Below are 57,671 nucleotides of genomic sequence, written 5' to 3' on the forward strand. Positions count from 1 at the left end.
TGTCCGAAGACACCGACATCGCGGGCATGCATGTCCTCGACGTGCACGGACGCGACGCCGCGCACTATCCGCTCGGCCTGGTCGTCCACCAGGACGCCCGAGTGCACCTGACCTTCAAATACCTGCCGGAACTGTTCACACAACACCAGATCGACGCCATCGCCGACCGAATGCTGCGAGTGCTCGGCACCATCGCCGAACACATCGACCTCCCGCTGACCCAGCTGCCGCTGCTATCGCCGGTCGAACGAGCCGCGCTGGTACCCGTTCGCGGCCGGCCCGGCGCGGTGATGTCGGTATTGCCGCAGGTGTTGACGGCCGCAATGACGCCGGACACGGAAGCGGTGGTCTGCGACGGCGTAAGACTGTCCTACCGCGAACTCGATGAGACCTCGAATCGGTGGGCGCGGGTACTGATCGAGACAGGAATAGGGCCGGAATCGTTGGTAGCCATAGCGTTACCGCGCTCCATCGACGCCGTGATCGCCGTCTGGGCAGTCGCCAAATCCGGTGGCGCGTTCGTCCAGATCGACCCCACCCATCCCCGGGATCGGATCGCCAGCATGCTCACCGATTCCGGTGCCGCCGTTGGGCTGACACTCGGCATTCACCGAGACCAGCTGCCGGACACCACCGGATGGCTCGCCCTCGACGACCCTTCCTTCGCCGCGAAGACAGCGTCGGCGTCTCCCGCCGCGATCACCGACCACGACCGCACGACCACGCTACGGCCACACCACCCGGCCTACCTGATGTACACCTCGGGCTCCACCGGGATTCCCAAAGGTGTCGTGGTCACCCACAGCGGGATAGCGGACCTTGCCGCCGAAACACGGGAACGGTTCGGCCTCACCCCGGCCGCACGAGTGCTGGGCGCCGCTGCACTGACCTTCGACGTCTCGGTCCTCGAATTGCTCAGCGCCGCAGCCGCAGGCGCCACACTGGTCCTCGCACCCGCAGCGGTAGTCGCGGGCACCGAACTGGCCGAGGTGATCGAAGCCGGAAACGTCACCCATGCCGCCTTCACCCCGACAGTGCTCGCATCGCTGCCCCCCAATGAACTCGACACCCTCGGCACCCTGATGGTCGGCGGCGAGATATGCCCACCGGACCTGGCAGAACAGTGGATACCGGGCCGGACGGTGATCAGCTCCTACGGGGCTACCGAATCCACCGTCATGAGCTGCGCCGGCGCACCATGGACCACCAACGGTCCGATAACAATCGGCGGCCCGACCCGCGGATTCACCGCCGTCGTACTCGACCGCAGACTACGCCCCGTCCCACCCGGAGTAGTCGGCGAACTGTACGTGTCCGGACCGGGCCTCGCCCGCGGCTACCACAAGCAATTCGCAACCACAGCATCCCGATTCGTCCCCGACCCCTATGGGCCGCCCGGGACACGGATGTACCGCACCGGCGACCTGGTCACCTGGACCGCCGACCGAACGCTGCAATACCAGGGCCGCAGCGACCTCCAACTCAAGATCCACGGCCACCGCATCGAACGCGGCGACATCGAAGCCGCGCTACGCAGCCACCCCGACATCACCCACGCCGCCGTCACGATCCACAACCAACCCAACGGCACCGACCAACTCACCGGCTACGTCGTACCCACCCCGGACACCGCACCGGACACCCTCGCACTGACCACCTACCTCGCGACCCGGCTACCCACCCACATGATCCCGACCACGATCCTCACCCTCGACCGGATCCCCCTCACCTCCACCGGCAAACTCGACTACAAAGCCCTGCCCGCACCCGACCGGCGACACTCCCGATTCCGGCCGCCGTCCACCCCGCTCGAGGCCACGGTCTGCGACGCCTTCACCCGGACTCTCGACATCGAACCAGTCGGCGTCGACGATGGCTTCTTCGCCCTCGGCGGCAACTCGCTGGCCGCCACCCAACTGGTGGCGCGGCTGGAGGAATCGACCGGTGCCACGGTGCCGATTCAGTGGGTATTCACCGACCCGACACCGCAATTGCTGGCCCGCCGCGTCGACACCCGCCTGCGCGGCCTCGACGAACAGGATCCCCGCGACGCACTGTCGGTCCTGCTCCCGCTGCGTGCCGCCGGCGCCGACCCACCACTGTTCTGCGTCCACCCGGCCATCGGATTGGCCTGGGGTTTCAGCGGACTCGTGCAACACCTCGACCCCGACCGTCCCGTCCAAGGACTGCAATCCCCGACGCTGACCGACCCCACCGCGCGGTTCGATACGCTGGACCAACTCGCCGCCCGCTACGTACGGGAGATCCGGTCCGTCCAGCCGCACGGCCCTTACCACTTGCTCGGCTACTCGCTCGGCGGCACCATCGCCCACGCGATCGCCGTCCAGCTCCGCCGCGACGGTGACCATGTCGCGACCCTGGCCATGATGGACACCCGAGTCGTCACCGACCGCAGCGTCAGCACTCCCACACCCACCACCGTGGACTTGCTGACCGAGTTCGGCGGCCTCGCTGCTTCCGAGCTCCCCGCCGACCTCACCTTCGAGGTCGCGGCCGAGTTGCTGCACCGGCAGGGCGGCCTCTTCACCGCCCTGACCCCCGAGCATCTCGTGACCTTGCACCGCGACTACACCCGGCTCGTCGACCTCACCCGGAACCACCGGCCGGCATCCTTCGACGGTGACCTGATCTACTTCAGCTCCATCGCGGACCACAGAGACGACGGCCCCCCTCCGGCTCTCGCATGGAACAACCACATCACCGGCCGTATCACCGAACACCGCATTCCGGCCCGGCACGAACGGATGACCGACCCGGACGCACTCCGCGCAATCGGACTCGTCCTCACCGAGCACTTCCGGTCCACCGATACCCCCACGCCGCAGGCCCTCGCCCCGGCGAGGACAAGCCGATCGTGGTCCGGACACGCTCCGCGGCGGACCGCCCATTCCGACGCTCCCGCCGATCACCGGACAGGCGACTGACCGGAGTCCATGCAAATCCATTGCCCTCGATCTGCGCAGCCGCCTCGCCGAGCCGATAGCCGTCGAGTTGCTTGACCCCCGATCGCTTTCCGGTTGTGATAGCCGGGTGGCACAGCGATGGTGGCAGGAGTTGCCCCCGGCGGCGGGCGCGTTCGTGATGGCCACCGGCATCGTGTCGGTCGGGCTGCATCTCACCGGATTCGCAGTGCTGTCGTGGATCTGGCTGGTCCTCGCGGCCGCGGTGTGGGTGCTGCTCGCGATCGACTTCGTCACCCGCTTCGTGCGCGACCGGCCCCGCTGGACCTCCGAGGCCGACACACCGCGTCGCGCAAAACATCCTCCGCGTGACCACACTGATCGTGTTGGGGCTCAACCTGTTCGGTTATGCGGTGCTGCTCCTGGCCGAGGCCGTCCGGCCGCGGCCGCGTTACGACATCCGGCGCTGGGCCACCGTCTTCCCACTCGGTATGACCGCGGTCGCCGCGTTCTCCACCGGCGTCGCGATCGACGTGGCGGGTCTGCGGCTGCTCGGCAGGCTGCTGCTGGTGGTCGCGGTCGGCGCCTGGCCGCTCACCTCGGTCGCATTGCTCACCGACCGAACCACTTTCGCGCGGAACCGCGCGCTGAGCGGTATCCGCGCGTCGAGCGCTCCGTGCCGCTGCGCGGGCGCGCGGCCGCCGGGCGGTAGCGTCGGCGACATGAGCAGCCTGGAGGTGGCCATCGTCGGATACGGCCTGGCGGGCGCGGTGTTCCACGCGCCGCTGATTGCCGCGGAACCGCGAATGCGGGTGGCGGCGGTGGTCACCGGGTCGGCGGAGCGTGCCGAGCAGGCCCGCCGCGCGCACGACGGGGTGCGGGTGTTCCCGGACGCCGACGCGCTGTTCGCCGACCTCCGCGGCATCGGCCTCGTGGTCGTGGCAACGCCCAATCGAACCCACGCGCCGCTGGCGGCGCGGGCGTTGGCCGCCGGGATTCCGACGGTGGTGGACAAGCCGTTCGCGGTCACCGTCGCCGAGGCCGAGGAGCTGGTGGCGCGGGCCGAGCGGGCGGGCGTCGTGCTGTCGGTCTTCCAGAACCGGCGCTGGGACGGCGATTTCCGGACGATCCGCGCACTGGTCGAGGACGGCAGGCTCGGCGCGGTGCGGCGCTTCGAGTCCCGGTTCGAGCGGTGGCGTCCGGTGTCCAAGGGCGGATGGCGGGAGGTCGGCAGCGTCGCCGAGGGCGCCGGACTGCTCTTCGATCTCGGCAGCCACCTGGTGGATCAGGCGCTCACCCTGTTCGGTCCGGCTCGTTCGGTGTACGGCGAGCTGGACCGCCGCCGCCCCGGCGTCCAGACCGACGACGACGTCTTCCTCGCGCTGACCCACGCGAGCGGTGTCCGCTCGCACTTGTGGATGAGCGCGGTGACGCCCCAGCTCGGCCCGCGCTTCCGTGTGCTCGGCGCGGATGCCGGTTACGTCGGCTACGGCCTCGACCCGCAGGAAGAGGCGCTCCGTGCGGGCCGTGACCCGCGTGCGGACGAGTGGGGTGCTGTCGAATCCGAACGCTGGGGACTGCTCGGCGCCGAACCGGACCTGTCGCCGTATCCGACGCTGGCGGGCGACTATCCCGCCTTCTACGCCGAGATGGCCGCCACGATCCTCGACGGCGGACCCGTGCCGGTGGATCCACGCGACGCCGTCGCGGCGCTGCGGGTGCTCGAGGCCGCGCGGCGCTCGTCCGCCTCCGGGACGCCCGTACCACTCACCTGACCGGACGCCCGCGGGGATTCGCCCCCGGTGCGATTCCCGCGCGCGACCGATAGGGTGCGGCGGTGAACACCGCCGAACTGGTCGACCGCGGCGCCTCCATCGCGGATCGGCTCACCACCACGCAGACCCCACCGCCCTGGCAGCTGGTCGTCGTCACCGGGGTGGCGGCACTGGTGCTGATCGGCTACAGCCCGCTGTGGCGCATCACCCGCAATGTCGTCACCATCGCGCACGAGGGCGGCCACGCGTTCACCGCGCTGCTCACCGGTCGCAGGCTCAACAGCATCACGCTGCATTCGGACACCTCGGGGCTGACCGTCTCCAGCGGAAAACCCTACGGACCAGGCATGATTTTCACCGCCATGGCGGGCTACCCCGCGCCGCCGCTGCTCGGCCTGGGCTTCGCGGCCCTGCTCGGCGCCGACCGCATCACGCTGATGCTCTGGACGTCCATCGCGCTGCTCGCCGCCGTGCTGATCAAGGTCCGCAACATCTACGGCCTGTGCACGGTGTTCGCGCTAGGCGCCACGGTGTTCGCGGTGTCCTGGTTCGGAACGGACACGGCGCAGGCCGCTTTCGCCTACCTCGCCGCGTGGTTCCTGCTGCTGGCCGGGCTGCGCCCCGTCATCGAGATGCAACGCGGGCGGGTGCACCGCTGGCGCCAGCCCGGCAATGTCGACTCCGACGCCGATCAACTGGCTCGCCTGACCCACATACCCGCGCTGCTGTGGGTCCTCTTCTTCGGGGCGATCGCGCTGGCCGCGCTGCTGGTGGGCGGCGGACTGATGCTGTCGGATGCGACGGGGATCTGTCTGCCGGTGGTCTCCGGCGAATGCCCGCAATCCATCTCGTAGCAGATTGCCTGCGGCGCTACGACAGACGGAGGCGATTCGATCTTCTTCGTCCTGACCAGGGGGGAAGGCTGCCGGTCGTCATGGCTGCCGGTTCCGGCGATCGGCGATGCGTATGAGGGCCCCTCGAGTTTCGGGTAGCGCACTACCCTAGGCGCACCACCCGCGCCGGTCGACCATGGTGTGACCTTCCAAATCAGCTCCGACACCAGGTGGTGGCAACCATGCTCTTCTACAACAACTCGAGCCGGAAGGCCGCGTCAGGCGAGCTCGATGGCAACGGAAACTTCGTCAACCTCGCCGACATGTCCGGATTCAGCGACTGGACCCACATCGTGTCCGTGGATGGACGGTTGTTCTTCTACAACCGTCCGAGCCGGACGGCGGCCTCGGGCGTACTCGATGGCAACGGAAACTTCGTCAACCTCGCCGACATGTCCGGATTCAGCGACTGGACCCACGTCGTGCCCGTGGATGGACGGCTGTTCTTCTACAACCGCGCGAGCCGGACGGCCGCCTCGGGCCAACTGAACGGCAACGGAAAATTCGTCAACCTCGCCGACATGTCCGGATTCGGCGACTGGACCCACATCGTCGGGTGAACACTGCGCGCACTCCCGTCACTGCTGCCGGATAGCCGCCCGCGTGGGCCTTCCGGGCTCAGGAGGGGCGGGCGCTGTTCAGGACCGCGATCGTCTCGCGGACCAGGTCCGCGGGCGCACGGGTGGCGTCGACGGCGATGCCGCGTTCGTCGGCCGCGAGCGGTTCCAGAGTTGCGAGCTGGGAGTCGAGCAGGCTCGCGGGCATGAAATGTTCGCGGCGCGTGGACATCCGGCTGGCCAGCTCTTCGCGGGAGGCCGTCAGGTGCAGGAACAGCACATCGGGCGCGGCCGCCCGCAGCCGATCCCGATAGTCGCGCTTCAGTGCCGAACAGCTGACAACGCCGCCCCCGACCGCCCGTTCGGCCAGCCAGGCGGCGATGCTGTCCAGCCACGGGACGCGGTCGGCATCGGTGAGCGGTTCACCCGCTCGCATCTTGGCCACGTTGGCCCGCGGGTGGAAGTCGTCGCCCTCGGCGAACGGGACGCCCAAGGCGTGCGCGAGCCTGCCGCCGATGGTCGACTTGCCCGCCCCGGAGACGCCCATGACGACGACGCGCGGAACGGGGGCTGCGGTCACGGGGTCCTCCTCGAAGACGGGCGTGCGCCGATGTGATCGCAGCCGACCCTAGTGGCATCGGCCACTCCCCGGGGCGCACGGCGCGAATCACCGAGATCCCTCGGGCACGATGGACTTCATGAAACTGCGTATCTTCACCGAGCCGCAGCAAGGCGCGGACTACGACACCCTGCTGACCATGGCGAAAGCGGCCGAGGACTTGGAGTTCGACGCGTTCTTCCGCTCCGACCACTACCTCGCCATGGGCGGCTCCGACGGTCTGCCCGGACCCACCGACGCCTGGATCACCCTCGCCGGTCTGGCCAGGGAGACCCGCCGGATCCGGCTGGGCACGCTGGTCACCGCCGCGACGTTCCGGCTGCCCGGCCCGCTCGCGATTCAAGTCGCGCAGGTCGATCGAATGTCGGGCGGCCGCGTCGAGTTCGGCCTTGGCACCGGCTGGTTCGCCGAAGAGCACGCCGCGTACGGCATCCCGTTCCCTTCGGACAAGTTCGCGCGCTTCGAGGAACAGCTCGCGATCGTCACCGGGCTGTGGGCGACCAAGCCCGGCGACACCTTCAGCTTCGACGGCAAGCACTATCGGCTGACCGACTCCCCCGCGCTGCCCAAGCCGGTGCAGGACCCGGTGCCGGTGCTGATCGGCGGCCACGGAGCCACCCGCACACCGCGGCTGGCCGCGCAGTACGCGAACGAGTTCAACATGCCCTTCGCCTCGCTGGAGGACAGCGCCCGCCAGTTCGAGCGGGTCCGCGCCGCGGCCGAGTCGTACGGGCGCCGCGCCGACGATCTGGTGTACTCCAACGCCCTGGTCGCCTGCGTCGGCAGCAACGACGCCGAGGTCGCCCGTCGCGCCGCCGCCATCGGCCGTGAGGTCGACGAGCTGAAGACCAACGGTCTCGCAGGCACGCCGGACGAGGTGGCCGACAAGATCGGCCGCTACGCCGAGATCGGCGCGGGCCGCATCTACCTGCAGATCCTGGACCTCGACGACCTCGCACACCTGGAACTCATCGCGGACAAGGTCAAGTCTCAGCTCTGACACCGCGCGGCGCGGCTGCCCCTCGAACCGGGGTCGTCGCGCCGCTCGGTGTGACCGGGTCCGGGTCGGTAGCCTTTCGATGTTCGATCATTCGAAGGGAACCGACTGCGCGATGCAACCGCTCGGCACGAACGATCCGCGACGGATCGGCGACTACCGGCTTCTCGGCGTCCTCGGGGCAGGCGGAATGGGGCGGGTCTATCTCGGGCGCAACGCGGGCGGTCGCACCGTCGCGGTGAAGGTGATCCGCCCGGATCTGGTGGGCGGCGACGAATTCCGAACCAGGTTCCGGCGCGAGGTGGTGGCGGCGCGGCGGGTCGGCGGGCGCTTCACCGCCCCGGTGCTCGACGCCGACGTGGACGCCGATCCGCCCTGGCTGGCGACCGGTTATGTGGCGGGGTTCGCGCTGTCGGAGGCGGTGGAGCGGTTCGGCACCTTCGCGGAGCCCACGCTTCTGGTGCTGGCCCGAGGCTTGGCCGAGGCGCTGGTCGCGGTGCACGAGGCCGGGGTGGTGCACCGCGATCTCAAACCGTCCAACGTGCTGCTCGCCGTGGACGGACCCAAGGTGATCGATTTCGGCATCGCGCGCGCCGTCGAGGACACCGCGCTGACCACCACCGGAAAGGTCATCGGCTCACCGGGTTTCATGTGTCCGGAGCAGGTGACCGGCGGGACGGTCGGTCCGGCGAGCGATGTGTTCGCCCTCGGCGGCGTGCTGGCCTTCGCGGCCGCGGGACACGGCCCGTTCGGGGTCGGCGAGACGATGCACATGCTGTGGCGCATCGTGTACGAGGACCCGCGCCTGGACGCCGTGCCGGATCGGCTGCGGCCCCTCGTCGCGTCCTGCCTCGCCAAGGATCCCGCCGCCCGGCCGACGCCGCGCGGGCTGCTCGACGACCTGGCCGCGCTCGGGGTGCCCGAGCGCGCGGGGTGGCTGCCGCCGCCGGTGCTGGAGGAGGTGAGCATGCGCGCGGTGCGGTTGCTCGACCTGGATTCCGGGCCGGTGGACCTACCGGCCGACCTGAGTGGATCTCCCGGCCCGGCCGCGCCTGCGCACAGTGGGCCGGATCTCGGTCGGCCGACGAACGCCGGTGCGACCCCGCCGCAGGATCGGACCGGCCAGCGGAGCGAGCCGTGGGCCGCGTATCCGCCTGCGCAGCACGGACCGGCCTCTCGTATCGACGTCGATGCGACGAGTTCGCCTCGCCAGCAGTCGGTTCCGCCCACAGGAGCCGATGCGGCCGCGTCCGCGCAGTGGCGGCACACGGAAACACCTGCGAGCCGATCACGCTGGCCGCAGAGTGCGGGTAGCGACGCCGCGCCGCGACCCCATCCGGCGGCGCCCGCGACTCCCCCGCAGTGGCAGCTCGGGGCATCGTCCCCGAGCCGAACACCATGGCAGCAAGCGGAATCGGGGCCGAACACGCAGTGGCGGCCCGAGCGGCAAGGGCCTGCCGAAGCGCGGAATGCCGCCCCGGAAGCCCAGTATGCGGGCACAACCACCGCGCGGGGTCTTCGCCGCGGACCGCTGCTGGCTGGACTGCTGATCGCCTGCGTGGTGGTCGCGATCGGCGCGTTCGTCATCGGCACCCAGCTGCGCGGGTCCGGCGGCGATACCGGGGGAAGCGCGGCCTCCGCGTCGGCCGCTCCGGTCACCGGCGCTCCCGGTACCGACACGGGCACGGCCGTGACGAGGGTGCCGAAGGCTTTCGTCGGCACTTGGCGCGGCACCGCCGCGGACGGCCTGGTCACCTTCGACATCGAATTGACCGTCAAGGACGGCGAAGTCGGCCAAGAGGTGGCCACCTCGGCCAACACCGGCAAGCTGTCCCAGCAGCGCTGCGCGCGGATCGAACGGCTCACCGCCGCCACCGAGAACCAGCTCACCTTCGTCGCCCGGCTCAGCGCCGACAGCCCCACCGACTGCACCGACGGGGGCGCCACCTCGACGGTGCGGCTGCAACCGGACGGGTCGCTGTCCTACAGCACGCCGGGCGTCTTCGGCGGCACCATCGCGGGCACGCTGCGCCGCGGCTGACGCCGATACCGGCCGCGGCGGGTCGAGTCGGTTAGGCTTGGCCCGCGCGCCGACACGCCTCCCGATCCCAACGTACCGCAGCGATTACCCACGGGCACGCGATCTTTCGACGAGTACCCACGGGGCACGCGCCCCGAGCCGCCTCGAGACAATCCCTCTTCCAGACAACCCCTCTTCGAGACAACCCCTCTTCGAGACAACGGAGCACCGATGAATTCGGCAGGCACGCGTGTCCCGCACCTGAACAGTCCCGCGCACGTCGCACGAGTTCTGGCGATCACCTTCGCGCTGCTCGTCGTGCTGGCGGGCGTGAGCGCACCGCCCACACGCGCCGCCGACCTCGACACCGCCTGCGGCACACCGCTGTCCGCCGCCGAGGTGGACACCATCGTCGAACTCTCCGACACGACCACGCTGACCGGCACCGCCATGCAACGGCTCGAACAGGGCGTCGCCAACCACCGCCGGATCGTCGAGATCCTCGCCGAGCACCGAGACCGGCGCGGCGTATTCGCGATCGGACTCGACGCCATCGAACAGGCGGCGGTGATGCCGCTCCAGCGCAGCGAGGCCGTCTTCGACGACCCGGACTGGTCACACCGGATCAGCCTCGACCTGCTGTCCCGCTTCCTGCGCAACCTGCACGCCGAATTCACCGGCGGCGCAACCGAACCCCACTGGGCGCACTACTTCACCCTGACGAAACAGTGCCTGCTGTCCCCCGCCCGGGTGGCGATGGCGGGCTACAACGCACACCTCACCATCGATCTCTCGCTCTCGGTGGCGGCGCTGCGCGGCACCCCCGCGAACGGACCCGACTACTTCAGGATCGTCGACGCCATCGCCATCGAGGGCTTTCGCATCGTCGACGTCACCGAGGCGGTCTACGGCGGTGACCTCGGCCCGCTCTGGCGCTTCTATTTCGTCGGCGAGGGCCTCGACGCCGTGCTCGGCGCGGGCGTCGCGACCGGTCCCCTGCTCCGTCTGGCCGACGCGGGCGCCAACGTCGTGATCTTCGGCAACGGCCTCGCCCTTCAGGATCCCGCGCTGGCCCCGGCCGTCCGCGCCGAAATGGACCTCCTCTGGCGCAGCGCCGACGCCGCCTTCGAAGTCCTCGCCGCGCTCGGCGGCCTGTGACTACTCGGGGTTTCTCCCCGTCCTGGCACAGGGCATGATCGAGAAGAGTGGGTTCCGGTACGGCGGGATCCGGGCTCGGGGTGCACGCTCACGAGCGGGCGCGGGCTCGGTTCGGTCGTCGAACTCGAGGACCGCGCCGGTCGAATGAACAGGGAGCGCAATCATGGGATCTGTGCGAGTGAAGGGTAGGGCAACGGCCTGTGCCGCCTTGCTCGCTCTCGCCATGGTCGCCGCCTGCGGCGCGGAGCGCACCGAGACCGAGGAGACGACGGCGCCGGTCGTGACGAGCACCGTCGCGAGCAGTCCGTCGGGCATGCCCGACCTCGCGGCGCCCGAGGAAGTGGCGCAGGGGATCGATGTGCCGTGGGGTCTGGCGTTCCTGCCCGAGGGCACGGCGCTGGTCGCCGAGCGCGACACCGGGAAGATCCTGCGCGTGGCGCCCGGACGGCCGCCGGAAGCGGTGTACGACGTACCCGGGGTCGTCGCAGGCGGCGAGGGCGGCCTGCTCGGTCTCGCGGTGCCGCCCGGGTACGCCGAAAACGGCTACGTGTACGCCTATTTCACCGCGAGTACGGACAACCGGATCGTTCGGTTCCGGCTCGACGGACCGCCGGAGGTCGTCTTCGAGGGAATCGCCAAGGCGGGCAACCACAATGGCGGACGGATCGCGTTCGGGCCCGACGGCATGCTCTACGTCGGCACCGGCGATGCGGCACGCAGCGCTTTGTCCCAGGATCCGGCCTCGCCCAACGGCAAGATCTTGCGTCTGACACCGGACGGCAGGCCCGCGCCGGGCAATCCGACTCCGGACTCGCCGGTCTACAGCCTGGGCCACCGGAACGTGCAGGGTCTCGCGTGGGATCAGGCGGGACAGTTGTTCGCCGCCGAGTTCGGTCAGAATCGCCTCGACGAGATCAATCTCGTGGAACCGAACCGCAACTACGGCTGGCCCGCCGTGGAAGGCGGTGGCGGCGCGGGCCGCGGTTACGTGGATCCCGTCGTCACCTGGACCACGGCCGAGGCGTCGCCATCGGGCATCGCCATCGCGGGCGACACCCTCTACGTCGCGGCGCTGCGCGGTGAAAGGCTGTGGACCGTGCCGCTGATGAACGGTTCTGCGGGTACGCCGCGAGCGATGTTCGAGGAGCGCTACGGCCGCCTGCGCACCGTGGAAGTGGCGCCGGACGGAGCGCTGTGGGTCACCACCTCGAACACCGACGGCCGCGGCGACGTACGCCAAGGCGACGATCGCATCCTCCGGTTCCCCGCGCGCTGACGCCCGACGATCAGCCGTTGTCCCGCAACGGAATCGGCAGTCCCTCCGCCTCCGCGACAGACCTGGCCGGCTCGTATCCGGCGTCCACGTGCCGCAGCACGCCCATCGCCGGATCGTTGGTGAGCACGCGTTCGAGCTTCTGCCCGGCCAGCTCGGTGCCGTCGGCCACGCACACCTGCCCGGCGTGTATCGACCGCCCGATGCCGACGCCGCCGCCGTGGTGGATGGACACCCAGCTCGCCCCGGACGCGGTGTTCACCAGGGCGTTCAGCAGCGGCCAGTCCGCGATGGCGTCGGAACCGTCTGCCATCGCCTCGGTTTCGCGGTAGGGCGAGGCGACGCTGCCGGAATCGAGGTGGTCGCGGCCGATCACGACGGGCGCACGCAGCTCGCCGCTCGCGACCATCTCGTTGAACCGCAACCCGGCCAGGTGCCGCTCGCCGTAGCCGAGCCAGCAGATCCGCGCAGGCAGCCCTTGGAATGCCACGCGCTGCCCGGCCAGAGCGATCCACCGGCGCAGGGATTCGTTGTACGGGAACAGGTCCAGGATGGCGCGATCGGTCGCGGCGATATCGGCGGGATCTCCCGACAGCGCCGCCCAGCGGAACGGTCCCTTGCCCGCGCAGAACAGCGGCCGGATGTAGGCGGGCACGAAACCCGGATAGTCGAAGGCCCTGTCGCATCCGCCGAGGCGGGCCTCACCGCGCAGCGAGTTGCCGTAATCGAAGACTTCCGCGCCGCGGTCGAGGAAGCGCAGCATGCCGTCGACGTGTTCGGCCATGGATTCCCTGGCGCGCTCGGTGAATTCGTCGGGTTTGCGTGCCGCGTAGTCGGACCAGTCGGCCAGATCGACACCGCGAGGCAGGTAGGACAGCGGATCGTGCGCCGAGGTCTGGTCGGTGACGATGTCGGCGGGCAGGTCCGCCGCGGCCAGTCGCGGCAGCAGCTCCGCCGCGTTGCCGATCAGGCCGACCGACAACGCCTTTCGCTCGGCACACGCCGCGGTGACCCGGCGAATCGCGTCGTCGACGTCGTCGGCGATCTCGTCCAGGTAGCCGTCGTGCAGCCGCCGCCGCGCCCGCGCGGGATCGCATTCGACGATCAGCGCCGCGCCGCCGTTCATGGTCACCGCCAGCGGTTGCGCACCGCCCATCCCGCCGAGGCCGGCGCTGAGCGTCAGCGTGCCCGCGAGGGTGCCGCCGAATCGCTTGTCCGCGATGGCGGCGAAGGTCTCGTAGGTGCCCTGCAAGATGCCCTGGGTGCCGATGTAGATCCAGGAGCCCGCGGTCATCTGCCCGTACATGGTGAGCCCGAGCGCCTCCAGCCTGCGGAACTCCGGCCAGGTCGCCCAGTCCCCCACCAGGTTCGAGTTCGCGATCAGCACCCGCGGCGCCCACTCGTGCGTCCGCAGCACACCGACCGGTTTTCCGGATTGCACGAGCAGCGTCTCGTCCGCCGCGAGCGTGGTCAGCGTGCGGCTGATCGCGTCGAAACTGGCCCAATCCCTGGCCGCCTTGCCGGTGCCGCCGTAGACCACCAGGTCGTGCGGGCGTTCGGCGACCTCGGGGTCGAGATTGTTGTGCAGCATGCGCAGCGCGGCCTCGGTCTGCCAGGTGCGGGCCGTCAGTCGGGTGCCGCGCGCCGCCCGCACGGTCGGATGCTCTGTGGTCATGGCTGCCTCCGTTCGCCGGGTGCCGAGTCCGCGGCCAGGTGAGGTTCGACCGCGTGGAGCAACGCGCCGTCGCGGATCAGGTCCGCGGCGGCGGCGATCTCGGGAGCCAGGTGCCGATCCGGGCCCGGCCCCTCGACCCTGGTGCGCAACAGCGCGACCGCGGCGGCGGTGGCGGGCGCCGGTCGCAGCGGGGCGCGCAGTTCGAGCGCGCGGGCGGCGGTGAGGTACTCCACCGCGAGCACGGTGGTGAGCCCGTCCACCGCGGTGCGGAGTTTCCGTGCGGCCGACCAGCCCATGGACACGTGGTCCTCCTGCATGGCGCTGCTCGGAATGGAATCCACCGAGGCGGGGACCGCGATCCGCTTCAGTTCGCCGACCAGGGCGGCCTGGGTGTACTGGGCGATCATGTGCCCGGAATCGACGCCGGGATCCGCGGCCAGGAACGGCGGAAGTCCGTGCGAGCGAGCGACATCCAGCATGCGGTCGGTGCGGCGTTCGGCCATGCTCGCGGCATCGGCGACCGGGATGGCCAGGAAGTCGAGCACGTAGGCCAGGGGCGCGCCGTGGAAGTTGCCGTTGGATTCCAGGCGTCCGTCGCCCAGTACCACCGGATTGTCGATGGCGGCGGCCAACTCTCGATCGGCCACCGTCTCCGCGTGGGCGACGGTGTCGCGGGCCGCGCCGTGCACCTGTGGCGCGCACCGCAGCGAATAGGCGTCCTGCACCCGATGACAATCCCGATGGCTGGCCACGATCTGGGAACCGGTCAGCGCGGCCCGCATCCGCGCCGCCGCCAGCGCCTGGCCCGGGTGGGGCCGCAGGGCTTGCAGATCGGCGGCGAAGACGCGATCGGTGCCGAGCAGCGCTTCGACGCTCATGGCGGCAGTCACGTCGGCGACATCGAGCAGCCGGTGCAGGTCGGCGAGCGCGAGCACCAGCATGCCCAGCATGCCGTCGGTGCCGTTGGTGAGGGCGAGCCCCTCCTTCTCCGCCAGCACGACCGGAGTGATTCCGCTGGCGCGCAGGGCTTCTGCCGCTTCGGTCGCCCGTCCCTCGGCATCGGTCACGGTGCCTTCGCCCATGAGCGCGAGCCCGACCGCGGCCAGCGGCGCGAGGTCGCCGGAGCAGCCGAGCGAGCCGAACTCGGGCACCTCGGGGGTGATGCCCGCGTTGAGCATGGCGGCCAGCGCGTGCGCGGTCACCGGCTGGGCTCCGGTATATCCCGAGGCGAGGGTGCGCAGCCGCAGGACCATTTGCGCGCGCACCACCTCCCGCTCGACGGCGGGGCCCGCGCCCGCGGCATGGGAGCGGATCAATGACCGTTGCAGCGCGGCACGGCGCTGCGGCGGAATGGGTCGGATCGCCAGCGCACCGAATCCGGTGGAGACGCCGTAGGTCGGCGTCGGCGCCTCGGCCAAGGCGTCGACGTGCCCGCGGGCGGCGATCAGCCGCTGCTCGGCGGCGGCGCTCAACCGAACCTGAACACCGTCGCGCGCGACAGCGACGACCTGTGCCCTGGTCAGCGGCCCATCGATGATCACGGCCGACTGCGACGCGATATCCGGCATGGTTCCATTCTGCGCCGAGCACGGCCACGGACCCGGCATCGCCGCGTTCGAACCGGTATCCGCCGCGGCCGGCCCCGCGAGGACCTATATTGAGGGTCCGAAGCAGCGACGACATACCCGGGGGATCTCGATGCGCGAACAGATCGAATTCCGTCTCGTCGAAGACGGCGACGACCCGGAACTGCTCAGCAACGACAGCAGCCTGCTGCTCGCCGAACTACACGAACTCGGCCTCGAGGATCTCGATCGCCCGGTGATCGGCACCGCCCCGGCGGGCACGCGCGCGGGCGACGTGACGACCGTCGCCTCCATCGTGGCCATCGTGTCCTCGCCCGCCGTGTTGCAGATGGCCACCGAGGTCGCCAAGAGCTGGCTGGTGCGCCGCCAACGCGGCTCGATCCGCATCAGGCTCGGCGAGGACGAACTCGAAATCAGCAGCGTCGCAAAGGATGAGGAACGCGCGCTCGTCGAGCGGTTCCTCGCCGGGCGGCGAGCGGACGGCGATGGTCAACCGTAGTCTGATCATCGCCAACCAGCACTACGACGATCCGGCCTATCCCGAACTGCCCGGGGCCGCGCGCGACGCGGCGGAACTCCAAGCGGTCCTCTCCGACCCGGATATCGCCGGATTCGACGTGCAGGTGTTGCGCGACGGGACGGCCGCGCAGTGCCGGAAGGCGATCGAGACCTTCTTCCGGAGTGCGAGTGGCGACGACCTTCTGCTGCTGCACATCTCGTGCCACGGCCAGAAGGACCTGCACAATCGCCTCTATCTGGTCGGCACCGATACCGAGAAAGCCTATGTCGCCTCGACGGGCATCGACTCGACCTTCATCAGCGACCAGATCGAGGGCAGCCGCTCCAGCAAGACCGTCCTGATGCTCGACTGTTGCTACAGCGGCGCGTTCTCCCGCGGCTTGCGCACCCGGTCGGCCGCCGAGTCGGTCGACGTGCGCGAGCCGTTCTCCGGCCGCGGCCGCGTGGTCATCACCGCGTCGACCGCGCTGCAGTTCAGCCACGAGTCCCAGGCGACGAGCCGCGCCACGGCGGAACCCTCGGTGTTCACCAGCGCGGTTGTGCACGGATTGCGTTCCGGCGCCGCCGATCTCGACGGCGACGGCTGGATCAGCATCGACGACCTGTACGGCTACGTGCACGAGACCGTGCGCCGTCGCGCACCGAACCAGACTCCGACGCGCAGCGTCGCGAGCGTTCAGGGCGCGCTGTATCTCGCCCGCAATGTCGCCGCCCGGCCGCAGCACGTGCCGGGCGACATTCGGGACGCGCTGCGCAGCAAGCTGCCGTGGCAGCGGATAGGCGCGCTGCACGAGCTGGAGAACCTGCTCGGCAGCTGGCGGCCCGAGGTTCGAGACGCCGCGCGAGCGGATTTGACCGCGCTGGTGGCGGATCCTGATCCGGCGGTGGCGAAACTCGCCCAGCAGCTGTGGTTTTCGCGCGGACTCGGGGAATTGCCCGTCGGCGACGAGCGCGGGGTGTCGCGGCTGCCGGGCGCTGATCGTCCGCGGACCAGGCACGCGGTGGGCATCGACTTCGGCACGACCAACTCCGCCATCGCGGTGTTCACCGACGACGACGTCCGGGTCGTGCTCAGCGCGATCGGTGACCGGACGATGCCGAGCGTGGCCGCCGTGACCGAGAACGGAAACTGGGTCGTCGGGGAAGAAGCACGGCGGCGGGCGACGATCAATCCGGCGAGCACGTTCTCCCGGGTCAAACTGGCGCTCGGCACCGAGAAGCGCTTTCGCGCGTTCGGCCGCACCTACACCCCCGTCGGCGTCGCGGCGACGATACTGGCCGAATTACGTTCGGCCGCAGAAAGATTTCTCGGAGCCATGGTGCGGGACGTGGTGATCACGATCCCGGCGCATTTCGATCTGATCCAACGGGAGGCCACCGTCGAGGCCGCCGCCCTCGCCGGACTGAACGTGTTGCGTCTACTGAACGAACCGACCGCGGCGGCACTGGCCTACGGCGCGAATACGGAAACCGACCAAACGATCATGGTGTTCGACCTGGGCGGGGGGACGCTGGATGTTTCCGTCCTCGAGATCGGCGACGGCGTGGTCGAGGTACTCGCCACCGGCGGCGACAACCGGCTCGGCGGCGTGGACTGGGACGATCGGCTCCTCGAACATGCCGCCGGACGTTTTCGCAGGCAACACGGCATCGACCTGTCGACGGACCAGAGGGCGACGGCGCGGCTCCGCGAAGCGGCCGAGCGCGCCAAGATCGAGCTGTCCTCCCGGATCTCCACGGAGATCGTGCTTCCCACGATCTGCGTCGGCCCGGACGGACCGCTGGACCTGGAACTGCCCATCACCAGGGCGGAATTCGAAGAGCTGACGCGGGACCTGATCGACCGGTGCAGGACGCTGATCCAGCGCGCGGTAACCGAGGCGTACCTCACGACAGCCCAGCTGCAACAGATCGCGCTCGTCGGCGGCGCCACCCGGATGCCTGCGATCGTCGACCTGGTCAAGGACATCACCGGTCGGCAGCCGCGCAGAGAGGTGATTCCCGACGGTGTCGTGCTGGGCGCGACGCTCCAAGCGGGCGTGATACTCGGACACTTCAAGGACACGCTGTTGCTCGACGTCAGCGCGGCAACTGTCGGCGTCGCGGATGTCAACGGGCGCATCGTGCCGATCATCGAGCGCAACACCACGGCGCCCACCAAGAGATCTCTGAACTTCACGACCGTCGCCGACGACCAACGGCACGTCCAGGTGCAGCTGTTCGAAGGGGAGAGCAGGCTCGCGTCACGGAATCGGAAGATCGGGGTGCTGGAGCTGGGGGGGTTGGCGCCCCAGCCGCGTGGCGCCGCCGATATCGAGGTGACCGTCGATATCGACTCGAACAGGCTCGTGCACATGCAAGTAACGGATCTCGAGTCGGGACGGTCCGTACAAATGAGTGTCACCCTGAAGTCGGCCCGCGCCCACGAAGCGACCCGAGTGAATCCCGCGCACGCGATCGTCGAGAAGCCCACGAACGGATCCGAGAGCCAGTGATCACCGCCGACCGTGGATCGCGGTCGGCGCGATCGTCGCGAAGAGGCCCAACGATGCGCGGACGAATTCCTTTCGGGAGCAGCCGAGTTGGCGCAGCGCGCGGCCGTGGTCGTGCGCGACGACGAGGGTGGCGCCGGTGAGCAGGATCCACCAGAAGGCGCGGGCGGCGAGGCGGGCAGGCAGTCGAACGCCCGCGAAGGCCGCGTGGAGTCGCTGGGTGTGGAAGGGGACGTGCCTGCGTTCGTCGTCGAGGATGAGGGCGGCGACGCTGGTGGTGAGCGGGTCGCTCGTACCGTCGCGCAGCGCCCGGTAGTACTGGAGGGCAACGATTTCGGCGACCATCAGCACCATCAGTTCCAGGCGCAACCCCAGCGCTCGGCGCAATCGGATGAAGACGGCGTCGGTCCAGTGGTTCGCGATGGTCGGCTGCCCTGCCGCGTGCAGCAGCCGCTCGAGCAGGCGGGCGTGATTGCGTTCCTCGTCGACGAACAATCGGACCGCCGCCGTGTACACGGGGTCCCCCGCGCGTTCGGCTTTGGCGATGAGGTCGGCGCCGTCGCCGCTCTCGCCGACCTGGAACCGCTGCACGCTGCGCGTGATGGCCGGATGCAGCCGGGCGCCGCGACTCCAATCCGGATCGCCCGCCGCCGCCCTCGCGCGCGCCTTCGCCTCGAATTCCCGTGTCCAGCGAAGGAATTCGTTCGACTCGAGCTGCTCGATCACCATGCGAGCCACCCTAGGAGCATGCTGCGCCCATACCGGGGTGACTCGGTGGAGATTTCGTGAAGATGCCCACGGTCAGGGTTTCCGGCCGACGCCGCCCCACGCCGAGACGTCGCGCACGCCTCCGGCGGCCTCGTCGGTACGCCAATGGTTGATCGGCACCACACCGGGCTCGACCAGCTCCAGTCCCTCGAAGAGGCCGGTGATCTCGGCGGAGCTGCGCGGGTTGTACGGATCCCCACCGGTTTTGGCGTAGTTCTCGCACATCCGCACGTACGCCCTGTCGTCGGTGGCGCCGTCGTTGAGGACGAGGTAGCTGCCCGAGGGCACACCGTCCATCATGGCGCTCACCACGCGCCGCACCTCGTCGTAGCTGCGCGCGTGCCCCAGCACGCCGATGAACATGATCGCGATCGGCTTGCTGAAGTTCAGCACGTTGCGCGCGTCGGCGAGAATCACCTCGGGCCGATGGAAATCCGCCTCCAGATAGGTGGTCACACCCTCGTCGGTGGTGTTGACCAGCAGCGCTCTGGCATGGGCGAGGACGAGCGGATCGTTGTCCACGTAGACGATCCTGGAGTCGGGCGCGGCCGACTGCGCCACCTCGTGGGTGTTCTGCATGGTGGGCAGTCCGGTGCCGATGTCGAGGAACTGGCGAATTCCCGCTTCGGCGGCCAGATATCGCACCGCCCTGATCAGAAACTGCCGCGACTGGACCGCCATCGTCTTGATCTCGGGATACACCGCCACACCGGCTTCGCCCGCCATCCGATCGGCCTCGTAGTAGTCGCGGCCACCCAGCCAGTAGTTCCAGACTCGCGCCGAATGCGGGATGTCGGTACGGACGGAGCGCTTGTCTGCCATGGTGGCTCCTGGACGAAATTCGAGCGAGGTCGCGGTGACTGTACAGCCGATCGCGTTGCGGTATCCGAAAGTTCGCTGATGTCGTCCACCGGGTGGGCATGGCGGACAGATCGGTGCGGATCGCTGAATGATGTCCGGCGGGCGGGTTCACGATTCGAGCACGGCCCGCGCGGCATTGTGGCCGGGGATGCCGCTCACGCCGCCGCCGCGCACCGCGCCCGAACCGCAGAGGAAGACATTGCGCACTTCGGTGGCGACGCCCCAGCGCACGGCGGGATCGGTCGCGCTGCCGTCCTCGCGGTAGGGAAAAGCGAGATCGCGGTGGAAGATATGGCCTCCGGGCAGCCCGACCTCGCGCTCCAGATCGAGCGGAGACTTCACCTCCAGGCAGGGCGCGCCGTCGGCATCCTCGGCGAGGCATTCGGCGATGGGCTCGGCCAGCACCCGATCCAGTTGCGCGAGCACGCCTTTCACCGCAGCCGTCCGGGACGCGTCGGGGTTGTCACGGAAAAGTCTTGCGGGAGTGTGCAAACCGAAGAGCGTGAGGGTGTGCATGCCGCGAGCCGCGGCGTCGTCGGACAGGATCGAGGGATCGGTCAGGGTGTGGCAGTAGATCTCGGACGGGGGCGCCGCGGGAATCCGTCCCGCCTCCGCTTCCCGATAGGACCGCTCCAGCTCGGCATACGATTCGGCGATGTGGAAGGTTCCGGCGAACGCCTCGGCGGGATCCGTCGCGGTGTCGAGCAGGCGCGGCAGGCGCCGCAGCACCATATTCACTTTCAGTTGGGAGCCTTCGGGTTTCGGCTCTTCCGGCCCGCCCAGCAGTCGCGTCAGCTCGTGCGGCGCGGCGTTCACCAGGACGTGCCGCGCGCCGACGGCGCCGCCCTCGTAGCGCACCTGCGCCGCGACGCCGTCGCTGTCGACACCGGTCACCGCGCATCCGGTGATCAGTTCCGCCCCCGCCGCGCGGGCCGCGTCCGCCAGCGCGTCGGTCAGCGCGCCCATGCCGCCCACCGGCACGTCCCAGTCGCCCGTGCCGCCGCCGATCACGTGGTAGAGGAAGCAGCGGTTCTGCCGCAGCGTGGGATCGTGCGCGTGGGTGAAGGTGCCGATCAGCGCGTCGGTGAACACCACACCGCGAACGGTGTCGTCGGCGAAGGTCTGCTCGATCGTCTCCCCCAGCGGCCGCTCGAACACCGCGTCCCACAGCTCGTCGTCCGCGACGGTCCGGCGCAATTCCGTCCGCGTCGGCAGTGGTTCGGTCAGGGTGGGGAATACACGCCGCGCCATCGCGCCGGTGCGCGCGTAGAACCGCTGCCACGCCTCGAAGTCCCGCTCCGAACCGGTCAGCCGTTGGAAGCTCGCCCTGGTGCGCGCCTCGGATCCGGTGTCGACGAGCAGCCCGGCGTCGCCGACCGGGGTATAGGAGGAGATCCGCCTGCGGCGGGTCAGGAACCGCAGACCCAGATCACGCACGATGCTCGCAGGCAACAGGCTCACCAGGTACGAATACCGGGACACTCGCGCGTCGACACCGGGGAACGGGCGTTCCGACACGGCCGCGCCGCCCGTGTGCGACTGCCGTTCGAGCAGCAGCACCGACCGACCGGCCCGCGTCAGGTACGCGGCGGCGACCAAGCCGTTGTGGCCGCCGCCGACCACAACGACGTCATAGGAGGAGCGCGTCGGCGTCATCCGTCCTCGATACCACGGCCGCGCCCCGACCCGGCGCGCCGACGCGCCGCCGGGCTGCTCGAGACCGGCTGGGAGGAGTGGCCGAAGGCCGGTTCCACGGCCGGGCACAGCGTCGCCCAGCGCGAGGTTAGCAGCCGGTACCGACAACATCGTCTCTGTCGAAAAGTACTGCGCGACAGTCGTTGTCGGTATTCACAAGATCAACAACAGGACGGCGAACTTGTCGGTGGGCTCGCGTAGGTTTTCGGTCATGAAGAGAAACGGGAGGGAACGCGATGGACTCGGGTGACCGCGAGTGGGAGCGGGCGGCGGTGGTGCAGACGCTGCCCGTCGTGGCGCCGCGCAAGCTGGCCAAGGTGCCCTTCGTCGAAATGGCGGACGGGCGGTTGCAGGGCGTCGTGTCGAGCGGATCGGACATCGCGCGGGTGTACGTCTCGTCGGTGGCGGCGAAGACGCACGGACTCAGCTGCAGCACCAACAACAATCGGCCGTGCGGCGGCCTGCGCGGCGCCTATCCGTGCAAGCACATCGACGCGCTGCTCGACGAGGCGGTCGTGCAGTACGGCGTCGAACGGGTGGCCCGCTACCTGGGAGTCGAGATCGCGGAGGGCGCGAGCCTGTACCACGCGCTGAACTGCTCGCACGAGCCCGCGCCCGCGGCGGTCGTGTTCAGCCGCTTCCTGCGCCATCTGGCGTACCTGGAGCTGCCGGGCGGCACCGCGCCGATCCCCGAGTTGCAGTGGTTCCCCTCGACGGGGGTGAGCCGCTGATGCTCGGCGTACAGATGGCCGAACTGCTCGAGCCGCTGCCGGGGGTGGCGGAGGCGCTCGATGTGGTGACCGGATTCGACACCGCGCTGACTCACGGATTCGCGCGGCTCACCGACGAACACACGGCCGCGCTGGCGAACCTCGCCGCCGCGACCGGCGGATCCCCGCTCGGGCCCGCGATCGCCGAGGCGGTCGCGAAATTGAGCGCGGGTTCGATCGGCCCTGAGGAGCTCTCGGCGCTGGCCGGCGGGCGGGCCGCGCTGCTCGGCGCCGTGCACGACGCGCTGCTCGACCGTGTGGACACGGCCATGGGTCGCGAGCGCGCCGCCTGGGAACAGCCCGAGCCCGCGCACACACCGCACAACCTGGCGGTGGGCAGCCGCTCCTGGTTGCAGGAGGTGGCCATCACCGGATGGCGCGGCGTCGACCACGACCTGGTCTCCGCCGCCGACAAGACCGTCGAGGCGCTGCTGGCCGAACCCGCCCTGCGCAGGCTCGCCGTGCTGCTCGACGGCCTGACGGCCGAGCTGCGCGCCAGCTGTCCGGTCGCGACGCTGGATCGGCTGCCGCAGCGCCGCTGGGCGGACCTGTGGGCGCGAGCGCTCCTGTTGTCCTGGCGCACCGGCGGATTCGCGGAGACGACGGCGGTGTCCGGGCGGCTGCTGCCGCTGGGCGTCGACGTGCACGAGCACGGCACCGCGGTGCAGGTTCAGCTGTACGCGCTGCTGGAGACGGCGGCGGGAGCGACGCGCCGGGTGCGGGTCAGCGTCGCCGCGGCCAAGGTCGACACGATCGTCGGCCCCGCGATCTGGCAGCTGTTCACCGACCATCCGCAGCTGATGAAGGCGATCGCCGAACGGCTGAGCCTCGATATCGACGGCATGCCGATGACCGCGGGCGGCGACCTGATCTGGCACGACGAGTCGGCTCGTCTGGGCGCGAGCGCCGATCCGTTCGCCACGGCGCGTGTGGGGCTCGCGGGCGCGCTCGCGCCCGCCGTTCCCCCGCTCGATCGCGATCCGGTGCACCTGTGCGAACCGGTCCTGCTGGAGGGCTACAAGGTCGAGGACGGCGCCATCGAGCTGGACGGGCACCGGCTCGCCCTCGAACTGGATCGGCTGCCCACCTGCGGTCCGCTCACACCCGCCGCGGTGAACAGCTCCTCGACCTGCCTCGGCATGCTGCGCTGGGATGCCGGGCGGTGGTCGCTGCGACCGCTCGCGGTGCGCAAGAAGACCAAGGGCGTCGAGGTCGACGTGCACGGCGGCGACTGGGCCTGCGGCCCGACCGACCCGAAAGTGGTCAAGGCGCAAGCGAAGTCGGGCGATGCGGTGGCGGTGCTGAGGGAACGAGCGGGACGGCTGCTGAGAAAATGACCGACAGCAACGAGACTCGACGGCAGATCCTCTATTGGCGGCTGCTGGCGGGCATTTTCGACAGCGAAGCCCAGCCCGCGCTGGAGACGTCGAGCGTCGCGATCGTCGACGACCTCGGCCTGCCCGCGGCACTGCTCGACCCCGGCGTCTCGATCGACAATGTCGTGCAACGCTTCCCGGATCTGGGGTCCGAATTCGACGGCCTCGGCGTGCACGTGCGTGCCGCGGAATCGATGACCGGCGTCGTAGGAGCGGACGAGCCGGATCGGGACGCAACCGAAGCCGGAGACCAGCGGGATCCCGTCGATACGGAGGCCGACGCGGTCATCGGCGCGGGCGAGGTGCGTTCGGCCGCCTTGGTGTCCAAGCTGTTGCTGAACGTCTTCGCGACGGGCGGCGGCACGGTCAGCGCGACCCAGCTCGCGGGCTGGCAGCGCGACGCGGGCTGGTTGCGGCGCATGCTCGGCGCAGAGGGCGGCGGCGAGGTGCGCGGCGTGCTGGCCGATCTCGAGGCCGACCTGGTCTCGCGGATGCGGCTGCGCGAAGTGCTCGCCGATCCCGCGCTGGCGTCCCAGCTGACACCGAGCATGTCGCTGCTCGAACAGCTGTTGCGCGACAAGGCGAATCTGTCCGGCGTCGCGCTGGCCAACGCCAAATCGCTCATCCGGCGCTACGTCGAACAGGTCGCCGAGGTGCTGCGCACCCAGGTGCAGCAGACCACCGCGGGCACCGTCGACCGCTCGGTGCCGCCGAAGCGCATCCTGCGCAATCTGGATGTGGACCGCACGATCTGGAAGAACCTCACCAACTGGAATCCGGACGACGAGCGGCTCTATGTGGACCGCCTGTTCTATCGGCAGACCGCCAAGCGCACCGTGCCCGCCCGGATGATCGTGGTGGTCGACCAGTCCGGTTCGATGGTGGACTCGATGGTGAACTGCACCATCCTCGCCTCGATCTTCGCCGGACTGCCCAAGGTCGACGTGCACCTGATCGCCTACGACACCCGCGCCATCGACCTGACGCCGTGGGTGCACGACCCGTTCGAGGTGCTGCTGCGCACCAACCTCGGCGGCGGCAACGACGGCCCCGTCGCCATGGCGATGGCCCAGCCGAAGATCGTCGACCCGACCAACACCGTGCTGGTGTGGATCTCGGACTTCTACGAGTTCGACCGCTCCCAGCCGCTGTACGAGAGCATGCAGGCCGTGCATCGCAATGGCGTGAAGCTCATCCCGGTCGGCTCGGTCAACAGCTCCGGGCACCAGAGCGTGAATCCCTGGTTCCGGGAACGCTTCAAGGCCATGGGCACGCCGGTGATCTCGGGCCGCATCCAGAAACTCGTGTTCGAACTCAAGAACTTTCTCGACTAGGAGACCTCAGACCATGACCGATACCACGCTGCGCGCCCCCGCCGAACTGAAGTACGCCGAGGAGCTGGACTGGCTGGAGTCGATCGACGACGGCCCCAAGCCCTTCGCCTGGCGGCTGAGCCCGAAGATGGTGCGGCTGTTCATCCTCGGTTCCGAGCGCTCCGACGGCCTGGACCGGCAGATCGACCAGAAGTGGTTCGGCGACCGCAGTTTCGTCGAGCGCAGCATCGTCACGCTGGCCTCCGACCGCGGGCTGCTGCTGATCGGCGATCCCGGCACCGGCAAGAGCTGGCTCGCCGAACTGCTCTCCGCGGCCATCAGCCGGAACTCCACGCTCGTGGTCCAGGGCACCGCGGGCACCACCGAGGATCACATCAAGTACTCCTGGAACATCTCCATGGTGATCGCCAAGGGGCAGTCCAGGGAATCGATGATCCCGTCGCCGATCATGACCGCGATGGAGCAGGGCGTGATCGGCCGCTTCGAGGAGCTGACCCGCTCCACCAGCGATGTGCAGGACGCGCTCATCTCGATCCTGTCCGAGAAGTACGTCTCCATCCCCGAACTCGACGACGACAACGTCGTGTTCGCCAAGCCGGGCTTCTCCATCATCGCCACCGCCAACAGCCGCGACCGCGGCGTGAACGACCTCTCCTCGGCGCTCAAGCGGCGCTTCAACTTCGTGCGCATCCCGGTGGTGACCAACAAGCGCAGCGAGGCCGAGATCGTGCGCTTCCGCACCGCGGAACTGTTGCGCAGGCACCAGATCGAGCTGGAGCTGCCGCCCACGCTGCTCGACATCCTGCTCGACAGCTTCGCCGATCTCCGCTCCGCGGCCGCCGCCGCGACCAGCGACGACGAGAAGCTGGAGTCCGCGCTGTCGACCGCCGAGCAGATCGGCGTGCTGGAGGACGCGATTCTGCACAGCCAGTTCTTCGGCGACCGCACGTTGCGGGCGGAGACGCTCGCGGGTTCGCTGGTCGGCTCGCTCGCCCGGCGGGCGCCGGAGGATCTGGCCATCCTCAACAAGTTCTGGCACGGCGTGGTCGAACCGCGCAGCAAGGACGCCGGCGGGGACTGGTCGGAGTTCCTGGAGGGCGGCCGGGCGGCGATCGCGAGGCTCTCGTGACCGGTCCGTTCGGCGCGCTGCGCGAGCAATTGGCCGAGGCCGCGACCCGATTCGCGGCCCAGCCCGGCGCGGTCGCGGAGATCTTGGCCGGCATCGTCGACGACGTCGACCGGGCGCTGGCGGTCGAGCTCGAGATCTTCCCGGTCTGCCATCATTCGCCCGCCTCGGGGCTGGCGATGGTGCGGCGACTGCACGAGAAGCGACCCAAGGTCGTCTATCTGGAACTCTGCGAGGACCTGCGGCCGATCCTGGACGAGCTGCGCAACTGCAAGCTGCCGGTGGCGGTGCAGGCGTGGGCCGGTGAACTCGACGGCTTCCCTACCACCTGGGCGCCGCTGTCGGTGGTCGCGCCGATCACCGAGGCGTGGGCGGAATACCAGGCGATCTCCTACGCGCTCGACACTCCCGGCGTCGAACTCGTGCTCGTCGATCGCTCCACCGACCACGTCTTCCAGTGGGCGCCGAACGGCGGCACGCCGGACGGTGACACACCCGCCGACAAAACGCCGGAGCCCACCGAGGACGGCGCGCTGCACGGCGACGCCGTCGGCATCGACATCGGTGATCTGCGACCGCATTTCGCCGAGCTGGAGGAGCACCTGCTGCACCACGGCAAGGTGCGGCACTGGTCGGAGTGGTGGGACCAGTACGTCGAACAACCGCTGGCGGGAGCCGATTACGACACCTACCGCCAGGTCATGGTGCTGATCGGCAGCCTGTTCCGCCGGCTGCGCCGCACCGGCGTCGAGGAGGACGAGAACCGCGAGCGCTACATGTGGACGCGGATGCGCGAACATCTCGAGGCGACCGGCGCCGACCCGGCCGACTGCCTCTACGTGTGCGGGGCGTTCCACGCGGCCAGCAGGGTCGAGCAGTTCGGCCTCCCCGCCGACGCCGCGCCCTACGAGATCACGCCGCGGTCGAAGACCACTTGGCAGTACGGGCTCATCCCGTCCAGCCACTCGGCCATCGAGGAGCAGTTCGGGCTCGCCTCGGGGTCGGTGTCGATCGCCGCGGCGACCTGGTCGAAGGGATTGCGGCGGGGCGGTGTGAAGCCGTTCCAGCTCGCGGGCCAGAAATCCGCGAGCAAGAAGACGAGCAAGCGCACGCCGCCCGTCGTGACCACCGCCGCGGTGGCCGACCAGCTGACGGGGTTCCTGTCCACGCCGCCGCGGTTGGACTCGCTCGACGAGGCCGAGCTGCTCGACTGGTCGGTGGACATCGTCAGGCTGGCCCGGCGCAACGGCTACCTGGCGAGCACCGCCGATGCGATCGCGGTGTTCGAGACCTCGATCCTGTTGGCGGGCATCCGCAATCGCGCCCGCCCGACGCCGTACGACTTCCAAGACGCGGCGATCACGTGCATCGAGAAGGACCACGTCCCGGGTCGCCGCGACGTGCGCAAGCTGTGCGAGATCCTGCTCGGCGGTGATCGCATCGGCCAGGTGGGCTACGCGGCCCTGCCGCCGCTCGCGCGCGACGTGCTCGATCGGCTGGCGCCGCTCGGCATCGACACCGGCAAGCGCACCGTGCAGCGGTCGCTGCTGGACCTGCGGGCCGACCCGCACCTGCGGCCGTGTTCGGATCTGCTGTGGATCCTGCGCAGGCTGCTGCCGTCGGACGCGGTGCGGCCGATCATGGGGTCGCGCACGCTCGGTGAGAGCTCCATCCAGGAAAGCTGGGATCTGGCGCTCGGCAAACACCAGCGGGCCCTGGTCGAGCTCGGCTACGAAGGCGTGACCATCGAGCAGGTGCTCGAGCAACGGCTGCGCATGGCGGTGTCCGCGGCCGACGCGACGGCCGCGGTAGCGCTGGCGACGGTGGAAGACGCGCTGCTGTACCTGAAGTCGCCGCGGCTGGCCGACGAACTCGGCCACCGCGCCGTCGAACTGCTCGCCGCCGAGCGATCGGTGGACGACGCACCCGAGGTGCTGCGCCGAATCCGGCTGCTGCTCAACTATTTCCGATCGACCGAGGACGGTCTCCCCGACTGGTGCGGCCGGTTCGTCACCGCGGGCTACGCCCACTACTGCACGCTGCTGCCGACCGCCTTCACCGACGAGAACACCGGCGTGCGACCGGTCGCCGCCATGCTGGGCTTCCTGTTCGGCATGGAGAACCTGGCCCTGTCGCTCGGCTGCGACCACACCCAGCTCGAGCTGGCGGTGTTGCAGTCGCATCCGGAGGCACCGGCGAAGGTGGCGCTGCTGTGGGCGACACGCCTGCAACTCGGTCTGCTCACGCTGCCGGAACTGCGCACCCGCTGCGACGACATGCTGGCCAACCCGCTCGTGGTCCCGGCATTCCCGCAGTATCTGAGCGGTTTCGTGCAGGCCATGGATCCGGTGCCGTCCTTGAAACCCTTTGTGGTGGAGCTGTTGTCGAAGGCGTTCGGCCGCCTGCCGGACAGCGTGCTGCTGCCCTGGCTGCCGAAGCTGATCACCACCCTGCGCGGCCAGGCCGGTGAACTGATTCCGGCGCTCACCAGGGAGGCGGGTCGCACCTTCCCGTCCGGTCTTGCGGCCGTGGACAGCTGGAGTCCGCCGTGGACGGGCACGCCGCAACCCGCGGCCGCGCCCGCTCTCGCGGCGGCGGGCGGACCGGTCACGGATCTGCTGTTCGCCCACCCTGCGGCCTGCGACGCGCTCGGCGCGCTGCTCGGCCACAGCGGCGAATGGCAGCGCCCGGCCGCGACCCCGCACACCGAGGTCGCGGCGCTCGTCACCCGGCATCCCGAAACAGCGGCGGCCCTGGCCACACTCGTCCCCACCGCGAGGCGCTGAGCCGCCCACGCCGCCGCGGACACCCGCTCTCCCGCCACGCCGGAGCCATCGGCGCGCGGGAGAGCGGGTGTCCGCAGACCCGAACCCGCCGAAAGATTCTCCACGGCGTCTTCCGGACCAAGAGCGACTCTGCGATCACGAGAGCGCGATGTCCGGTTTCTATGCTGTCAGGCATGTCGACAGATCTGGCGTTCCTCTGCTCTCACTGCGGTCAGGAACACGATGGCCTGCCATTCACCTATGGCACGGTCGCGCCCGCGTACTGGAACGAGGGCATGGAAGGCGGTTCGGGCAATGTCCTCGGCGACGACCAGTGCGTGATCGCCGACGAGCACTTCTTCCTCCGTGCCCGCCTGATCCTGCCGGTCCTGGACTCGGAGAAGGACTTCGAATGGGGCGTGTGGATTTCGCTGAGCAAGGCGAACTTCGCACGTGCGACGGAGTTGTGGACCAGTCCGGAGCGGGTACAGGAGCCACCGTATTTCGGCTGGCTCTCAACCGAGCTGTCCACATACGAACCGACGACCCTGAACTTGAAGACGAAGGTGCACAGCCAGCCCGTCGGTGTCCGCCCGACGGTCGAACTGGAACCCACCGACCACCCACTGGCCGTGGAACAGCGAACCGGCATCACCCTCGCCCGCGTACAAGCCATCGCCGAACTACTGCTGCACCCTCAGCAGTGACAACCGTCGTAGCCCCGACCAACTACACCACTTCGGCAAACACGCCGAAAACGAGCTGACCGATGACAACGAGTCGTCGGCGGCTTCCCCCAGCAACCAGACCTCGGCATGTGACACGACGCCGTCGGTGTACCTTCTGTAGCCATGTCAAAAGCCCTGTGCACCGGGTCTTTCGACCCGGTGACCAATGGCCATATCAACGTGTTCGAGCGGGCAGCAGCCCAGTTCGACGAGCTCGTGGTCACGGTCATGGTCAACACGAACAAGAAGACGATGTTCACCATCGACGAGCGCATCGAGATGCTGCGCGAGGTCACCGCCTCCATCGGCAACGTGCGGGTGGCGTCCTGGCAGGGGCTGCTGGTGGACTTCGCGCGCGAGCAGGGAATCACCGCGATTGTGAAGGGGCTGCGCTGCGGCGACTTCGACTACGAGCTGCCCATGGCACAGATGCACCGCACGCTCACCGGCGTGGACACGTTCTTCATTGCCAGCGACCCGACCTACGGGTTCCTGTCCAGCTCGTTGGCCAAGGAGGTCGCCGCGTCAGGTGGCGACCTGATCGACCTGCTGCCGGTGGCTGTGCACAGCCGGCTGCTGAAGCGACTGGCGGAAAAGTAGGTCTTGATCCTCTCTCGCACGGCCGATCTCGAGATGATCGCGGTTATCACCCACCAGCGCGCATAGTCTCCTCGACAGTGCAGGTGCGCCCGCTCTTCGGCATGAGACTGCGCTCGGTCGTGTGCACACACTTGTCGCCGATCTGCTGTACAGACCGCAGAGTGATCTGCCCGCCGCCGTGCAGGCAATTCTGCCCGACCTCCGATCAGATCTCGAACGGGTCCGACTGACTCTGCTCGCATTTCGCACCGGGCAGGCGCACGATACCCTTCGCAAGGTCCACTCCCGGCGGATCACCGGCGCTATCGAGCTGTTCACCACGCAACTGACGGCTTCGAATCTCCTGCTGCGTGTGCTGGCTCGACGGGGCAAACAATGCCTGTAACTCCCCGAAAAGGCCTGCGGCACCGCCGGTGCCGAACTTGCCTCGAGGGGCAACCCAGCCACGAACCTCAGCCAACACAAACAGTCGGTCAAGGGCCACAGCAAACACGACAATGCCAACGACCATCCACACCAACGGCATATCCACCCCTTACGTCCGTCGCCTCGACGGTACCCCTCGAGTGTCTAGGCCGGCTGGTCTAGCCGCTGTGCCATCTACGTTTCGGTCAGTGCGGCGCAGGCGGAGTCATACGACGGCAATCGCACGCTCATCGGAGGAAGCGGACGTTCGTGACCGCGCGATAGGCGGCATACGACGTGTTGTCGAGTACGGCCGGTTCGATCATAGGGCGGCCCTCCACAAGCGGCAGCAGGCACAGACGCTTCGGCGTGGTGGAATGTGCTGCACCGAAACGTATTTCGTTCACCGGTCGCAGTGGGCGACCGCGTTCGAACGTAAGGTGGGCGGGTGGACGGTACTGCATCGCTGGTCACCCAGTGGGAGTCGCGTTTCGACCTGTCATGGGACTCCTTCTGGGAGAGCCTGAGCGCGCCGTGGCAGCGGGCTGTGGCGGGCACCGCGTCAGAAGCCGCACCTGACGCCGCATCGATACTCGGTCGGCGACGGCTCACGACCGACCTCGAATGGGTCGGATATTTTCAGCCGATGACTTGTCTGCCGGCGGTGCGCGAGGCCCTGCTGTGGGATGAAAACGGCATGGATCTGGGACCGCTGACACGAACTGACGAGGGCGACGTTCGGTCGTGGGATCGACTCCTTCTGGGTGGGCCTGCGCGCGTAGATCTCGGGCAACTCAGTGGAGTTCCGGTGCGCCATCTGGTCCTGTCCGTGGTCGATGTCGAGACGTTCGATGCCCTCGGTGACGTGACGGGACTGAAGTCGCTGATTCTCGACCTGTACGGCGAATCTGTTTCGCTGCCACCGCTTCCTAACTTGACCGACCTGACGCTCTACTCGGATACGCATGTGGATCGCGACAGTATCCGGGTGAACCCGGGCTTGCGGATCCGCTCGAGCGATGAGCTGTTCTGTCCGCCGTTCGGGCCCGGCGATGTTGCTTGATGAGCGATCGAGCCCTGCTGCCGAGGCAGGATTTCCTTCCACCATTGATATTCGAACGCAAAGTCTCACCGTCGCTCAGCTGAGGCGTGATTCCGAGACAGGCGCCGAGTAAGGTTGGGCCCGGTCCGAAGGTTCACTGGCGGGTACCAAACCCCGCGCCACACCGGGACCCCGAGAGCCAGAGGGTTCACCGGTAGTTCCTCGGCCAGGGAGACGTCCACCGTGATGCTGCGCACCGGGGGTAACTCGGCGTCATCGGTGAGCAGATCCGCCACCATCGCCAAGCAGTCCCGCTCATCGAAGCCGGTCACACCAGCGTACGGACTGGTCCACCAGAGAGCTGATCCGCGCTCTCGATCGAATTCGATCCAAAACCGCCGCACCATGGGCATACGCGCCCTCCTCCATGGACACATACCGGCGAACGCTCGCACGATACCAATGTCCGTTCAGCGCTCACCACTCGATAATCGGCTACTTGCCGAGCGTTCTCTCAGTCCGATCTCGGGCTTCACCGTCGGTGACAAATAGGTTGGTCGGTCACAGCCGTCACGGCATCGGCTACGAGGCGTCACCCGAATATCAGTGGCCGACCTGTGGATTCGTAACGCTCCTACGGGTCGCCGGCCTTTTCCGATGCGCTTGCGTGGTCCGCGTTGAGAGCAGTCAGGGCTGCGTTGCCGCCTTCGGCTTCGAGCCGACGGAGTTCGTTGTGGCGCCGCACGCGCGTGCTGGTGAACTGGGGCGCTGCGGGAGCATCCTCGCCGCGGTTCTCCGGCCTCAGCACGATCTTCGACAGCCAGTACCGGTACTGCCAGGCACCACCGACAAGACCGGTGTCGGCGATCTTGTTCAGGTCGGCGTAGGTGAATTTCTTCTCTCCGGACAGGTATTCGTCGACGAGGGCGAGGTACATGTCGGTTCCGCTCTGGTGACTCAGCCACAGCCAGCGGGCGAGCAGGGGATCATTGTTCGTCGCCACGAGGTCATCGAGGATCTCGTGCTCCATTTTCGCGTGGTTGGCTCGGTCGATCGCCCACTGAAGCAGATCCTGGCGGCGCCGCCGCGCGCGTGCCGTACGCCGCGATGCGATGATCGCGAAGAGGATCCCGGCGATACCGACGGCGGTTCCGGCCATACCGGACACGGCAAGAAAGTCGTCCATACAGGCCCCTTCGAGAACTGTGCCGAGAGCGCCAGGCGATCGGCCATAGCGCTGTACCGCAACAGTACTGGGACCGCCCAGGCCGGTGCCGATCTCGCACCATGCCCACACCACGACTCCTTCCACCGGGGCCGCGACGATGTGGCAGCCGGACCCTCGTTGGTCCCGTCGACGATCAGGTCGCGGATGAACTCGGCGAGGGCGGCGAACACATGAAGACGAGGCGGCCGCCTGGTGTAGTGGTGTCGAGGGCTTCGCGCACCACCTCCGACGATCGGATCGAGGGTGTCGCCGTCGAGCACGACCGCATCAGGTCGGTCGGTCGTCGCGATCATAGCCGTGGCTGTCCGAGAAAGGTCTGACAGAATTTGTTGAACACCAACTGTTTTCGACGCATTTGTTGAACACCATGCTGGCGCGGTTCGTACAGTGCGGCCAAAGGGTATTTGGATCGGCCTCACAAACATGGTCCCGGATGCCGTCCGCCCGTCCCAGGGGGCGCGCCGCCGGGCTATCCCTCGTGTGTGCGCGCCCTTTGGACGGACTCGAGTATCGCAGAGAGGTCGGTGCCCTGGTGGAGGTAGCCGTCGAGAAGCTCGACGCATCGCGTGGTGCGCGTTTGGCTGCCTACAGTGCCGTCTCCACATCATTGGCGCTGTGCAGTGATCGCGAACTGCGCGACCTAGTGGATACGGCTGCGCCGATGGGTTCTGGCATCGGCGGGATTTCGGCGTTGCTGGAGGTCGACGGGACCCCGGTCTTCGTCAAGCGGCTGCCGCTGACCGATCTGGAAAGGCAGCCGGAGCACGTCCGGTCCACGGCGAACCTCTTCGGGCTACCTGTCTTCTGCCATCCCGGCCTCGGGGTCCCCGGAAGCCCGGGATGGGGGGCCTGGCGGGAGTTGGCCGTGCACACCATGACGACGAACTGGGTGCTCGCACAGGACCATGAGGGCTTTCCCTTGATGTACCACTGGCGGGTGCTGCCGCACACCGGGCAGGCGCTGCCCGAGGAACTGGCCGATGTGGAGAAAGTTGTCGCCTACTGGGGAGGCGGACCACAGGTGCGCCACCGGATCGAGGCGCTGCGGGACTCCTCGGCGAGCGTCGCACTGTTCCTGGAGTATATTCCGCAGAACCTGCACGACTGGCTGGACGTTCAGGTCAAAGCCGACGATGAGACCGCCGAGCAGGCATGCACCATGGTCACGAAGGAACTCGAAGCCGGAATCTCCTTCATGAACGCCCGCGGGCTCCTGCACTTCGATGGCCACTTCCAGAACATCCTCACCGACGGCAAGCGGCTGTTCTTCACCGACTACGGCCTCGCGATCTCCTCCCGGTTCGACCTGTCCAAGGAAGAGGTCGACTTCTTCGCCGACCACCAGACCTATGACCGCTGCTACACCCTCACCCACCTGGTGCAGTGGCTCGTCGTCGCCCTGTACGGGTACGAGCGGGACGAGTGCATCGCGTTCGTGCACGCCTGCGCACGAGGGGAACCTCCAACGGGAATTCCGCCGCAGATCGCGGCGATCCTCACCCGCCACGCACCGGTCGCCGCAGCAATGACGGACTACTACCGCGAGTTCCGTTTCGAGAGCAGACAGACCCCGTATCCCCTGGAGGCGATCCGCCGGATCGGCGGGCCGGACAGCTCGCTCACCATCTGATGGCCCCCGGGCGGCCGACAACAGGGCTGGATGCGGCAGGCCCTGGGTACTTTGATCCGCTTCTGCTGAACGGCCTGCCTACGGCCGAACGTACCGCGATGTCGATTCCCTCTGCCGAGGCAGTAGTGCTCGACGGAGCCGGACATATGACACACATCGACGCGCGCGAACAGTGGCGGTCGACCGTCGAACGCTTCCTGCACGAGGCGGACTCAGTCACTCCCCCGTCTGTGACTGAACGCTGACATCGAGGTGGGAACTCGCACCCAGCGGCGATCTAGACGCTCGCGAACACGCGAAACGTCAGACAAAAGGACAGTCTTTCAACGAACAGGGCAGTGCACAGTTCAGTGCCTGTCAGCTTCAGTGCAGTGCGCAGGTCAAGGTCGTTGTGCATCGGCTGAAGCCCAGTGGCGACGGCGTTTACTGAACGCTTCGGTGACAGATTCGCGCGCCGCGGCCCGCCGCGCGAATAGTTCAGTGCCCAGCTCACGGCGTCGGCGCACTGTCCTGTTCGACGCGATCGCATTGGTAGCGCAGGTATTCGGCGTAGGACAGCACCGTTCGGTAGTCGGCCGGGCGCAGGTCGACACCGAGCAGCGTGCTGGTCTGCACAGGGAGGTCGAGAATCTCGTCGGCCGAGATGTCGGAGAAGCGGGCCAAGCGGGCGAGTTCGCCGCTGTGTAGCTTGCGGTTTCCGCGTTCGAGTTCGGATACCGCGCCGCGTGGGATCGAGAGGGCCGCCGCGATGTCGTCCTGGGTCTTGCGTGCTTCGCGGCGCAGCGCCCGCAGGCGCGCACCGAATCTCTGCCATGCGGCGGCGTCAGCGCCGTGGCGTAATACAGCTGGTGAGTTGGTCATCGGTGCCCGCCTTGTCCCAGATCGGCAATCGGTCGGGTGTGCTGGTCGTGGTCGCGCAGCAGTCGCATCACGGTGGCCGGTGAGGGGTGCCGCGAGCCTGCCTTGTCCGATCGGCTGGCACGACGGATACACCCTCGGCATCGAGCAGATCCGCGCACACCCCGACTACCGCGGTGCCACGATCGTCCAGTTGGCCGAAGCCATCACCGAGACCGAGACGCTCACCCCACGCCTAACCGCCGCGCGCATTGTGGCGGTGGTGTGAGTGTTTGCGTGGTGGGGTGGCCTGGTCTCGCGGATCCGGTTCGTGGTCATCGGGGTGGTGGCCGCGGGCATGCTCGGTTTGGCCGGTTACGGGGCCGGGCTCGCGGATCATCTGAGTTCGGGCGGGATGTTCGACCCGACCTCGGAGTCCTCGGAAGCCGCGCGGCTGGCTGATACGGCGTTCGGGCGCAACCACGACGGTGATGTGCTCGTCCTCTACACCGCGCCCGAGGGGAAGACCGTCGACGATCCCGAGTTCTCGGCCAAGGTCGTCGAAAGCCTCAACGATCTGCCACGACGATACCCGGAGCAGATCTCAGGGATCATCGCCGCCTACTGGCGCACCGAAACCGGAAAAATCAGTGGCCCCCGGATCGCGACCGACGATCGCAGACACGCCTTCGCGGCCATCGCCCTGCACGGCGACGACGACACGTCGATGATCCGCAACTACCGGGCTGTCAAGGGCGCCTTCGACATCGCTGGCGTCGATGTGCAGGTGGGCGGGTTGCAGCCGGTTGCCGGCGCACTCAACGACACCATTGCCGAAGATATCCACCGGATGGAGCTGCTGGCCTTCCCCGTCGTCGGGCTGCTGTTGTTCTTCATCTTCGGCGGTCTCGTCGCCGCGTCGCTGCCGTTGGTCGTGGGCGGGCTGACGGTCTTCGGCGCCTTCGGCATCGTCAAGTTCCTCACCGAGTTCACCGAGGTCAACTCGTTTGTCTCCGCCGTTGTTTCGATGATCGGGTTCGGCCTTGCCATCGACTACGGACTGTTCATCGTCAGCCGGTTCCGCGAAGAACTCGCCGAAGGCTATGACACTCCTGCCGCCGTGCGGCGCACCGTGATGACCGCGGGCCGCACCGTTGTCTTCTCCGCGACGAAGATCGTCGCCAGCGTCGGCGGAATGCTGCTGTTCCCGCAAGGATTCCTGAAATCCTTCGCCTATGGCGCGATCGCGACGGTATCGATGGCGGCGCTGACCGCCATCACGATCCTGCCCGCGATGCTGGCGGTCCTCGGACCGCGGGTGGACATGCTGGGTATCAAGCGATTCCGCAAAACGAGGTCGGCTGAAGAGGTCGAGAACGGGTTCTGGGGACGCAGCACCCGCTGGGTCATGCGCCATCCGATCAAGGTCTTGGTCCCGCTCGTGCTCGGGCTCGTCTTGCTGATCCTGCCCATCGGCAACCTGGCATTCGGCGGACTCAGCGAGAAATACCTGCCACCGGACAATCCGACCCGTCTGGCCCAACAGGAATTCGACCAGCTCTTCCCGCTTCGCAAATCCGACCCGATCGAACTGATTTTCGTCTCCGAGGACACCAACGCCATTGGCGCGCTGTGGAAACAAGCAAACGCCGCACCCGGCCTGGCCGAAGCGTTCGGTGTGCCGGCCCGCTCGACCACACAGCCCGAGGTCTTCCGCACCACCGCCGTGCTCACCGACTCGAGCAACGCCGGGCCCGCCATCGATTACCTGCGTGACCTCCCCCAGCCCGAGTCCGTGCGCATGCTCGTCGGTGGTATGCCCGCCCTGCAGAAGGACAGTGTCGATACCCTGCTATCCCGGATACCGTGGATGGTCACCCTGGTCGTGCTTATCACGACGGTGCTGATGTTTCTGACTTTCGGATCACTGGTGCTGCCGATCAAGGCCGCACTGATGAGCGCGCTCGGCCTCGGTTCCACCCTCGGAATCCTGACTTGGATCTTCATCGACGGCCACGGCGCGACGCTGCTGAACTTCACCCCGCAACCGATCACTTCGCCGGTGCTGGTGGTCATCGTGGCCATCATCTACGGCCTGTCCACCGACTACGAGGTCTTCCTGCTCTCACGCATGGTCGAAGCCCGCGCGCAGGGGGCATCGACCACCGAGGCGGTGCGCATCGGCACCGCGCACACCGGGCGCATCATCACCGCCGCCGCGTTGATCCTGCTCGTGGTTGTCGGCGCATTCGCGTTCTCGGATCTGGTGATGATGCAGTACATCGCCGTCGGCATGATCGCGGCCCTGATTATCGATGCCACGGTCCTGCGCATGCTGCTGGTCCCAGCGACCATGAAACTGCTCGGCGACGACTGCTGGTGGGCGCCAGAATGGATGAAACGCATTCAACAGAAAGCCGGGCTCGGCGAACCTGTCCTCGACGACGCGCACCCTCGTAACGCCAACCCGGTGGATCTGATCCGCACGACACCGGTCACCGATCCGGTCACCACACAGCTGCCCGCGGTGTTCGGTCCCGACCCCGCGCCGTCGCAACGGCGGGTGTCACGACTGCGGCGACCACGCCCGCCCCGAGCCATCTCAACCGACACTGAACCGCCCACCACGCCGATCCATCGATAAATGCCATACGCACGCCCATACCGCTGGGCGCGCTATGGGCGGATCGGTCAGCGCGGTACTGCGGTGGTGAGTTGTGGGCCGTAACCGTTGATTACCAAGCAGGTGGCCGTGCCCTTGCGGGTCCAGCGGGTCTGGTCCGGGTAAGGACGAGGTTGCGAAGCTGATCGAGCATGGTGCTGTTGGTCAGGATCGCTATCGTGGCGTCCATACAGAGGCGTTCGGACTGTTGAAAGGCCTGTGCGGTGCCGGGCCATGGTCCGGACAGGCGTACCTCGGTGATCACCTCCGCATAGTGCGGTTCGTTGCAGGGGACCAGGGTTACGTGGGTGACCCTGGCATCGGCGGGGGTGTTCGTGAGGCAGTCGTCGGTCACCCACTCGAAACCTGCGGGATCGACTTCTTCGCCTGCCAGGAACAACGGCCGGACCGTAAACCCCTGCCGCTAGCCGAAATTGGTGCGGAACCACCCCAACAGATCCGCTTCCGACTTCACGCCCTCGTCCGGATCGTCCTTGGCCAGGGCGCACACATCGACCATGAGCCGGAATTCGTCGTGCACCGCCAGCAGGCAGGGGCGCGCGCCGAACGTGGCGTTCTCGTCGGTGTAGCAGAAGAAGCGGCCGACGGGGCCGGATGCCTTGCGCCACACGTCGTCCGCGCCGGAGCCACCGCACGCGCGTCCCGACACCTGCCCCAGCCCGGCTTGATATCCGAAGGTCATCGTCCGGTGGTCAGGGAAACCGAAGAACGTGGGAGCGGGGTCGCCGCGGTGGGTGGCGCAGTGGATCGCCGCTTCCGCCGTGCTACCCGCGGGCAAGTCCATGTGCTTGCAGGTCGAGGGTCCGAAATCGCCGGTCAGGTGATCGAGGACGCGCCGATCGGCGGCGGTGAAGAAGTCCGGGTCGACCGTCTTCTCCTGCGGCAGGAAATGGTAGAGATGGTGCGACGCAACGTAATCGCGCGTCGGCTGGTCACTCGGGTCCGCCCAGATGTAGATACCCAGCGAGAGCTGGTCCTCGTCGGCCACGGCGAGCACCGGTTTGGGCGTCGCCGGGTCGTCGACGCGGCTGGTCAGGCATGCGTCCCGCCCCGCGGGCTTGCCGTCCACCACGAGGGGGCCGTCGTCGCCCGGCGGATCGTTCGGACAGTTCGTGGCGTCGTATGCCTCGACGACGAAATGCCGGTAGTAGTCCCGCAGGCCGTCGAGGGTTCGGAATCGGAAGAGGCGGGCGGCGGGGGCGTCCGTCCGGTCGTTGGCGTCGCAGGACACGATCGCCGTGGTGTCGGCGGCAGGCTCGCGGTGCACGCAGTTGGTGCGCTTGTAGCCGATCAGGCCCGCGCTGGCCACCAGCTCCACATCCGCCGGGTTCAAGGCGGCGCGGTCGGGAACCGCGGTGCCGTCGGCGGGCCTGCCCGAGGCCATCCAGGCGACGAGAACCGTTGCCGCCGCGAGTATCACGGCGGCGATCAGCGCCGGGACGGCCAACCGGCGCGCCGTCCGCCGCAAGTTCCGCTTCGGCGGCCCGAGCGACCGCGCACCGCCGTCTTCGGCGAGCGGCCGGATTCGCGGCCCGTCTCCGGCTGTAGCGCCCTGCGGCACAACGGCTTCCGCGCTCGTGACGGTGTCATCGCCGATGGCCGCTTCCTGAGTCGGGAGCACCGGCAGTGCCGCCTCCGCCTCGCCCCGCAGCGCCTCCTGCGCGGCGGCCGCGAACTCCCCCGCGCTGGCATACCGTGCGTCGGGGTCCTTCGCCAGCGCCCTGGCGATCACGGTGTCCATGGCCGACGGGATCTCCGGACGGAGCGTGCTCGGCCGCGGCGGCGGCTCGTTCATGTGCGCCCGCATGATCTCGCCGTCGGTCTCGGCCGGGAAGGGTCTGGCGCCGGTGAGGCATTCGTAGAGCACGCAGCCGAGGGCGTAGATGTCGGCGGACTGGGTCACCACGCGCGAGGTGAACCGCTCCGGCGACATGTAATGGAACGAACCGATCGCCGAACCGTCGGCGGTCAGGCCCTCGGCGGTGCTGGAGTGCGCGATGCCGAAGTCGACGAGATAGGCGAAGCCGTCGGGCGTGGTCAGGATGTTGTCGGGCTTGATGTCACGGTGCACCAGCTCGTCACCGTGCGCGGCGTCGAGAGCGGCGGCCACCTGCTTGATCAGTTCGACCGCGACGGCCGGTTCCAGCGGCGCGTGTTGCCGCAGTACCGCGCGCAGGTTCTCGCCTTCGACAAGGCGCATGTCGATGAAGAGGTGCCCGTCGATCTCGCCGTAGTCGTGGATCGGGATGACGTGCGGTTCCTTGAGCCGGGCCGCGGCGTGCGATTCGCGCCGGAACCGTTCGCGGTAGACGGGGTCTTCGGCGAGCCGCTCGGGCAGCACCTTGATCGCGACGACGCGATCCTTGCCGGTGTCGTAGGCCTCGAACACCTCGCCCATGCCGCCGCGACCGATCAGCCGGACCAGCCGGTACGGCCCGAATTCCGATCCGACCTCGAGTCTGCGCTGGTTCGTCATATCGATCCTCCGTGACGCGCATCGCTCCCGGACGGCGGCGCGGCCCCGTGCCGCGCGAGCCGTGGATCAGCCGCCGAACACCGCACACCCGTGGCCGACGTGCACGCCGGTGCCGACGGACACCGCGTAGTCGGCGGTGATGACGTCGTCGGGCGCCTGCACCACGCTGATCGTGTGCCTGCCCGGCGTCGCGGGCACCCACTTCAGCAGCGCGACCCCGCCGGTCGGCCGCACCGTGGCGAGCGGAATACCGTTGTCGTAGAAGTACACCGGCGAGACGGCGTCGGTGAGGAATGCCTCGATCGTGTAGCTACAGCCGGTGCCGAAATTGGTCGCGAGGCCGTAGCCGAGGTCGGGCAGAACACCGACTCCGGTCGCCGTGGCGCCCGCCGAGGGCGCGGCGGCCACGGCGATCGCGGCGGCGCCCGCACAGGCGCTCGCCATCACGGTGGCGCGAATCGGCCGCCGACGAGTATCGCGGTCAACGATCATCCTGTACCCCTTCCGGGACGCCGGCCCCTTCCGATGGTATCGCTCCGACACCGGCGGATTGCGCCATCCGCCTATCATGGTGGCCGTTCGCTCCGGCGAGCGCGCCGCGGCGCTGCGGTCAGTCGGTGGGGCCGCCCGCCACGTAGATGACCTGCCCGGAAACGAATCCGGCGCCCTCGCCGACCAGGAAGGAGACCGTGTTGGCGATGTCCTCCGGCTTGCCGGTGCGTCCGACCGGGATCTGCTTGGCGGCCGCCTCGCGGAACTGCTCGAAGGTCACGCCGAGCCGCTCGGCGGTGGCGGCGGTCATATCGGTCTCGATGAAGCCGGGGGCGATGGCGTTGACCGTCACGCCGAACTTGCCGAGCTCGATGGCCAGTGTCTTGGTGAAGCCCTGCATGCCTGCCTTCGCCGCGGAGTAGTTGGCCTGGCCGCGGTTGCCGAGCGCGGAGGTGCTCGACAGGTTGACGATGCGCCCCCACTTGGCCTCGGTCATGTACTTCTGCGCGGCGCGGCTCATCAGGAACGAGCCGCGCAGGTGCACGCTCAGCACCGAGTCCCAGTCGGCGACGCTCATCTTGAACAGCAGGTTGTCGCGGGTGATGCCCGCGTTGTTCACCAGCACCGTCGGCGCGCCGAGTTCGTCGGCGACACGCTGCACGGCGGCTCCGACGGACTGTTCGTCGGACACGTCGACGCCGACCGCGAGCGCCTTGCCACCCGCGGCCTCGATCTCCTCGACCACGGGCTTGCAGGCGGCCTCGTCCAGATCGAGGACCGCGACCGCGAACCCGTCCGCGGCGAGCTTGCGTGCGGTGGCGGCGCCGATGCCGCGGGCCGAACCGGTGACGATGGCCGTGCGAGAAGTCGGGGCGCTCATGGTTCTCCTGACTGTCGAGGGTGGTCCCGATTCGAGGGGACATCCATAAAATACAACTCGACCACTGCGTCTCCAATGAAATGGCGGCGGCTGTACGATTCACGTGGTGACCACTTCCTCGCGGCCCACCGCCACCCGCTCCCCCGGACGCCCGGCTTCGGCCACCCGCGAGCAGGTCATCGAACTCGCCCGCCGTGCTTTCCTGGCCGGTGAACGCGTCGACGTGCAGGCGATCGCCGCCGAGCTAGGGCTCAGCCGCGCCTCGGTCTACCGCTGGTACGGGTCGCGGGACGGTCTGCTCGGCGCCATGCTGCTCCAGGAATACGAGCAGATGATCGCGCGCGCCGACGCCAAGCGGCGGACCAGTGGCGCGGAGCGCATCCTCGAGGTGCTCGACCGCGTCGCCCGCTGGGAGGCGGTGAACGAGCCCTTCCGGCGCTACTTCGAGAACGAACCGATCTCGGGCCTGCGCATCCTCACCGCCAGCGACGGACCGGTCCAGCCGCGCGCGGTCGCGGCCGTCACCGAACTCATCGCCCGGGTCGAGGAGGAGGACGGCTACCGCCCACTCCTGGAACGAGAGCTGTTGGCGTACACGCTGGTTCGTTTGGGCGAGGCGTTCCTCTACACCGACACCGCCGCGGGCATCCGCAACGACGTGGACCGGCTGCGCGAGGTGCAGTCGGTGCTGCTCGGTCTCACCGAGCAATCCGGCGCCCCCGCCTGATCCGCGCCCGCGACACCGACCCGAACCCACGCGGGTGGGCCGTCCGCCATGCCGCGGAGCGACAGTGGCGCTGTGCGGCGTCGAAATGGTCTGTGGGCCCGTGAAAAGCCCGAGCCGGGCCGGGCGCGGTGTGGCAATCTACAACCCGACATCCGCACCCACGATCTTCGGGAGCCGACGATGGCACTTCGCAAGTGGCCCACCGCTTTCGGCGCGGTCGACTACGATCGGCTGCCGGCCGCGCTGGATCAGCTGGCGCGCGCGCACGCGCGCAGGGCGCTGGCCAGCACCGATTCGCACGAACCGCTCGCGCTGATCGATCAGGCCGTCTCGATCGGCGCGTGCGCCGAGGCGCTGCTCAAGGCCGTCCTCGCCGCGATCGACATCCACCTCGTGCGCGGGCAGTCGGCGGGCATCGAGACGACGCTGACGCTGGCGGGGCTGCCGGAGCATCCGGACCGGCCGCTGCCCGACATGTGGACCGTGGGCGCGATCGAGGCCGCGCAGGTGCTGAACCGCGCCACACCCGCCGACGTTCGCCTACCGGAGGAGCTGCTCGCGCGGATCGTCACGGTGCGCGACTCCGCCGTTCACATGGGCTTCGTGGACCGCGCCGAGAGCGAGCGGGCCCTCGCCGATCTGGTCGTTCTCGTCGATCGGGTGCTGTCGATTCGCCGTGGGCTCGGCCAGGACGCCGACTGGGCCGCCTTCTGGTCGCCGAAGCATCTCGAGCGAGCCGACACGATCCGGTGCGAGCGCATCGCACCGGTCGTCGAGCTGATCGAACTCAGCGAGGACAACCTCCCGCTCCTGCTCGACGCGGCCGTCGCCGACGCCGACCCGCTCGAGGTCATGGCGCCGGTGCCAGGTCCGCCCGGCTGGACCGAACAGCGGAAGCAGGCATTCCTCGCCTTTCACCGTGACCGCGCGCTGCACCCCACCTGCCCGAACGAACGCACCTTCGTCATCACGGCCGGGGGGCGGGTCGTCGGCGCGGCGCGGCTCGAACCGCACGGCGAGGAGGTCGAGGCGGGCGTGTGGATCGGCCGTTCGCATCGCGGCCAGGGCGTCGGCGGTCGGGTCGTAGCTCGGTTGCGCGAGCTCGCCGCCGGAACCGGCGCTCACCGCCTCACCGCCGTCACCACGCCGGACAACGCCGCGGCGCGGCGGCTCATCCACACCGGATTCGGCGCGCGGCCGCGCGTCGAGGGCGACGCGGTCACCGGCGCCGCGGAGTTGCGCTGACCTTCGCCGATCGACCTCAGTCGCCGCGTAGCTGGTCGAGCAGCACCGAGACGTGACTGTGCGACGGGTCCTTCGCCGCGGTCACCAGGGTGACGGGATGCTCGGCCGCCAGCTCGCGCAGCTCCTGGAGACCGCGCCGCTGCGGTTCGCCGGACAGTTCGGCCTCGTAACGCCGGGCGAACTCGGCGAAGTCGGCGGCGGAGTCGTGGTGGAACCAGGTGCGCAGCTCGTTCGAGGGAGTGATCTCCTTGTCCCACAGGTCGATTCGGGCCCGCTCTTTGCTGATGCCGCGCGGCCACAGCCGGTCGACCAGCACGCGGCGGCCGTCGTCGTCGCTCGGGTCCTCGTAGATCCGCTTGGTCCGGAACTCACTCACGTTCGCGTCCTTCCGCTGTGCCATCCGGTTCACTCCACGACGAGCACGATCAGTCTGCGCGGCCCGTGTACTCCGGGCGCCACGGCGTCGGCGGTCGCCGACGGGCCGCTGACCAGGATGGTCGAGCGGCGCGGGTCGAGCCGGTCCATGACCTCCGGCAGCGACGGCTGGATCTGTTCGGCTCGCACCACGCAGACGTGACAGTCGGGCGCCAGGGTCGAGGGACGGCGGCTCTGCCCTTCGCCGCCGTCGAGCACGAGGACGCCGATATCGGCGGCCGCGGCCGCGCAGGTGGTGACCACCGCGTCGACCTGTTCCGTCTCGCTCGCCGTCGCCAGCGGACTGTCGGGAACGATGCGGTGCCCTTCCGCGGCCGCCCACCGAGCCAGCCATTCACCGGGTAATCCGTCGGGGGCGATCACCGAGCGCGCGCCGTGCTCACGCAGCGCGCCGTCCACCCGGTCCGGGATGGCCGCGGCGGTGATTCGGCGCAGCTGCGCACCGTGCTGTGCCAATCGCTCGGCGAGCAGATCGACCAGCTCGGCCAGGTCGCCGCGCTCGGGGCCGGAGCCCGGGCGGGCGGTGGCGTGCGGCACCGGTACCACCCGTTCGTCATCGGGTAGCTCGACCAGCGCGTCCCTGATCCTGCGCAGCAGATCCTCGCGAGAATTCACGTGCGCCACCATCCGCTCGTGTTCGCCCAATGTCCCACTCCCCCAGCGGTTTCCACCATCTCACCGGCTCTTTCCGGATAGGCGTCGCGATAGTACCGCACGGAAGGGACCACCGCTCAGACTCCGGCTTCCACGGTTTGCCCGCCGCGATGCGCGATCGCGCCGAGAATCAACCCGCTGTCGTCGGCGTCGACGCGCACCGCATCACCCGGGCCGAGCTTGCCGTCCAGCAGCAGGCGAGACAGCTTGTTGTCGAGCTCTTTCTGCACCGTGCGGCGCAGCGGGCGGGCCCCGTACTCGGGCTGGTAGCCGTGCTCGGCGAGCCAGTCCACGGCGGGATCGGTGATGTCGAGGTCGATGTCCTGTGCGTGCAGCAGGCGGCGGGTGCCGTCCAGCACCAGATCCACGATGTTGCGCAGTTCCTGCCGGTCGAGACGGTGGAACACGATGGTCTCGTCGATCCGGTTGAGGAACTCGGGGCGGAAGTGCGCGCTCAGCCGATCCATCAGCTGCGGTGTGATCGCGTCGACATCGCCTTCGGGCGCGGAGAGGATCAGGTCGGAGCCGATGTTGCTGGTGTTGATGACGGCCCGCGCCTCCGCGGTCGGATCGCGGCTGTATTCGTCGAGCGTCGGCGTCTCGCTTTTCGCCGGTCGGCCGGTGGGGGCGGGCTTCGCGCCGGACAGCAGCACGTGGGCCGCCGGACTGTCGGTGAGGGAGGCGATACCGAGCAGGACGTGCTCGGGTCCGATATAGCTGCTGCCCGCTTCGGCCGCGCGGCGCTGAGCCGCCCGCAGGGCGAGCTTGGCGGCCGGGCTCAGGGTCACCGGCTCGTCGGCCTCCTCGGCGGGTTCGCCGGTGTCGCTGACGTCCCGCATCTGGTTGGCAACCTTGTCGGGGTCGTGGCCGAGTTCGGCGATGATGCTGCGACCGGGTTCCGCCTCGGTGGCCGCGTACAACAGATTCTCGGGGGTGACCTCGTGATTGCCCCAGTCCCGGGCCGTCTCGCGCGCGGTGGCGATCAGCAGTTTGGCGTTGTCGGTCATCAGCCGCCCGAGACCGGTGCGCTGCACGGGTGGCTGGGACATCATCCCCGAGCCGAAGAACCGCTGGAAGATGTCGTCGAACGAACTGATCGAACTGGGCCAACCCTCGGTCATGTCCACCTCGCTGCGTCGCGGCGCACGCTGTGCGCCAACGGGATAACGGACGGCGCCGGACGAGACGGCACCCCACTGGACTGCTCACGGTTCGCGCTCGTTCACATCGCGTCGCTGACGCCGGTGCGACCACGGGAAATCGAGCGCGCGCTCCCTGGCAACGTACCGCCGTTTCACAGGGGCTGGCAACCGCGCGGTTCGTGATCAAGTCGATACGGGCTAATCGGCCGCTACGTGCCGGGCGGACCTATCCTGCTGGCATGGCGACCGGCACCGGGCCTGTTCCGCCGCGGCCGGGCGACGGCCGTGATCGAGTGGTACCCATGTGCCGCACCCTCGCCGAACTCGACGCCTCGGTCGCCGATTGCTTCGCCTGCCCGCGCCTGGTGGCATGGCGGGAGCGGGTGGCGCGCGAGAAGCGCGCCGCCTTCCGCGACGAAACCTATTGGGGCCGACCGGTTCCCGGCTTCGGTCCGGACGACGCCCGGCTGCTGATCATCGGCCTCGCGCCCGCGGCGCACGGCGGAAATCGCACCGGGCGCATGTTCACCGGCGACCGCAGCGGGGACGTGCTCTACGCCGCCATGCACGCCGTCGGCCTCGCCAACCAGCCGACCTCGGTGCGCCGCGACGACGGGCTCGAGCTGCTCGGCGCCCGGGTCACCGCGCCCGTGCACTGCGCGCCGCCGGACAACAAACCGGCTCCCGACGAACGCGATCGGTGCCGCGGCTGGCTCGACCTCGAGCTCGGACTGCTGGCGCCGACGGTGCGTGCGGTCGTTGTGCTCGGCGCGTTCGGGTGGCAGGCGGCGCTGCCCGCGCTCGCCGAGGCAGGCTGGGTGGTGCCGCGCCCGCGCCCGAAGTTCGGCCACGGCGTGCGCTACACGCTGGCGCCCGCTGTCGCGAACCGCGCGGAACTGGAACTGTTCGGCTGCTACCACGTCAGCCAGCAGAACACTTTCACCGGACGATTGACCCCGGCGATGCTGGAGCAGGTGCTCGCCGAGGCGGCGACGGCCGCGGGACTGCACCCGCACCGGCCGCACTGAGATCGCCGACCCGGAAGGTCAGTTCACGCCGGGCGATTCCCGCGGCGGTGCAGGGTGAGCTGGAGCTCGAGGAGCAGTCGGTCGGCGGGGTCCGTCAGGCCGATGCCGGTGATGGACTCCGCGCGGCGCAGGCGGTAGCGCAGCGTGTTCGGGTGTACCCGCAGCGCGGCGGCCGCGCGGCGCACGTCGCCGTGCTCGCGCAGATAGCCCTCGACGCTCTCGCCGAGTTGCGAGCCGTGGTCGCGGTCGTAGTCGAACAGGGCACGCACGCGGGGGTCGCGCAGATCGTCGCGGGTGGCGAGCAGATCGAGGATCTCCCCGAGCAACACGGCGGTGCGGGATTCGGCGAGGGTGGTCACCCGGCCGCGCGGAAAGGTGGCGGCGGTGCTGTCCAGCACCCGATCGACCTCGGCGCGGGCGGCGGCCACCTCGGTGAGGTCGGCGACGGGAATGGCGATGCCCGCGCGCAGGACCGCGCCGCGGCCGGCCTCCAGCTGGTCGACCAGCTGCCGGGTCCACGCGATGACCGACGGCGCGGACCGGTATCCGGGCAGCAGCACATAGACGCGGTCGCCGAGCACGGTCGCGATCGAGTCGGGACGAAACGAACTCGCGTGCAACCGGATCACGCTGCCCAGCGCCGAATGCCGTTCCCTCGCGGGCGCATGCACGGCGAATCCGACGACGGCCGCAGGCCCGTGCACGGGGACGCGCAGCGCGCCCGCCACGGACGGTATGTCGACACCGGCGCCGTGCGCACCGAAAAGCCTTTGGAGCAGCAATGTTTCGGTGGACGGCGCGTCCAGGGCGCGCGCGATGATGCGGGCGGCGATGGCGGCGGCTCCGCACAGCACCTCCGCGGCGTCCGGCTTGAACGGCCGGTCACCCTGTTGCAACCAGATCGAGCCGAGTGTGCGCGACCCGCCGTCGACGGCCGTCGCGTGGATGCCGACGACCAAGCGGCGCTTGATGTTCAGCTCCCCGTGCGCGGGCAGGTCGATCACCTCGTCGCTGCGGCGCAGCCGGTCGAACACGCCCCAGTCGTGCAGCACCCGCAGGTAGTCGCGCGGGCCCTCGCGGCCGAGGATCGACAGGATGCGCAGTTCGTCGGCCGAGTCGTCGGAGGCCGAATAGGCGAGCACGTGCGAATGCGGGTCCTCGATGGAGACCATGCCGCCCGCGTTCTGCGCGACGATCTGGGCCAGCCCGAACAGGTCGGTGTCGGTGGTGAGCGGGTCGTCGGCGGGCCCGCCGCCGGCTGCCCGGTCGAGCACGCGGCGGACCTGCGCCAGCACCGCGTCCCAGCGCGCCTTGTGGTGCACCACGACCACCGCGACTCGCGACCGGCGGGCGGCGCCGCGCACCGAAGCCGACTCGGCGGTCGATTTGAGCAGCACTACGCGCGGGCGCTGCTCGGGCGGGCGCGCGGCCAGCTCCCCCAGCCAGCGCCGCACCGCCGACTCCCGCACACCCACCAGCAACGCCATGTCCGCCGGCGTCGCGGGCGTCTCGCCGAGATCGTCGCTGTCCAGCAGCGCCACCGAGCCGATCCCGACCGCGTCGCCGTCGGGCGCCTCGACCAGATCGATGACGGTGCTGTCGAGCGCGTCGAGCAGTTCGCGCAGCGGCACGCCCGCCCGCCGGCCCGGTTCCTCGGTGACCACGCTCACACCTTTCGTTCCGCTCGGCTTCGGCCGATCGGACAACAACTCGGTTCCATCTTTGTCCTATCGGCCGATCCTGCGCCGGGCTTTCCCGGAGTTGACTGCGCTGACCAGCTCCGACCAGGCAGGAGGATCCATGGACGCCATCGCGACCACGCCCACGCCCGTCAACGAACCGGTCGGCAGCTTCGCCCCCGGTACACCCGAACGGGAGCGGCTGCGCGCCGAACTGGCCCGGCTCACGGCGACACCGACCGAGGTGCACCACGTCATCGGCGGCCGACACCGCCGCACGGCGGGCCCGATCGTCGAGGTGGTGCAGCCGCATCGGCACGCCTCGGTACTCGGCACCGTCACGTTCGCCGAGCACCGCGATGTGCAGGACGCCATCGAGGCCGCCACCGCGGCCGCGCCGGGTTGGCGCGCGCTGTCGTTCGAGGACCGGGCGGCGGTATTCCTGCGCGCCGCCGCTCTGCTCGCCGGGCCGTGGCGCGAAACCCTCGCCGCCGCGACGATGCTCGGCCAATCCAAGACGGCGTACCAGGCCGAGATCGACACACCGTGCGAGCTGGTGGACTTCTGGCGCTTCAACGTGCATTTCGCGCGCCAGATCCTGGCCGAGCAGCCGATCTCCACGCCGGGCGTCTGGAACCGGCTGGAATACCGTCCGCTGGAGGGCTTCGTCTACGCGATCACCCCGTTCAACTTCACCGCCATCGCGGGCAACCTGCCCACCGCGCCCGCGCTGATGGGCAATACCGTGCTGTGGAAGCCCGCGCCGACGCAGGCGGTGGCCGCGTACTGGACCATGAAGCTGCTGGAGGCGGCCGGGTTGCCGCCCGGCGTGATCAACCTGGTGCACGGGGCGGGCCCCGAGGTCTCGGAGGTGGCGCTGGCCGACGCGCGCCTGGCCGGTGTGCATTTCACCGGATCCACCGCGACCTTCCGGCACCTGTGGCGCACCGTCGCGACGAATCTCGAGCGCTACCAAGGATATCCGCGCCTGGTCGGCGAGACCGGCGGCAAGGACTTCGTGCTCGCGCACAGCTCCGCCGATCCGGACGTGCTCACCACGGCCCTGATCCGCGGCGCGTTCGACTATCAGGGCCAGAAGTGCTCGGCCGCCTCGCGCGCGTTCGTCCCCGCCTCGGTGTGGGCGAGGATGGGCGTCGATTGCATCGACAAGGTCGGCGCGCTGACCTACGGCGACGTTACCGATTTCGGCAATTTCGGCGGCGCGCTCATCGATCGGCGCGCCTTCGACAAGAACGCCGACGCCATCGCCCGCGCGAAGGCGACGCCGGGGCTGACCATCGCCGCGGGCGGCCGAACCGACGACAGCGTGGGCTATTTCGTCGATCCAACCGTGCTGCTCGGCGACGATCCGGCCGACGAGGCGTTCCGCACCGAGTACTTCGGACCGATCCTGGCCGTGCACGTCTACGACGACTCGGCGCCCGGATCCTTCGACGCGGCAATGGAACTCGTCGACCGCGGGACGGCCTACGGCCTCACCGGCTCGATCGTCGCCGACGACCGCGCGGCCGTCGCCGCGGCCACCGACCGGCTGCGCTTCGCGGCGGGCAATTTCTACGTCAACGACAAACCCACCGGCGCGGTGGTCGGCCAGCAACCGTTCGGCGGCGCCCGCGCGTCGGGCACCGACGACAAGGCGGGATCACCGCAGAACCTGCTGCGCTGGACCTCTGCTCGCACCATCAAGGAGACCTTCGTGCCGCCCACCGAGCACCGTTATCCGCACCAGGCACCGACGCCCGGCACCGAGACGGAGGTGCAGTGATGCCCGCCGGACTGCTACGGCCCGCGCTGCTCGCGGCCGCTCGCTCGCCGCGGTTGGAGCGCGGCGTCACGCGGATGCGCGCCACCCGCTCGCTGGTCGATCGTTTCGTGGCCGGGTCGACCGAACCGCAAGCCATCGCCGCGGCCGAAGCGCTCCGGAGCTCCGGCCGGTTCGTCACCATCGACTACCTGGGCGAGGACACCACCGACCCGGCCCAGGCGCGCAACACCGTGGCACACTATCGCGAACTGTTCGCGGCGCTCGCTGAGGCGTTCGCCGCCGCAGAGCCGGGAACCGTTCGGCCGCTGGAGGTTTCGCTGAAGCTCTCGGCGCTCGGTCAGTCCCTGCCGCACGACGGCCACCGGATCGCCCTCGACCACGCCCGCGAGATCTGCGCCGCCGCCGACGCGGCGGGCGTCGCGGTCACCGTCGACGCCGAGGACCACACCACCACCGATTCGACGCTGGCGATCGTGCGGGACCTGCGCGCGGACTTTCCCGGCACCGGCACCGTGCTACAGGCGTACCTGCGGCGCACCGAGGCCGACTGCCGCGAGTTCGCGGGGCCGGGTTCGCGGATCCGGCTGTGCAAGGGCGCGTACCGGGAGCCGGAGTCGGTGGCGTATCAGTCGGCCGCCGAGGTGGACGCCGCCTACCTGCGGTGCCTGCGCATCCTGATGGACGGCGCGGGTTATCCGATGGTGGCCACCCACGACCCGGCGATGATCGAGGCCGCGCAGCGCTACGCCGACGAGGTCGACCGTAAGGCGGACGAGTTCGAGTTCCAGATGCTCTACGGCATCCGCGACGTCGAGCAGCGCCGCCTCGCCGAGGACCGGCGCCAGGTGCGCGTCTATCTGCCCTACGGCGACCAGTGGTACGGCTACTTCATGCGCAGGCTCGCCGAACGGCCCGCCAACCTGGCGTTCTTCCTGCGCGCGCTGGCTCCGGCCAACCGGCGCTGAGCCCGCCGCGCCCCGCCCGGCGTTGTCCGATCGGCCAAGCCTGGTCGAACATTATTTATCCAACTCACCGATCACACCGCGTTCGTGGTCCGATTAGCTGACAGCCACCAGTGTGATCCGCGTTACGGCGCACGCCCCGCGACCCGAGGCGTGCCGAGCCGAACGCAGCGGAGAAAGGAAGCCGCATGTCCCTCGCGGAGTTGCGCCACCAGATGTTGCGCCGCAAGCCCCTCGTCGAAGTCGAGGACGAGACGCCCACCGACGAACGGTTGGCCAAACACCTCGGCGTGTGGCAGCTCACCGCGATCGGCGTCGGCGGCATCATCGGCGCGGGCATCTTCACCCTCGCGGGCAGCGTCGCCAACAAGACCACCGGTCCGGCCGTGCTGCTGTCCTTCCTGGTGGCGGGCCTGGCCAGCGCGGCGGCGGCGCTGTGTTACGCGGAATTCGCCGGCATGGTGCCCAAGGCCGGATCGGCCTACACCTACGGCTACGTCTCGCTCGGCGAGTTCGTCGGCTGGTTCATCGGCTGGGATCTGCTGCTGGAGTACATCGCCGTCGCGGCGGTCGTCGCGATCGGCGTCTCCGGATACTTCGGATTCCTGCTCGATCAGGTGGGCATCACGCTGCCGGATTGGATGCTCGGCGCCTCCGGGACCGGCGAAGGCCACGTGGTCGACGTGTTCGCGATGGTGTTCTGCCTCGGCACGGCGTGGGTGCTGTCCCGCGGCATCCGCAGCGTCGGCCGGTTCGAGACGGTGGCCGTCGGCATCAAGGTCGCCCTCGTGCTGCTGATCATCGTGCTCGGCGTCTTCCAGATCGACAGCGCGAACTACACCCCCTACTTCCCCTACGGCACGGGCGCGGTGATGACCGGCGCGGCCACCGTGTTCTTCGCGGTGTTCGGCTACGACGCCATGAGCACCGCGGCCGAGGAGTCGGTCGACGGCAAGAAGCACCTGCCCAAGGCGATCCTCTACTCGCTGGCCATCGCGATGGTGCTGTACGTGCTGGCCACCCTGGTGCTCACCGGCATGCAGAAGTACACCGAAATCGATCCGGAGAGCGGCTTTTCCACCGCCTTCGAGTCCGTCGGCATGCCAGGCATCGCCAACGTCATCGCGGTCGGCGCCATCGTCGGCATCATCACGGTGGTGCTCACCTTCATGCTCGGGGTGACCCGGGTGTGGTACTCGATGAGCCGCGACGGCCTGCTGCCCGAATGGTTCGCCAAGACCCATCCGGAGCGCAAAGTGCCGACCCGCGTGACGTGGATCGTCGGCGTCGGCTCGGCCGTCTTCGCCGGACTGCTGCCGATCGACCTGGTCGCCGAGCTCACCAACATCGGCATCCTCAGCGCGTTCGTGGTGGTCTGTGTGGCCGTGCTGGTCTTCCGCTACACCCGGCCCGAGGTGCCGCGCACCTTCCGGCTGCCGTTCATGCCGGTCGTCCCGATCGTCGGCGTGGTGTTCTCGGTGTGGCTGATCCTGTCGCTGCCGTGGGAGACCTGGGTGCGCTTCGGGGTCTGGCTGGTGATCGGCCTGGTGATCTATTTCGGGTACTCGCGCACCCACTCCAAGCTCCAGCAGACCGGTCCCGCCGCGCCGCCGCCGGCCGGCGAGCACGCTCGGGCGTAGCCTGCCCGTCCGAGGCGAGCCTGCCGCGCGCGGGTCATCCGAGCAGATGCGGCGGGGTCACGGCCGGAGGCGCTTTGCGCACGAAGTCCCGCCGCAGCGCGTGATACGGCTCGCCAGGAGCGAAGAAGTTGCGGTGCATCCTGGCCAGCTCCGCGCCGCGATAGGCGTCCAACGGTTTGGTCATCTCGTCGGCGGCGCGGCGTTGCTTCTTCGCCACAAGGCGCTGCGCCAGCTCCGCGCCGCCCGCCAGACGCGCCGCCTCTCGCCGTGTCGAGTCCGAGAAGGTCTCGGCATCGCCGGGTACGACGCGGTCCACCAGACCGAGTGCCGCGGCCGCACCGGCTCCCACCGGGAGCGCCTCCCGCATCAGGCGCTCGGCCTCGGTCGCGCCGACGCGCCGGGGCAACAGATAGGTCCAGTACTCCGAGCCGTGCAGGCCCATCAGCCGATAGTGCGGGTTCAACACCACCGACTCTCGGCACCACACTTCGTCCGCGGCCAATGCCAGCATCACGCCGCCCGCCGCCGCGTTGCCCGCCAGCGCCGAGATCACGACCTTGTCCGTGGTGGTGAGGATCGCCTCCACCACGTCGTTCATCGCGGTGATATTGAGCCAGGATTCGACCGCCGGGTCGTCGGCCGCCTCGATGACGTTCAGGTGGATGCCGTTGGAGAAGAGGTCGCGCGGCGAGCCGAGCACGAGCACGTCGATCGGTCGCGCACAGGCCTGCCGGTAGGCCGACAGCAGCGCGCGGCACTGGCGGGCGCTCATCGCGCCGCCGGGAAAGGAGAACTCGAGGTAGCCGACGGCACTGTCCTCCCAGTAGCGCAGCTCGGACCAGGTGTCCCGGATCGTGGCCGCCGCGGGTGACACGGGCACTTCCCTGATTGACGCGGGCAACCCGGAACCGAGCGCGTCGGTCGCGGGCCGCTTGAACGTCGGCGGGCCGCCTGCCTCCCGGCGCGGACGTAGCTGCGGCACCCACACCGCGCCGTCGACGGTCGCCAGGCAGATCGCGCAGGCACGGGTGGCGATGATCGTGCCGGGACGGCCACGCAGCCGATCCTCGTGATGGCCACCGTGCAGGTAGAACTCCTGGCCGCACAGCTCGTCCAGGACGCCCGGTTGCGAATCGGCGGCGCGTAACTTCCGCAGCACGACCGTCGTGTCGTCGGAAGCCCAGTCGATCCGGCGGTATCGCTGATCGTGATAGGGCCGAAGCCGTCCCCTGGCATCGGACCGGACGCGGCCCAGCGGCTCCGGCTGGAAACGGCCGCCTGCGAACCGGGCGAGCGCGAGCAGCACGGCCCGCACCGCGGCATCGGCGACGTCGGTGCGATAGAGCTCGCTCTTGCCGCAGGCGGCGACGGTGAACGGCACCGAAGCCCAGATCGGTCCCGCGTCGAACTCCGCCACCGCCTGAAGCACTGTCACAGCCCACTCGCGTTCGCCGTCGTGAATTGCCCAATCGAGAGAGGAGGGCCCGCGGTCACCGATGGGTCCCGGGTGCACGATCAGGACGGTGTGCGCGGACCAGATGTCCTCGGGGATCGCGGTGGTGAGCATCGGCGCCAGGATCAATTCCGGCTGGAAGGCCGCCACCCCCGCCCGCAACAATTCGTCGCCGAGCGCCAATTCGACGCCGACGTGGTGGTCGCGGGCACGCAGTTCGGCGTGGACGCGCTGGGTGAGACTATTGAATGCATTGGCCACCAACAGAATTCGCAAGACACCCTCCATCGCATGTAGAGAGCTTTACGTCTTCCCCGGAAAACACTCGGTGCGAAATTCGCACGGCACTCGTCGAGGTACTTCCCGGACCACCGCCACCATTTCTCGGACACGAACGACAATCCAAAAGCGCAAGCCATTATCACTCGAGTCGATTCGACCGGCCCGCAATTCCGCGATTCGACCTCCCGACCGGCGTGGGTTCGGCACCGCACGCGGTCCCGAACCCGCGACAGTTCACTCCCCGCGGCTCCACCGGCCCGGCGCGAGCGTGAGCAGCGCGAGCCCCACGCCCAAAACCGCCAGGCCGCACCACGATACGAGCGGAAGACGCTCGCCGACGATCACCACGCCGAGTATCGCGGCGACGGCGGGCTCGGCGAGGGTCAGCGTGGTGGCCACCTCCACCGGCGTGTGCCGCAGACCGTATCCGAAGAGCCGGTAGGCCAGGAATGTGGTGAAGAAGGCCAGATGCATCCGATCGACGATTGTTCGGACGATCGGGCTCGGAATCGAATCCAATTCGCTAAGATGGGGTCGATGACCAGCAAGGATTCAGCCGACTCCCCGCCGCGGGCCTCCTCGAGTCGCAGTCGCGCGCCGGTCCCCCTCGACGACGTCGACCGCGTCCTGCTGGACCACCTGGCGCGCGACGGCCGGATCACCAACAACGCGCTCGCCGCGGCGGCCGGTATCGCGCCGTCGACCTGCCTGGGGCGGGTGCGGGCGCTGGTGGAGCGCGGCGTGATCCGCGGCTTCCACGCCGATATCGACCCGGCCGCCCTCGGGCGCGGCTTGCAGGCGATGATCGCGGTACGGCTGCAAGGGAATTCGCGCCAGCGCCTCGCCGAGTTCGGCAATCGGCTCGCGGCGCTGCCCGAAGTGCTCAATGTGTATTTCATCGCGGGCGCTGACGACTATCTGATCCACGTCGCCACCGAGAACACCGACGAGCTGCGGGGTTTCGTGCTGGAGCACCTGAGCGCCAACCCGGCGGTGTCCTCGACGGAGACGATCCTCATCTTCGAGCACCTACGTCCGCAGACACCGGTGCCCGGGCATTGAGCGCGGCCGCGCCCCGCACGGTGCGCGGCGTTCGGACCTCACGCGGCGACGAGCCGCTCCGCGGTGTAACCGTGTGCGGCGGCGACGGATTCGGACAGCAGCATCCCCTCGTGGGTGCTCAGCCCCGCGGCCAGGCCGGAATCGGCGGCCGCCGCGGCGCGCCAGCCGTGCTCGGCCACCGCGATGACGTAAGGGAGGGTGGCATTGGTGAGCGCCACCGTGGAGGTGTTCGGCACCGCGCCCGGCATGTTCGCGACGCAGTAGAACACCGAATCGTGCACCCGGTAGGTGGGGTCGGCGTGGGTGGTCGGACGGGAATCGGCGAAGCAGCCGCCCTGGTCGATGGCGATGTCGACCAGCACCGATCCCGGCTTCAACTGCTCGACGAGGTCGTGCGACACCAGTTCGGGCGCCTTCGCGCCCGGCACCAGCACCGCGCCGATCACCAGATCCGCTTCGCGCACCAGATTCTCGACCTCGAGCGCATTGGAGACGACGGTGCGCACGTGCCCGCGGTACTGCTCGTCGACCTCGCGCAACCGGCCGATGTTCACATCCAGCACGGTGACCTCAGCGCGCATCCCGACCGCGACGGCGATCGCGTTGCGACCCGCCACTCCCGCGCCGAGCACCACGACCTTCGCGGGCCGCACCCCGGGCACCCCGCCCATCAGAACGCCGCGGCCGCCCTCGCTGCGCATCAGGTGGTACGCGCCCGCTTGCGGCGCGAGCCTGCCCGCGACCTCGCTCATCGGCGCCAGCAGCGGCAGGCTGCCGTCCCGGCCGGTCACCGTCTCGTAGGCGAGGGCGGTGACACCGGAGGCCAGCAGCGCGTCGGTGCACTCCCTTGACGCGGCCAGGTGCAGATAGGTGAACAGCACCTGCCCGGCGCGCATCCGCGAATACTCCTCGGCCACCGGCTCTTTCACCTTCAACACCAGATCCGCGGCGGCCCAGACCTCGTCGGCCGTCGGCAGCACGCGCGCGCCGACGTATCCATAGGCCGCGTCCTCGAACGCCGATCCGGCGCCCGCCCCGGCCTCGAGGAACACTTCGTGTCCGCGAGCGACAAGTTCACGCACACCGGCGGGTGTGCACGCCACCCGGTACTCGTGATTCTTGACCTCGCGGGGGATCCCGATTTTCATCAGCACTCCTGTCGTCTCGTCGGCTTTCGAGTCAGAGCGAATCCCTATTGATGGGGATCGCGACAGGTCTCAGTATGAAAATTCTGCGAGATCAGATCCAGATATCCGAAGATAATTCTCAGATTGGGTCGTATATATACGTGATCGACGAGACGGTCGGTCACCGCGGCCGTCCGGTCGAATCATCTTCGACCGGTTCGGACCGGGCGCGGGCGCGGAGGCCGCGCCCACACCGGCTACACCGAGA

Annotated in this window: 47 protein-coding genes and 3 pseudogenes (2 of these 50 only partly in view); 29 read left to right on the plus strand and 21 right to left on the minus strand. The window is 69.0% G+C overall.

The annotated features are described in order from the left end of the window. The 5 genes and pseudogenes from AC3EO7_RS06565 to AC3EO7_RS06585 all read left to right on the plus strand — a co-directional run. Positions 1-2,945, plus strand: the final stretch of a protein-coding gene (locus AC3EO7_RS06565) for an amino acid adenylation domain-containing protein (RefSeq protein ID WP_435590701.1). 14,329 nt of this gene lie to the left of the window's left edge; the window shows 2,945 of its 17,274 coding nt (coding positions 14,330-17,274); its start codon lies off the left edge, out of view; the stop codon is at positions 2,943-2,945. 106 nt (positions 2,946-3,051) lie between these two features. Further along, a pseudogene (locus tag AC3EO7_RS06570) lies at positions 3,052-3,258 on the plus strand (SLAC1 family transporter); the annotation flags it as partial. Between the two features lie 22 nt (positions 3,259-3,280). Further along, positions 3,281-4,696: an SLAC1 family transporter gene (locus AC3EO7_RS06575; protein ID WP_488186258.1), complete on the plus strand. Its 1,416-nt coding sequence runs from the start codon at positions 3,281-3,283 to the stop codon at positions 4,694-4,696. 62 nt (positions 4,697-4,758) lie between these two features. Beyond that, a complete protein-coding gene (locus tag AC3EO7_RS06580) occupies positions 4,759-5,550 on the plus strand; it encodes a M50 family metallopeptidase (protein ID WP_431969746.1) in 792 nt (263 codons plus the stop codon). Between the two features lie 221 nt (positions 5,551-5,771). After that, positions 5,772-6,149 (plus strand): hypothetical protein, encoded by a 378-nt coding sequence (locus AC3EO7_RS06585; protein WP_431969745.1) that lies wholly within the window; start codon positions 5,772-5,774, stop codon positions 6,147-6,149. Positions 6,150-6,207: 58 nt separating this feature from the next. Here AC3EO7_RS06585 and AC3EO7_RS06590 read toward each other — a convergent pair whose 3' ends face one another. Beyond that, positions 6,208-6,693: a gluconokinase gene (locus AC3EO7_RS06590; RefSeq protein ID WP_435590821.1), complete on the minus strand. Its 486-nt coding sequence runs from the start codon at positions 6,691-6,693 to the stop codon at positions 6,208-6,210. Positions 6,694-6,844: 151 nt separating this feature from the next. On the opposite strand from AC3EO7_RS06590, the gene AC3EO7_RS06595 reads away from it, so the two are divergent. The 4 genes from AC3EO7_RS06595 to AC3EO7_RS06610 all read left to right on the plus strand — a co-directional run bounded on the left by AC3EO7_RS06595 (position 6,845) and on the right by AC3EO7_RS06610 (position 12,216). Continuing rightward, entirely contained in the window at positions 6,845-7,765 is a 921-nt protein-coding gene (locus AC3EO7_RS06595; protein WP_431969744.1) for an LLM class F420-dependent oxidoreductase, read from the plus strand. 79 nt (positions 7,766-7,844) lie between these two features. After that, the gene (locus AC3EO7_RS06600; RefSeq protein WP_435590702.1) at positions 7,845-9,803 is read left to right on the plus strand and encodes a serine/threonine-protein kinase; all 1,959 of its coding nucleotides are present in this window, start codon (positions 7,845-7,847) and stop codon (positions 9,801-9,803) included. A gap of 210 nt (positions 9,804-10,013) precedes the next feature. Beyond that, on the plus strand, positions 10,014-10,940 hold the full coding sequence (locus AC3EO7_RS06605; protein WP_431969742.1) for a DUF5995 family protein: 927 nt from the start codon (positions 10,014-10,016) through the stop codon (positions 10,938-10,940). A 163-nt stretch (positions 10,941-11,103) separates the two neighbouring features. Continuing rightward, positions 11,104-12,216 carry a PQQ-dependent sugar dehydrogenase gene (locus AC3EO7_RS06610; RefSeq protein WP_435590703.1) on the plus strand — a complete coding sequence of 371 codons (1,113 nt, stop codon included), beginning with the start codon at positions 11,104-11,106 and terminating at the stop codon, positions 12,214-12,216. A 10-nt stretch (positions 12,217-12,226) separates the two neighbouring features. On the opposite strand, the gene hutU is transcribed toward AC3EO7_RS06610, so the two are convergent. Continuing rightward, on the minus strand, positions 12,227-13,888 hold the full coding sequence (gene hutU, locus AC3EO7_RS06615) for a urocanate hydratase (protein WP_435590704.1): 1,662 nt from the start codon (positions 13,886-13,888) through the stop codon (positions 12,227-12,229). Beyond that, entirely contained in the window at positions 13,885-15,456 is a 1,572-nt protein-coding gene (hutH, locus tag AC3EO7_RS06620) for a histidine ammonia-lyase (RefSeq protein ID WP_431969739.1), read from the minus strand. Before hutH ends, hutU begins: the two co-directional genes overlap by 4 nt. A 130-nt stretch (positions 15,457-15,586) precedes the next feature. Here hutH and AC3EO7_RS06625 point away from each other — a divergent pair, with 130 nt between their 5' ends. Then, on the plus strand, positions 15,587-15,973 hold the full coding sequence (locus AC3EO7_RS06625; RefSeq protein ID WP_431969738.1) for a hypothetical protein: 387 nt from the start codon (positions 15,587-15,589) through the stop codon (positions 15,971-15,973). Beyond that, positions 15,960-18,488: a caspase, EACC1-associated type gene (locus AC3EO7_RS06630; RefSeq protein WP_431969737.1), complete on the plus strand. Its 2,529-nt coding sequence runs from the start codon at positions 15,960-15,962 to the stop codon at positions 18,486-18,488. The genes AC3EO7_RS06625 and AC3EO7_RS06630 overlap by 14 nt, the downstream gene beginning before the upstream one ends. Here the strand turns inward: AC3EO7_RS06630 and AC3EO7_RS06635 are convergent, their stop codons facing one another. The 3 genes from AC3EO7_RS06635 to AC3EO7_RS06645 all read right to left on the minus strand — a co-directional run bounded on the left by AC3EO7_RS06635 (position 18,489) and on the right by AC3EO7_RS06645 (position 21,770). After that, complete coding sequence (locus tag AC3EO7_RS06635; RefSeq protein WP_435590705.1) at positions 18,489-19,214, minus strand: ferritin-like domain-containing protein; 726 nt, start codon at positions 19,212-19,214, stop codon at positions 18,489-18,491. A gap of 72 nt (positions 19,215-19,286) precedes the next feature. Then, the gene (locus AC3EO7_RS06640) at positions 19,287-20,075 is read right to left on the minus strand and encodes an SAM-dependent methyltransferase (RefSeq protein WP_431969735.1); all 789 of its coding nucleotides are present in this window, start codon (positions 20,073-20,075) and stop codon (positions 19,287-19,289) included. 147 nt (positions 20,076-20,222) lie between these two features. Next, the gene (locus AC3EO7_RS06645) at positions 20,223-21,770 is read right to left on the minus strand and encodes a phytoene desaturase family protein (RefSeq protein WP_435590706.1); all 1,548 of its coding nucleotides are present in this window, start codon (positions 21,768-21,770) and stop codon (positions 20,223-20,225) included. 275 nt (positions 21,771-22,045) lie between these two features. On the opposite strand from AC3EO7_RS06645, the gene AC3EO7_RS06650 reads away from it, so the two are divergent. The 7 genes from AC3EO7_RS06650 (at position 22,046) to coaD (ending at position 30,508) form a co-directional block, all read left to right on the plus strand. Further along, positions 22,046-22,540 (plus strand): hypothetical protein, encoded by a 495-nt coding sequence (locus AC3EO7_RS06650; protein ID WP_431969733.1) that lies wholly within the window; start codon positions 22,046-22,048, stop codon positions 22,538-22,540. Then, a complete protein-coding gene (locus AC3EO7_RS06655) occupies positions 22,540-23,916 on the plus strand; it encodes a hypothetical protein (RefSeq protein ID WP_435590707.1) in 1,377 nt (458 codons plus the stop codon). Before AC3EO7_RS06650 ends, AC3EO7_RS06655 begins: the two co-directional genes overlap by 1 nt. After that, a complete protein-coding gene (locus AC3EO7_RS06660) occupies positions 23,913-25,289 on the plus strand; it encodes a VWA domain-containing protein (RefSeq protein ID WP_431969731.1) in 1,377 nt (458 codons plus the stop codon). The genes AC3EO7_RS06655 and AC3EO7_RS06660 overlap by 4 nt, the downstream gene beginning before the upstream one ends. Before the next feature lie 13 nt (positions 25,290-25,302). Beyond that, positions 25,303-26,418 (plus strand): ATP-binding protein, encoded by a 1,116-nt coding sequence (locus AC3EO7_RS06665; protein WP_431969730.1) that lies wholly within the window; start codon positions 25,303-25,305, stop codon positions 26,416-26,418. Then, positions 26,415-29,201, plus strand: coding sequence for a DUF5682 family protein (locus AC3EO7_RS06670; RefSeq protein WP_435590708.1), 2,787 nt, complete (start codon positions 26,415-26,417; stop codon positions 29,199-29,201). Before AC3EO7_RS06665 ends, AC3EO7_RS06670 begins: the two co-directional genes overlap by 4 nt. Positions 29,202-29,374: 173 nt before the next feature. Beyond that, entirely contained in the window at positions 29,375-29,887 is a 513-nt protein-coding gene (locus AC3EO7_RS06675; RefSeq protein WP_435590709.1) for a DUF2199 domain-containing protein, read from the plus strand. A 144-nt stretch (positions 29,888-30,031) separates the two neighbouring features. Continuing rightward, the gene (gene coaD / locus AC3EO7_RS06680; protein WP_435590710.1) at positions 30,032-30,508 is read left to right on the plus strand and encodes a pantetheine-phosphate adenylyltransferase; all 477 of its coding nucleotides are present in this window, start codon (positions 30,032-30,034) and stop codon (positions 30,506-30,508) included. 205 nt (positions 30,509-30,713) lie between these two features. Here coaD and AC3EO7_RS06685 read toward each other — a convergent pair whose 3' ends face one another. Beyond that, positions 30,714-31,034: a DUF6191 domain-containing protein gene (locus tag AC3EO7_RS06685; protein WP_435590711.1), complete on the minus strand. Its 321-nt coding sequence runs from the start codon at positions 31,032-31,034 to the stop codon at positions 30,714-30,716. Between the two features lie 327 nt (positions 31,035-31,361). On the opposite strand from AC3EO7_RS06685, the gene AC3EO7_RS06690 reads away from it, so the two are divergent. Further along, positions 31,362-31,976, plus strand: a complete 615-nt coding sequence (locus AC3EO7_RS06690; protein WP_435590712.1) for a hypothetical protein — start codon at positions 31,362-31,364, stop codon at positions 31,974-31,976. Between the two features lie 613 nt (positions 31,977-32,589). Here the strand turns inward: AC3EO7_RS06690 and AC3EO7_RS06695 are convergent. Then, positions 32,590-33,141 (minus strand): hypothetical protein, encoded by a 552-nt coding sequence (locus AC3EO7_RS06695; protein ID WP_435590713.1) that lies wholly within the window; start codon positions 33,139-33,141, stop codon positions 32,590-32,592. 703 nt (positions 33,142-33,844) lie between these two features. Here AC3EO7_RS06695 and AC3EO7_RS06700 point away from each other — a divergent pair. Further along, on the plus strand, positions 33,845-34,813 hold the full coding sequence (locus AC3EO7_RS06700) for a protein kinase family protein (protein WP_435590714.1): 969 nt from the start codon (positions 33,845-33,847) through the stop codon (positions 34,811-34,813). A gap of 489 nt (positions 34,814-35,302) precedes the next feature. On the opposite strand, the gene AC3EO7_RS06705 is transcribed toward AC3EO7_RS06700, so the two are convergent. After that, entirely contained in the window at positions 35,303-35,674 is a 372-nt protein-coding gene (locus AC3EO7_RS06705; RefSeq protein WP_431969721.1) for a helix-turn-helix domain-containing protein, read from the minus strand. 79 nt (positions 35,675-35,753) lie between these two features. Between AC3EO7_RS06705 and AC3EO7_RS06710 the strand changes: the two genes are divergently transcribed. Continuing rightward, positions 35,754-35,939 (plus strand): hypothetical protein, encoded by a 186-nt coding sequence (locus tag AC3EO7_RS06710; protein ID WP_431969720.1) that lies wholly within the window; start codon positions 35,754-35,756, stop codon positions 35,937-35,939. Then, complete coding sequence (locus tag AC3EO7_RS06715) at positions 35,940-38,294, plus strand: MMPL family transporter (protein ID WP_435590715.1); 2,355 nt, start codon at positions 35,940-35,942, stop codon at positions 38,292-38,294. A gap of 442 nt (positions 38,295-38,736) precedes the next feature. On the opposite strand, the gene AC3EO7_RS06720 is transcribed toward AC3EO7_RS06715, so the two are convergent. The 3 genes from AC3EO7_RS06720 to fabG form a co-directional block, all read right to left on the minus strand. Next, positions 38,737-40,809 carry a serine/threonine-protein kinase gene (locus AC3EO7_RS06720; protein ID WP_435590716.1) on the minus strand — a complete coding sequence of 691 codons (2,073 nt, stop codon included), beginning with the start codon at positions 40,807-40,809 and terminating at the stop codon, positions 38,737-38,739. Positions 40,810-40,875: 66 nt separating this feature from the next. Continuing rightward, positions 40,876-41,301 carry a hypothetical protein gene (locus AC3EO7_RS06725; protein ID WP_431969717.1) on the minus strand — a complete coding sequence of 142 codons (426 nt, stop codon included), beginning with the start codon at positions 41,299-41,301 and terminating at the stop codon, positions 40,876-40,878. 118 nt (positions 41,302-41,419) lie between these two features. Next, a complete protein-coding gene (fabG, locus tag AC3EO7_RS06730; protein ID WP_431969716.1) occupies positions 41,420-42,181 on the minus strand; it encodes a 3-oxoacyl-ACP reductase FabG in 762 nt (253 codons plus the stop codon). 106 nt (positions 42,182-42,287) lie between these two features. Between fabG and AC3EO7_RS06735 the strand changes: the two genes are divergently transcribed. Both AC3EO7_RS06735 and AC3EO7_RS06740 read left to right on the plus strand, forming a co-directional pair. After that, positions 42,288-42,908, plus strand: a complete 621-nt coding sequence (locus tag AC3EO7_RS06735) for a QsdR family transcriptional regulator (protein ID WP_431969715.1) — start codon at positions 42,288-42,290, stop codon at positions 42,906-42,908. 180 nt (positions 42,909-43,088) lie between these two features. Next, positions 43,089-44,153: a GNAT family N-acetyltransferase gene (locus tag AC3EO7_RS06740; protein ID WP_435590717.1), complete on the plus strand. Its 1,065-nt coding sequence runs from the start codon at positions 43,089-43,091 to the stop codon at positions 44,151-44,153. Positions 44,154-44,169: 16 nt separating this feature from the next. Here AC3EO7_RS06740 and AC3EO7_RS06745 read toward each other — a convergent pair whose 3' ends face one another. The 4 genes and pseudogenes from AC3EO7_RS06745 to AC3EO7_RS06760 form a co-directional block, all read right to left on the minus strand. Then, positions 44,170-44,553 (minus strand): DUF488 domain-containing protein, encoded by a 384-nt coding sequence (locus AC3EO7_RS06745; protein ID WP_431969713.1) that lies wholly within the window; start codon positions 44,551-44,553, stop codon positions 44,170-44,172. A gap of 5 nt (positions 44,554-44,558) precedes the next feature. Next, positions 44,559-45,203, minus strand: a complete 645-nt coding sequence (locus tag AC3EO7_RS06750; protein WP_435590718.1) for a LutC/YkgG family protein — start codon at positions 45,201-45,203, stop codon at positions 44,559-44,561. A gap of 116 nt (positions 45,204-45,319) precedes the next feature. Beyond that, positions 45,320-45,790: pseudogene (locus tag AC3EO7_RS06755) on the minus strand (ATP-dependent Clp protease ATP-binding subunit); the annotation flags it as partial. A gap of 111 nt (positions 45,791-45,901) precedes the next feature. Then, positions 45,902-46,363 (minus strand): annotated as a pseudogene (locus tag AC3EO7_RS06760) (Clp protease N-terminal domain-containing protein); the annotation flags it as partial. A 323-nt stretch (positions 46,364-46,686) separates the two neighbouring features. Between AC3EO7_RS06760 and AC3EO7_RS06765 the strand changes: the two are divergent. Further along, positions 46,687-47,412, plus strand: a complete 726-nt coding sequence (locus AC3EO7_RS06765) for a uracil-DNA glycosylase (RefSeq protein ID WP_431969801.1) — start codon at positions 46,687-46,689, stop codon at positions 47,410-47,412. A 23-nt stretch (positions 47,413-47,435) separates the two neighbouring features. On the opposite strand, the gene AC3EO7_RS06770 is transcribed toward AC3EO7_RS06765, so the two are convergent. Then, positions 47,436-49,076 carry a PucR family transcriptional regulator gene (locus AC3EO7_RS06770; protein WP_435590719.1) on the minus strand — a complete coding sequence of 547 codons (1,641 nt, stop codon included), beginning with the start codon at positions 49,074-49,076 and terminating at the stop codon, positions 47,436-47,438. 136 nt (positions 49,077-49,212) lie between these two features. Here AC3EO7_RS06770 and pruA point away from each other — a divergent pair, with 136 nt between their 5' ends. The 3 genes from pruA (at position 49,213) to AC3EO7_RS06785 (ending at position 53,479) form a co-directional block, all read left to right on the plus strand. Beyond that, the gene (gene pruA, locus AC3EO7_RS06775; RefSeq protein ID WP_435590720.1) at positions 49,213-50,877 is read left to right on the plus strand and encodes an L-glutamate gamma-semialdehyde dehydrogenase; all 1,665 of its coding nucleotides are present in this window, start codon (positions 49,213-49,215) and stop codon (positions 50,875-50,877) included. Next, positions 50,877-51,842, plus strand: a complete 966-nt coding sequence (locus tag AC3EO7_RS06780) for a proline dehydrogenase family protein (RefSeq protein WP_435590721.1) — start codon at positions 50,877-50,879, stop codon at positions 51,840-51,842. The genes pruA and AC3EO7_RS06780 overlap by 1 nt, the downstream gene beginning before the upstream one ends. 185 nt (positions 51,843-52,027) lie before the next feature. Next, on the plus strand, positions 52,028-53,479 hold the full coding sequence (locus AC3EO7_RS06785) for an amino acid permease (protein WP_435590722.1): 1,452 nt from the start codon (positions 52,028-52,030) through the stop codon (positions 53,477-53,479). A gap of 34 nt (positions 53,480-53,513) precedes the next feature. Here AC3EO7_RS06785 and AC3EO7_RS06790 read toward each other — a convergent pair whose 3' ends face one another. Continuing rightward, positions 53,514-55,208: a hydrogenase maturation protein gene (locus AC3EO7_RS06790; protein ID WP_435590723.1), complete on the minus strand. Its 1,695-nt coding sequence runs from the start codon at positions 55,206-55,208 to the stop codon at positions 53,514-53,516. A 240-nt stretch (positions 55,209-55,448) separates the two neighbouring features. Then, positions 55,449-55,688, minus strand: coding sequence for an EamA family transporter (locus AC3EO7_RS06795; RefSeq protein WP_431969705.1), 240 nt, complete (start codon positions 55,686-55,688; stop codon positions 55,449-55,451). Positions 55,689-55,751: 63 nt separating this feature from the next. Between AC3EO7_RS06795 and AC3EO7_RS06800 the strand changes: the two genes are divergently transcribed. Beyond that, positions 55,752-56,276: an Lrp/AsnC family transcriptional regulator gene (locus AC3EO7_RS06800; protein WP_431969704.1), complete on the plus strand. Its 525-nt coding sequence runs from the start codon at positions 55,752-55,754 to the stop codon at positions 56,274-56,276. 38 nt (positions 56,277-56,314) lie between these two features. Here AC3EO7_RS06800 and ald read toward each other — a convergent pair whose 3' ends face one another. Further along, positions 56,315-57,424: an alanine dehydrogenase gene (ald, locus tag AC3EO7_RS06805; protein ID WP_431969703.1), complete on the minus strand. Its 1,110-nt coding sequence runs from the start codon at positions 57,422-57,424 to the stop codon at positions 56,315-56,317. A 236-nt stretch (positions 57,425-57,660) separates the two neighbouring features. Further along, a protein-coding gene (locus tag AC3EO7_RS06810) for a glycerol-3-phosphate dehydrogenase/oxidase (RefSeq protein ID WP_431969702.1) crosses the window boundary here: on the minus strand, positions 57,661-57,671 show its final stretch. It continues 1,744 nt past the right edge of the window; the window shows 11 of its 1,755 coding nt (coding positions 1,745-1,755); its start codon lies off the right edge, out of view — the gene reads right to left on this strand; its stop codon occupies positions 57,661-57,663.

The sequence above is a fragment of the Nocardia sp. bgisy118 genome (genome assembly GCF_057708605.1).

What these genes read in the sequence shown, in the direction of transcription:
- AC3EO7_RS06585 (WP_431969745.1), top strand. Translation starts at nt 5,772, where the DNA reads ATGCTCTTCTACAACAACTCGAGCCGGAAGGCCGCGTCAGGCGAGCTC.
- AC3EO7_RS06590 (WP_435590821.1), bottom strand. Translation starts at nt 6,693, where the DNA reads ATGGGCGTCTCCGGGGCGGGCAAGTCGACCATCGGCGGCAGGCTCGCG.
- AC3EO7_RS06595 (WP_431969744.1), top strand. Translation starts at nt 6,845, where the DNA reads ATGAAACTGCGTATCTTCACCGAGCCGCAGCAAGGCGCGGACTACGAC.
- AC3EO7_RS06600 (WP_435590702.1), top strand. Translation starts at nt 7,845, where the DNA reads ATGTTCGATCATTCGAAGGGAACCGACTGCGCGATGCAACCGCTCGGC.
- AC3EO7_RS06605 (WP_431969742.1), top strand. Translation starts at nt 10,014, where the DNA reads ATGAATTCGGCAGGCACGCGTGTCCCGCACCTGAACAGTCCCGCGCAC.
- AC3EO7_RS06610 (WP_435590703.1), top strand. Translation starts at nt 11,104, where the DNA reads ATGGGATCTGTGCGAGTGAAGGGTAGGGCAACGGCCTGTGCCGCCTTG.
- hutU (WP_435590704.1), bottom strand. Translation starts at nt 13,888, where the DNA reads ATGACCACAGAGCATCCGACCGTGCGGGCGGCGCGCGGCACCCGACTG.
- hutH (WP_431969739.1), bottom strand. Translation starts at nt 15,456, where the DNA reads ATGCCGGATATCGCGTCGCAGTCGGCCGTGATCATCGATGGGCCGCTG.
- AC3EO7_RS06625 (WP_431969738.1), top strand. Translation starts at nt 15,587, where the DNA reads ATGCGCGAACAGATCGAATTCCGTCTCGTCGAAGACGGCGACGACCCG.
- AC3EO7_RS06630 (WP_431969737.1), top strand. Translation starts at nt 15,960, where the DNA reads ATGGTCAACCGTAGTCTGATCATCGCCAACCAGCACTACGACGATCCG.
- AC3EO7_RS06635 (WP_435590705.1), bottom strand. Translation starts at nt 19,214, where the DNA reads ATGGTGATCGAGCAGCTCGAGTCGAACGAATTCCTTCGCTGGACACGG.
- AC3EO7_RS06640 (WP_431969735.1), bottom strand. Translation starts at nt 20,075, where the DNA reads ATGGCAGACAAGCGCTCCGTCCGTACCGACATCCCGCATTCGGCGCGA.
- AC3EO7_RS06645 (WP_435590706.1), bottom strand. Translation starts at nt 21,770, where the DNA reads ATGACGCCGACGCGCTCCTCCTATGACGTCGTTGTGGTCGGCGGCGGC.
- AC3EO7_RS06650 (WP_431969733.1), top strand. Translation starts at nt 22,046, where the DNA reads ATGGACTCGGGTGACCGCGAGTGGGAGCGGGCGGCGGTGGTGCAGACG.
- AC3EO7_RS06655 (WP_435590707.1), top strand. Translation starts at nt 22,540, where the DNA reads ATGCTCGGCGTACAGATGGCCGAACTGCTCGAGCCGCTGCCGGGGGTG.
- AC3EO7_RS06660 (WP_431969731.1), top strand. Translation starts at nt 23,913, where the DNA reads ATGACCGACAGCAACGAGACTCGACGGCAGATCCTCTATTGGCGGCTG.
- AC3EO7_RS06665 (WP_431969730.1), top strand. Translation starts at nt 25,303, where the DNA reads ATGACCGATACCACGCTGCGCGCCCCCGCCGAACTGAAGTACGCCGAG.
- AC3EO7_RS06675 (WP_435590709.1), top strand. Translation starts at nt 29,375, where the DNA reads ATGTCGACAGATCTGGCGTTCCTCTGCTCTCACTGCGGTCAGGAACAC.
- coaD (WP_435590710.1), top strand. Translation starts at nt 30,032, where the DNA reads ATGTCAAAAGCCCTGTGCACCGGGTCTTTCGACCCGGTGACCAATGGC.
- AC3EO7_RS06685 (WP_435590711.1), bottom strand. Translation starts at nt 31,034, where the DNA reads ATGCCGTTGGTGTGGATGGTCGTTGGCATTGTCGTGTTTGCTGTGGCC.
- AC3EO7_RS06695 (WP_435590713.1), bottom strand. Translation starts at nt 33,141, where the DNA reads ATGGACGACTTTCTTGCCGTGTCCGGTATGGCCGGAACCGCCGTCGGT.
- AC3EO7_RS06700 (WP_435590714.1), top strand. Translation starts at nt 33,845, where the DNA reads ATGGGTTCTGGCATCGGCGGGATTTCGGCGTTGCTGGAGGTCGACGGG.
- AC3EO7_RS06705 (WP_431969721.1), bottom strand. Translation starts at nt 35,674, where the DNA reads ATGACCAACTCACCAGCTGTATTACGCCACGGCGCTGACGCCGCCGCA.
- AC3EO7_RS06720 (WP_435590716.1), bottom strand. Translation starts at nt 40,809, where the DNA reads ATGACGAACCAGCGCAGACTCGAGGTCGGATCGGAATTCGGGCCGTAC.
- AC3EO7_RS06725 (WP_431969717.1), bottom strand. Translation starts at nt 41,301, where the DNA reads ATGATCGTTGACCGCGATACTCGTCGGCGGCCGATTCGCGCCACCGTG.
- fabG (WP_431969716.1), bottom strand. Translation starts at nt 42,181, where the DNA reads ATGAGCGCCCCGACTTCTCGCACGGCCATCGTCACCGGTTCGGCCCGC.
- AC3EO7_RS06740 (WP_435590717.1), top strand. Translation starts at nt 43,089, where the DNA reads ATGGCACTTCGCAAGTGGCCCACCGCTTTCGGCGCGGTCGACTACGAT.
- AC3EO7_RS06745 (WP_431969713.1), bottom strand. Translation starts at nt 44,553, where the DNA reads ATGGCACAGCGGAAGGACGCGAACGTGAGTGAGTTCCGGACCAAGCGG.
- AC3EO7_RS06765 (WP_431969801.1), top strand. Translation starts at nt 46,687, where the DNA reads ATGTGCCGCACCCTCGCCGAACTCGACGCCTCGGTCGCCGATTGCTTC.
- pruA (WP_435590720.1), top strand. Translation starts at nt 49,213, where the DNA reads ATGGACGCCATCGCGACCACGCCCACGCCCGTCAACGAACCGGTCGGC.
- AC3EO7_RS06780 (WP_435590721.1), top strand. Translation starts at nt 50,877, where the DNA reads ATGCCCGCCGGACTGCTACGGCCCGCGCTGCTCGCGGCCGCTCGCTCG.
- AC3EO7_RS06785 (WP_435590722.1), top strand. Translation starts at nt 52,028, where the DNA reads ATGTCCCTCGCGGAGTTGCGCCACCAGATGTTGCGCCGCAAGCCCCTC.
- AC3EO7_RS06795 (WP_431969705.1), bottom strand. Translation starts at nt 55,688, where the DNA reads ATGCATCTGGCCTTCTTCACCACATTCCTGGCCTACCGGCTCTTCGGA.
- AC3EO7_RS06800 (WP_431969704.1), top strand. Translation starts at nt 55,752, where the DNA reads ATGACCAGCAAGGATTCAGCCGACTCCCCGCCGCGGGCCTCCTCGAGT.
- ald (WP_431969703.1), bottom strand. Translation starts at nt 57,424, where the DNA reads ATGAAAATCGGGATCCCCCGCGAGGTCAAGAATCACGAGTACCGGGTG.